At 70.3% G+C, this 57671-nt stretch carries 48 protein-coding genes and 1 tRNA gene; 25 read left to right on the top strand and 24 right to left on the bottom strand.

The window, feature by feature from the left end; genetic code table 11:
* Nucleotides 1-139 precede the first annotated feature (139 nt).
* From ABD371_RS12350 to ABD371_RS12340, 3 genes are all read left to right on the top strand, one after another.
* Nucleotides 140-352 carry a DUF5326 family protein gene (locus tag ABD371_RS12350; RefSeq protein ID WP_344476538.1) on the top strand — a complete coding sequence of 71 codons (213 nt, stop codon included), beginning with the start codon at nucleotides 140-142 and terminating at the stop codon, nucleotides 350-352.
* A 209-nt stretch (nucleotides 353-561) separates the two neighbouring features.
* On the top strand, nucleotides 562-1347 hold the full coding sequence (locus ABD371_RS12345) for an IclR family transcriptional regulator (RefSeq protein ID WP_344475917.1): 786 nt from the start codon (nucleotides 562-564) through the stop codon (nucleotides 1345-1347).
* A 120-nt stretch (nucleotides 1348-1467) separates the two neighbouring features.
* The gene (locus tag ABD371_RS12340; RefSeq protein WP_190121280.1) at nucleotides 1468-1908 is read left to right on the top strand and encodes an SsgA family sporulation/cell division regulator; all 441 of its coding nucleotides are present in this window, start codon (nucleotides 1468-1470) and stop codon (nucleotides 1906-1908) included.
* Between the two features lie 7 nt (nucleotides 1909-1915).
* Here ABD371_RS12340 and ABD371_RS12335 read toward each other — a convergent pair whose 3' ends face one another.
* Nucleotides 1916-3352: a YibE/F family protein gene (locus ABD371_RS12335; protein ID WP_344475912.1), complete on the bottom strand. Its 1437-nt coding sequence runs from the start codon at nucleotides 3350-3352 to the stop codon at nucleotides 1916-1918.
* A gap of 222 nt (nucleotides 3353-3574) precedes the next feature.
* Between ABD371_RS12335 and thiC the strand changes: the two genes are divergently transcribed.
* Nucleotides 3575-5353, top strand: a complete 1779-nt coding sequence (gene thiC / locus ABD371_RS12330) for a phosphomethylpyrimidine synthase ThiC (protein WP_190121282.1) — start codon at nucleotides 3575-3577, stop codon at nucleotides 5351-5353.
* 27 nt (nucleotides 5354-5380) lie between these two features.
* On the opposite strand, the gene ABD371_RS12325 is transcribed toward thiC, so the two are convergent.
* The 3 genes from ABD371_RS12325 to ABD371_RS12315 all read right to left on the bottom strand — a co-directional run bounded on the left by ABD371_RS12325 (nucleotide 5381) and on the right by ABD371_RS12315 (nucleotide 8959).
* The gene (locus tag ABD371_RS12325) at nucleotides 5381-6283 is read right to left on the bottom strand and encodes a hypothetical protein (protein ID WP_344475907.1); all 903 of its coding nucleotides are present in this window, start codon (nucleotides 6281-6283) and stop codon (nucleotides 5381-5383) included.
* A gap of 156 nt (nucleotides 6284-6439) precedes the next feature.
* On the bottom strand, nucleotides 6440-7687 hold the full coding sequence (locus ABD371_RS12320; RefSeq protein ID WP_381733785.1) for a metallophosphoesterase: 1248 nt from the start codon (nucleotides 7685-7687) through the stop codon (nucleotides 6440-6442).
* Nucleotides 7688-7846: 159 nt separating this feature from the next.
* Complete coding sequence (locus tag ABD371_RS12315; RefSeq protein ID WP_190121285.1) at nucleotides 7847-8959, bottom strand: LacI family DNA-binding transcriptional regulator; 1113 nt, start codon at nucleotides 8957-8959, stop codon at nucleotides 7847-7849.
* Between the two features lie 440 nt (nucleotides 8960-9399).
* Here ABD371_RS12315 and hisC point away from each other — a divergent pair, with 440 nt between their 5' ends.
* From hisC to ABD371_RS12290, 5 genes are all read left to right on the top strand, one after another.
* On the top strand, nucleotides 9400-10482 hold the full coding sequence (gene hisC, locus ABD371_RS12310) for a histidinol-phosphate transaminase (protein WP_344475896.1): 1083 nt from the start codon (nucleotides 9400-9402) through the stop codon (nucleotides 10480-10482).
* A gap of 303 nt (nucleotides 10483-10785) precedes the next feature.
* Complete coding sequence (locus ABD371_RS12305; RefSeq protein ID WP_190121287.1) at nucleotides 10786-12294, top strand: cytochrome ubiquinol oxidase subunit I; 1509 nt, start codon at nucleotides 10786-10788, stop codon at nucleotides 12292-12294.
* A gap of 22 nt (nucleotides 12295-12316) precedes the next feature.
* The gene (gene cydB / locus ABD371_RS12300) at nucleotides 12317-13318 is read left to right on the top strand and encodes a cytochrome d ubiquinol oxidase subunit II (RefSeq protein WP_344475891.1); all 1002 of its coding nucleotides are present in this window, start codon (nucleotides 12317-12319) and stop codon (nucleotides 13316-13318) included.
* A gap of 6 nt (nucleotides 13319-13324) precedes the next feature.
* Nucleotides 13325-16903 (top strand): thiol reductant ABC exporter subunit CydD, encoded by a 3579-nt coding sequence (cydD, locus tag ABD371_RS12295; RefSeq protein WP_344475888.1) that lies wholly within the window; start codon nucleotides 13325-13327, stop codon nucleotides 16901-16903.
* Nucleotides 16904-17026: 123 nt separating this feature from the next.
* A complete protein-coding gene (locus ABD371_RS12290) occupies nucleotides 17027-18790 on the top strand; it encodes a GAF domain-containing sensor histidine kinase (RefSeq protein WP_344475885.1) in 1764 nt (587 codons plus the stop codon).
* A 48-nt stretch (nucleotides 18791-18838) separates the two neighbouring features.
* Here the strand turns inward: ABD371_RS12290 and ABD371_RS12285 are convergent, their stop codons facing one another.
* The gene (locus ABD371_RS12285; RefSeq protein ID WP_344475882.1) at nucleotides 18839-19708 is read right to left on the bottom strand and encodes a Cof-type HAD-IIB family hydrolase; all 870 of its coding nucleotides are present in this window, start codon (nucleotides 19706-19708) and stop codon (nucleotides 18839-18841) included.
* A 103-nt stretch (nucleotides 19709-19811) separates the two neighbouring features.
* Between ABD371_RS12285 and ABD371_RS12280 the strand changes: the two genes are divergently transcribed.
* Entirely contained in the window at nucleotides 19812-20711 is a 900-nt protein-coding gene (locus ABD371_RS12280; RefSeq protein WP_344475879.1) for an LLM class flavin-dependent oxidoreductase, read from the top strand.
* A 151-nt stretch (nucleotides 20712-20862) separates the two neighbouring features.
* Here the strand turns inward: ABD371_RS12280 and ABD371_RS12275 are convergent, their stop codons facing one another.
* Both ABD371_RS12275 and ABD371_RS12270 read right to left on the bottom strand, forming a co-directional pair.
* The gene (locus ABD371_RS12275; RefSeq protein WP_344475876.1) at nucleotides 20863-21804 is read right to left on the bottom strand and encodes a MerR family transcriptional regulator; all 942 of its coding nucleotides are present in this window, start codon (nucleotides 21802-21804) and stop codon (nucleotides 20863-20865) included.
* A 17-nt stretch (nucleotides 21805-21821) separates the two neighbouring features.
* Complete coding sequence (locus ABD371_RS12270; protein ID WP_344475873.1) at nucleotides 21822-23624, bottom strand: SDR family oxidoreductase; 1803 nt, start codon at nucleotides 23622-23624, stop codon at nucleotides 21822-21824.
* A 261-nt stretch (nucleotides 23625-23885) separates the two neighbouring features.
* Here ABD371_RS12270 and ABD371_RS12265 point away from each other — a divergent pair, with 261 nt between their 5' ends.
* The 5 genes from ABD371_RS12265 (at nucleotide 23886) to ABD371_RS12245 (ending at nucleotide 28254) form a co-directional block, all read left to right on the top strand.
* Nucleotides 23886-24875 carry an ABC transporter ATP-binding protein gene (locus tag ABD371_RS12265; protein WP_344476536.1) on the top strand — a complete coding sequence of 330 codons (990 nt, stop codon included), beginning with the start codon at nucleotides 23886-23888 and terminating at the stop codon, nucleotides 24873-24875.
* Entirely contained in the window at nucleotides 24872-25774 is a 903-nt protein-coding gene (locus ABD371_RS12260) for an ABC transporter permease (RefSeq protein ID WP_344475870.1), read from the top strand. Before ABD371_RS12265 ends, ABD371_RS12260 begins: the two co-directional genes overlap by 4 nt.
* Nucleotides 25771-26682, top strand: a complete 912-nt coding sequence (locus ABD371_RS12255) for an ABC transporter ATP-binding protein (protein ID WP_190121296.1) — start codon at nucleotides 25771-25773, stop codon at nucleotides 26680-26682. Before ABD371_RS12260 ends, ABD371_RS12255 begins: the two co-directional genes overlap by 4 nt.
* 16 nt (nucleotides 26683-26698) lie before the next feature.
* Nucleotides 26699-27418, top strand: a complete 720-nt coding sequence (locus ABD371_RS12250) for an ABC transporter permease (protein ID WP_344475863.1) — start codon at nucleotides 26699-26701, stop codon at nucleotides 27416-27418.
* A gap of 203 nt (nucleotides 27419-27621) precedes the next feature.
* On the top strand, nucleotides 27622-28254 hold the full coding sequence (locus ABD371_RS12245; protein ID WP_344475860.1) for an NADPH-dependent F420 reductase: 633 nt from the start codon (nucleotides 27622-27624) through the stop codon (nucleotides 28252-28254).
* A 79-nt stretch (nucleotides 28255-28333) separates the two neighbouring features.
* On the opposite strand, the gene ABD371_RS12240 is transcribed toward ABD371_RS12245, so the two are convergent.
* The 9 genes from ABD371_RS12240 to ABD371_RS12200 form a co-directional block, all read right to left on the bottom strand.
* Nucleotides 28334-29149 carry an HAD family hydrolase gene (locus tag ABD371_RS12240; RefSeq protein WP_344475857.1) on the bottom strand — a complete coding sequence of 272 codons (816 nt, stop codon included), beginning with the start codon at nucleotides 29147-29149 and terminating at the stop codon, nucleotides 28334-28336.
* A complete protein-coding gene (gene serS, locus ABD371_RS12235; RefSeq protein WP_344475854.1) occupies nucleotides 29146-30435 on the bottom strand; it encodes a serine--tRNA ligase in 1290 nt (429 codons plus the stop codon). The genes ABD371_RS12240 and serS overlap by 4 nt, the downstream gene beginning before the upstream one ends.
* Nucleotides 30436-31004: 569 nt before the next feature.
* Entirely contained in the window at nucleotides 31005-31943 is a 939-nt protein-coding gene (gene pheA / locus ABD371_RS12230) for a prephenate dehydratase (protein ID WP_344475851.1), read from the bottom strand.
* Nucleotides 31944-32017: 74 nt separating this feature from the next.
* A complete protein-coding gene (gene efeB, locus ABD371_RS12225; protein WP_344475848.1) occupies nucleotides 32018-33334 on the bottom strand; it encodes an iron uptake transporter deferrochelatase/peroxidase subunit in 1317 nt (438 codons plus the stop codon).
* A 7-nt stretch (nucleotides 33335-33341) separates the two neighbouring features.
* Complete coding sequence (locus ABD371_RS12220) at nucleotides 33342-35372, bottom strand: copper resistance CopC/CopD family protein (RefSeq protein WP_344475845.1); 2031 nt, start codon at nucleotides 35370-35372, stop codon at nucleotides 33342-33344.
* A 22-nt stretch (nucleotides 35373-35394) separates the two neighbouring features.
* Nucleotides 35395-35859 carry a copper chaperone PCu(A)C gene (locus ABD371_RS12215; protein ID WP_344475842.1) on the bottom strand — a complete coding sequence of 155 codons (465 nt, stop codon included), beginning with the start codon at nucleotides 35857-35859 and terminating at the stop codon, nucleotides 35395-35397.
* The gene (locus tag ABD371_RS12210; RefSeq protein ID WP_344475839.1) at nucleotides 35856-36539 is read right to left on the bottom strand and encodes an SCO family protein; all 684 of its coding nucleotides are present in this window, start codon (nucleotides 36537-36539) and stop codon (nucleotides 35856-35858) included. The genes ABD371_RS12215 and ABD371_RS12210 overlap by 4 nt, the downstream gene beginning before the upstream one ends.
* 47 nt (nucleotides 36540-36586) lie before the next feature.
* Nucleotides 36587-37408 carry a YcnI family copper-binding membrane protein gene (locus ABD371_RS12205; protein ID WP_344475836.1) on the bottom strand — a complete coding sequence of 274 codons (822 nt, stop codon included), beginning with the start codon at nucleotides 37406-37408 and terminating at the stop codon, nucleotides 36587-36589.
* Between the two features lie 94 nt (nucleotides 37409-37502).
* Nucleotides 37503-38309, bottom strand: coding sequence for a hypothetical protein (locus ABD371_RS12200; protein ID WP_344475833.1), 807 nt, complete (start codon nucleotides 38307-38309; stop codon nucleotides 37503-37505).
* Nucleotides 38310-38483: 174 nt separating this feature from the next.
* Between ABD371_RS12200 and ABD371_RS12195 the strand changes: the two genes are divergently transcribed.
* Nucleotides 38484-38942 carry an ATP-binding protein gene (locus tag ABD371_RS12195; RefSeq protein ID WP_190121308.1) on the top strand — a complete coding sequence of 153 codons (459 nt, stop codon included), beginning with the start codon at nucleotides 38484-38486 and terminating at the stop codon, nucleotides 38940-38942.
* Nucleotides 38943-39013: 71 nt separating this feature from the next.
* On the opposite strand, the gene ABD371_RS12190 is transcribed toward ABD371_RS12195, so the two are convergent.
* Nucleotides 39014-40471, bottom strand: a complete 1458-nt coding sequence (locus ABD371_RS12190) for an aminopeptidase P family protein (RefSeq protein ID WP_344475829.1) — start codon at nucleotides 40469-40471, stop codon at nucleotides 39014-39016.
* A gap of 135 nt (nucleotides 40472-40606) precedes the next feature.
* A complete protein-coding gene (locus ABD371_RS12185) occupies nucleotides 40607-42235 on the bottom strand; it encodes a PP2C family protein-serine/threonine phosphatase (protein ID WP_344475827.1) in 1629 nt (542 codons plus the stop codon).
* Nucleotides 42236-42815: 580 nt separating this feature from the next.
* Between ABD371_RS12185 and ABD371_RS12180 the strand changes: the two genes are divergently transcribed.
* A complete protein-coding gene (locus tag ABD371_RS12180; protein WP_190121311.1) occupies nucleotides 42816-43508 on the top strand; it encodes a bifunctional DNA primase/polymerase in 693 nt (230 codons plus the stop codon).
* Between the two features lie 901 nt (nucleotides 43509-44409).
* On the opposite strand, the gene ABD371_RS12175 is transcribed toward ABD371_RS12180, so the two are convergent.
* From ABD371_RS12175 to ABD371_RS12165, 3 genes are all read right to left on the bottom strand, one after another.
* Entirely contained in the window at nucleotides 44410-45396 is a 987-nt protein-coding gene (locus tag ABD371_RS12175) for a DUF5926 family protein (protein ID WP_344475824.1), read from the bottom strand.
* Between the two features lie 273 nt (nucleotides 45397-45669).
* Nucleotides 45670-46269, bottom strand: a complete 600-nt coding sequence (locus tag ABD371_RS12170; RefSeq protein ID WP_344475821.1) for an ATP-binding protein — start codon at nucleotides 46267-46269, stop codon at nucleotides 45670-45672.
* 72 nt (nucleotides 46270-46341) lie between these two features.
* The gene (locus ABD371_RS12165) at nucleotides 46342-47151 is read right to left on the bottom strand and encodes a glycerophosphodiester phosphodiesterase (RefSeq protein ID WP_344475819.1); all 810 of its coding nucleotides are present in this window, start codon (nucleotides 47149-47151) and stop codon (nucleotides 46342-46344) included.
* A 275-nt stretch (nucleotides 47152-47426) separates the two neighbouring features.
* Between ABD371_RS12165 and ABD371_RS12160 the strand changes: the two genes are divergently transcribed.
* Complete coding sequence (locus ABD371_RS12160) at nucleotides 47427-48884, top strand: S1C family serine protease (protein ID WP_344475817.1); 1458 nt, start codon at nucleotides 47427-47429, stop codon at nucleotides 48882-48884.
* Between the two features lie 84 nt (nucleotides 48885-48968).
* A tRNA-Ser gene (locus ABD371_RS12155) sits at nucleotides 48969-49055 on the top strand.
* A gap of 189 nt (nucleotides 49056-49244) precedes the next feature.
* On the opposite strand, the gene ABD371_RS12150 is transcribed toward ABD371_RS12155, so the two are convergent.
* Nucleotides 49245-50027: a very short patch repair endonuclease gene (locus ABD371_RS12150; RefSeq protein ID WP_344475815.1), complete on the bottom strand. Its 783-nt coding sequence runs from the start codon at nucleotides 50025-50027 to the stop codon at nucleotides 49245-49247.
* The gene (locus ABD371_RS12145) at nucleotides 50024-51328 is read right to left on the bottom strand and encodes a DNA cytosine methyltransferase (protein ID WP_344475813.1); all 1305 of its coding nucleotides are present in this window, start codon (nucleotides 51326-51328) and stop codon (nucleotides 50024-50026) included. Before ABD371_RS12145 ends, ABD371_RS12150 begins: the two co-directional genes overlap by 4 nt.
* A 123-nt stretch (nucleotides 51329-51451) precedes the next feature.
* Between ABD371_RS12145 and ABD371_RS12140 the strand changes: the two genes are divergently transcribed.
* The 4 genes from ABD371_RS12140 to ABD371_RS12125 all read left to right on the top strand — a co-directional run bounded on the left by ABD371_RS12140 (nucleotide 51452) and on the right by ABD371_RS12125 (nucleotide 54362).
* Entirely contained in the window at nucleotides 51452-52234 is a 783-nt protein-coding gene (locus ABD371_RS12140; RefSeq protein ID WP_344475811.1) for an Eco29kI family restriction endonuclease, read from the top strand.
* A 45-nt stretch (nucleotides 52235-52279) separates the two neighbouring features.
* A complete protein-coding gene (locus ABD371_RS12135) occupies nucleotides 52280-53044 on the top strand; it encodes an Eco29kI family restriction endonuclease (RefSeq protein WP_344475809.1) in 765 nt (254 codons plus the stop codon).
* Nucleotides 53045-53642: 598 nt separating this feature from the next.
* Nucleotides 53643-54008, top strand: coding sequence for a hypothetical protein (locus ABD371_RS12130; protein ID WP_344475807.1), 366 nt, complete (start codon nucleotides 53643-53645; stop codon nucleotides 54006-54008).
* Nucleotides 54009-54182: 174 nt separating this feature from the next.
* Entirely contained in the window at nucleotides 54183-54362 is a 180-nt protein-coding gene (locus tag ABD371_RS12125) for a hypothetical protein (protein ID WP_344475805.1), read from the top strand.
* Between the two features lie 856 nt (nucleotides 54363-55218).
* Here the strand turns inward: ABD371_RS12125 and ABD371_RS12120 are convergent.
* Nucleotides 55219-55743, bottom strand: coding sequence for a GNAT family N-acetyltransferase (locus ABD371_RS12120; protein WP_344475803.1), 525 nt, complete (start codon nucleotides 55741-55743; stop codon nucleotides 55219-55221).
* Between the two features lie 223 nt (nucleotides 55744-55966).
* On the opposite strand from ABD371_RS12120, the gene ABD371_RS12115 reads away from it, so the two are divergent.
* Nucleotides 55967-56494: a hypothetical protein gene (locus ABD371_RS12115; protein WP_344475801.1), complete on the top strand. Its 528-nt coding sequence runs from the start codon at nucleotides 55967-55969 to the stop codon at nucleotides 56492-56494.
* Between the two features lie 94 nt (nucleotides 56495-56588).
* A complete protein-coding gene (locus tag ABD371_RS12110) occupies nucleotides 56589-57434 on the top strand; it encodes a DUF4097 family beta strand repeat-containing protein (protein ID WP_344475799.1) in 846 nt (281 codons plus the stop codon).
* Nucleotides 57435-57671: the final 237 nt, after the last annotated feature.

Raw genomic sequence — 57671 nt, 5'->3', positions numbered from 1 at the left:
GGTCAGGGGAGAGCAAGGGCTCGCGGGCCCCCGTTCTCCCCGCCGCCCGCCTAGCATCGGGAACACGAGGGAGATCTCGGGGACTCAGCCGATACCAGCGGACCCAAGCGGACACAGAGGAAGAGGTAGCGCGATGGACATGAAGAAGATCTTCGCCGGGATGCCGTGGTGGGTTAAGTGGGTCGCCGTGCCCCTCATAGTCCTCGTCGTCTTCGGCGGACTGATCACCAGCGTGGTCGGCTTTGTGATCGGCCTGCTCTTCAAGGTGCTCCTCCTGGTCGCGCTGGTCGCCGGACTCGTCTTCGTCGTACGGAAGTTCACCGCTTCCTCGAACTCGCGAGGGGACTGGTAACCACTGGCGGTACAAGTGTTAACCCGCCCGGGGGAACACCTGTTGACCCCCAGACCCATCCGGGGGGACGGCCGTTACAGTGGCAAGCCGCCTCACGCGTCCGCCGGGATCCCGCTCGGGAGAGCTCCCCGGAGACCCCGTGCGGCGGGCACGCGGGGGCGGCCTCCGCGGGCGGGCGGGTCGCCCGTCACCATGCCCGGGGGTGACCTTTGGCCACAGGTACGAGCGCCACCGTCCCTACCCTGATCGGCTCGGTGCAGCGTGCCCTGCGGCTGCTGGAGGCCGTGGCCTGCCACCCCGAGGGCGCACCCGCCAAACAGCTCGCCCGGGAGACGTCCATCCCGCTCCCCACCGCCTACCATCTGCTGCGCACCCTGACCCATGAGGACTATCTGCGCCGGGAGAAGGGCCTCTTCCTGCTCGGCGGCGCGGTCGGCCGGCTCGCTCTCGGCGAGTCGGCGCAGAGCCGTCGCGGCGGGCTCGACAGGACGCTGGAGCACTGGCGGGACGCCATCGGCGCACCCGTCTATCTCGCGTTCTACCGCGAGGGCGAGATCGAGCTGGTCGGCTGTGCCGACTCCCCCTACGCCCCGGCGGTCGAGGAGTGGGCGGACTTCCGCGAGACCGGCCACGCGCACGCCATCGGGCAGTGCCTGCTGAGCCGGCTCGACCCGGGGGCCAGGGGCGATCATCTCGACCGCCACCCGGTGCGGCCGGTGACCCCCCATTCCGTACGGGACCGGCGCACCCTGCTGGAGCGGCTCGACGCCGTCGGCCGGGGCCCGGTCGTGGAGCGCCAGGAATACGCGCTGGGCACGGTCTGCGCCGCCGTCCCGGTCACGGTCGGTTCCGGAGCCGGAGCCGGAGCCGTCGCCGCCGCGATGGCGATCTCGCTCCCCCTCTCTCAGGAGGCCCGACTGCTGCCCGCCGTCGAACAGTTACGCAAAGGAGTGGGCGCGCTGCCGGGCGCGCTCGCCCTCTCTATCAGTATCTGAAATATCACCGCTTGTAGTCCTCTAGCGCATACAGCACGATTACGGCAAGAGGGTCATGGGGATCATTCCTGGCCGTTTTCGACAGTCTTTCGGCAGTCTTCCTTCACTGCGGGGTACACGATGCGCGAGTCGGTCCAGGCTGAGGTCCTGATGAGTTTCCTTGTCTCCGAGGAGCTCTCGTTCCGGATCCCGGTGGAGCTGCGGTACGGGACGGAGGATCCGTACGCCGTGCGGATGACCTTCCATCTGCCCGGGGACGCGCCTGTGACCTGGGCCTTCAGTCGCGATCTGCTGCTGGACGGACTGCTGGGCCCCACGGGTGAGGGCGATGTCCACATCGCGCCGACCGGCTCCGACGGGCCGGCCGATCTCGGCATCCGGCTCCAGGTGCGCGGTGACCGGGCGCTGTTCCTGGTGAGCGCGGCCCCGGTGATGGCCTTCCTCGACCGCACCGACCGGCTGGTGCCGCTCGGCAAGGAGCGCTCGTACGGCGATTGCGAGGGCGATCTCGACCGGGCGCTCACCGGCATCCTGGTGGAGGCCGAGGAGAACGCGGGCTGAGCCGGCTCTACTTCTTCCGCCGGCGGCCCTTGCCCCCGAGCCCCGTACGGCCGCCCTGGCGCGCTCCGCCCTCCGCCCCCGCCGAGAATCCCGCGGAGAACCCTGTCGAGCCCCCCGCCCCGGCTCCCGCCACAGCTGCCGCCGGGGAGCCGGCGGGGCGCCCGGCGGGCCGGTCGGCGGAGACCACCAGCGCCGCGAGCGCGGTCGTCACCGGCACCGAGGCGACCAGACCGATCGATCCGACCAGGGTCCGTACGATCTCCGCCGCCACCACCTCGCTGTTGGCCACCGTCCCCACGCTGCTCTGCGCGATCGAGAACAGCAGAAGCAGCGGCAGCGCGGCTCCCGCGTAGGCCAGCACCAGCGTGTTGACCACCGAGGCGATATGGTCCCGGCCGATTCTGATGCCCGCGCGGTACAGCTCCTTCGGGCCCATGTCGGGGTCGGCCTGGCGCAGTTCCCACACGGCGGAGGTCTGGGTCACCGTCACATCGTCGAGCACGCCGAGCGAACCGATGATGATGCTGGCCAGCAGAAGGCCGCTCATGTCGATGTTCGGATAGAGGCCGTGAATCAGACCGGTGTTGTCATCGGTGTTCCCCGACAGCACCGCCCAGCCGATGAAGACCGATCCCAGCAGCCCGATCAGCATCAGGGAGACCAGGGTGCCCAGGACCGCCACCGAGGTCCGCGCGGTCAGTCCGTGGCAGGTGTAGAGCGCGATCAGCATGATCGCGCTCGATCCGACCACCGCGACGATCAGCGGATTGGAGCCCTCCAGGATCGCGGGCAGGATGAACAGGGTCAGTACGGCGAACGAAGCGATCAGCGCGATCAGCGCCATCACTCCGCGCATCCGCCCGACCAGCACCACCGAGAGCGCGAAGATGCCGGCCAGCAGCGCCATCGGGATCGTACGGTCGACATCGATCACCGCGTACTGGAGTTCACGGGGCGCGTCGGGCGCGAACGCCACCACCACCTCCTGCCCCTGCTTCAACTGCCGTGAGGCGTCGGGCTGGACGATCTCGGTGAAGACGCGGCCCGCGTTCTTCCCGGAAGTGACCTTGATCTCGGCCTTGCCGCATTCGCCCTGCCGGGCCTTGACCGCCTCCCGCCCCTGGGGCGTGCTGGTGTCCCCGGTCGGCGGCACCTGGGCGGCGTTCACCTCCTTGCAGTCGACCTTGTCGACCCGGGTGACCGTGGCCTCCTCGGTCTGCCGGTCGAAGCCGACGCCGGTGCGCTCGTGGCCGGGGGCCGAGCCGGGCCAGAGCACCAGAAGCCCCACGACGACGGCGGTCGCGAAAGGGATCAGCACCGCGGCGATCACCCTGCGCAGATGCCGGGAGACGGGAACGGCCGGACCGTGGCTGTGGCTGTGGCTGTGGCTGTGCGAGTGGCCGTGCGATTGGCTGTGCTGAGGGTCGGGCGGCGAAGAGGTCACCGGTCGATCATCGCAAGAACGGAGGGGGGCCTCTGTTCAGCACGCCAGAAATGACGCTAGCGTGGTGTCACCTTTGCACACGCGGGAGCTCGGAGCACCGGGCTGAGAGGGCGCTGAACTCCGTACGAGCCGACTGGCCAAAGCCAGCGCGCGGGCTGCGGAAATCGCTGCGTCGACCGCCGAACCTGTTACCGGGTAATGCCGGCGTAGGGAGTAGGTCTCATGACCGTTCAGGATGCACGCACGCCTGCCGTCGACCAGGCCACCGGCCACGGCGAGCGCAAGCCGGGCTGGCACAAGGGATACGTCGAGGGCTCCCGCCCCGACCTCCGGGTGCCGGTCCGACAGGTGCACCTCACCAATGGCGCGGATGTGACGCTGTATGACACATCCGGCCCGTACACCGACCCCGGCATCGAGACCGATGTACGCCGCGGCCTCGCGCCGCTGCGGGAGAACTGGATCATCGGCCGGGGCGACACCGAGGAGTACACGGGCCGCCCCGTCCGCCCCGAGGACGACGGCATCAAGCACACCTCGCCGCGCGGCGGGCTCAAGAACCTCGACGCGGTCTTCCCGGGCCGTCCGCGTCAGCCCCGCCGGGGGCGCGAGGGCCGCCCGGTGACCCAACTGGCGTACGCCCGGCGCGGTGAGATCACTCCCGAGATGGAGTACGTGGCCATCCGGGAGAACGTCTCCCCCGAGGTCGTCCGCGAGGAGATCGCGGCGGGCCGGGCGGTGCTGCCGGCCAATGTGAACCACCCGGAGATCGAGCCGATGATCATCGGCAAGCGGTTCCTGGTGAAGGTCAACGCCAACATCGGCAACTCGGCGGTCACCTCCTCCATCGAGGAGGAGGTCGAGAAGATGACCTGGGCGACCCGCTGGGGAGCGGACACGGTCATGGACCTCTCGACCGGCCGCAATATCCACACCACCCGTGAGTGGGTGCTGCGCAACTCCCCCGTTCCGATCGGCACCGTCCCGCTCTACCAGGCGCTGGAGAAGGTCGACGGCAAGGCCGAGGAGCTGAACTGGGAGGTCTACAAGGACACCGTGATCGAGCAGGCCGAGCAGGGCGTCGACTACATGACGGTCCACGCGGGGGTGCTGCTGCGGTACGTTCCGCTGACCGCGCGCCGTAAGACCGGCATCGTCTCGCGCGGCGGGTCGATCATGGCGGCGTGGTGCCTCGCGCACCACAAGGAGTCCTTCCTCTACGAGAACTTCGAGGAGCTGTGCGAGATCCTCGCCGCGTACGACGTGACCTACTCGCTCGGTGACGGTCTGCGCCCCGGCTCGATCGCGGACGCCAACGACGAGGCGCAGTTCGCCGAGTTGAACACGCTCGGGGAACTCAACCGGATCGCCAAGAGTTTTCAGGTGCAGACGATGATCGAGGGCCCCGGGCATGTCCCGATGCACAAGATCAAGGAGAACATCGACCTCCAGCAGGAGATCTGCGAGGAGGCTCCCTTCTACACGCTCGGCCCGCTCACCACGGATGTGGCCCCCGCGTACGACCACATCACCTCCGGCATCGGGGCGGCAATGATCGCCTGGTGGGGCACCGCGATGCTCTGCTACGTCACGCCCAAGGAGCACCTGGGCCTGCCGAACCGCGACGATGTGAAGACGGGCGTGATCACCTACAAGATCGCCGCTCATGCCGCCGATCTCGCCAAGGGGCACCCGGGCGCCCAGGAGTGGGACGACGCGCTGTCCGACGCGCGGTTCGAGTTCCGGTGGGAGGACCAGTTCAATCTGGCCCTCGACCCGGACACGGCACGGGAGTTCCACGACGAGACGCTGCCGGCCGAGCCGGCGAAGACCGCGCACTTCTGCTCGATGTGCGGCCCGAAGTTCTGCAGCATGAAGATCTCCCAGGACATCAGGCGGCAGCACGGCGGGTCGCAGCAGGAGATCGAGGACGGCATGAACGAGAAGTCCAAGGAGTTCGCCGCCGCCGGCAACCGGGTGTATCTGCCGCTCGCCGAGTGAGCCCGGCCGGGCCCTCCGGCCGGTGTCTCACTCCGGCCGGGGCTCGGGCCTCCGGGGCTCGGGACCTCGGAGGTCGGGTCGGTCAGGCTCCGGGCCGGTGAGGTCCGGGCTGGTGAGGTCCGGGCTGGTGAACGCCGTCCGGTGCCCGGCCGGTGGGCCCTCGCCCGGCCCGTCGGCCGCCGGGGGCCGGCTCGTGGGGTTCGGCAGCTCCAGAGACATCGGATCGATGCCGGGATCGGACAGCGCGGCCCGCAGGAACGGCAGGATGCCCCGCTCCAGCAGCGCGTGCCGCCAGGCGTCCTTGGCGCGGGTGACCTCCTCGGGGATCTCCTTCGAGATCTCCTCGGCCTCCACCTGGGTCGCGGAATTCCGCAGGGCGGTACGGAGCAGGGCCATCGTGGCGAACAGGATGGCCGCCGCCGTGAGCGCGGCGAAGACCCAGCCCGTGGTGATCAGCGGCGTCGCCAGTGCCGGGGGAGGGTCGAGCATCCTCAGAAGATGGCCGATCAGCAGGAACATCAGGGCCGCGAGCCCGGCCAGCACCGGGGCCAGCACGGTGATCACGGCCGTGAGGCCGACGCCGCTCTCCCGGTCCGGCTCGCCGCCGTCCTCGCTCGCGGAACTCGCGGAACTCGCGGTGCTCCCGGCGCTTGCGGCCCTCCCGGTGCTCGCCGCCTCGCCGTCGGCGCGGGCCGGGTGCGGGCGGGTCTCCTCGCGGATCCGGGTGTAGTGCTCGTACTCGGCGGCGGCGGCCCCGGCGATGACCGCCGTGGCGTTGAGCGCCATGGTGCGCAGCTGTGTGGCGTTCAGCCGCTGCCCCACGGCGCTGAGGTCCGGACGGTCATGGGCGGTACGCAGCACTTCGTCGAGCAGGCGCTCGAACTCGGCTCGGTCCTCGGTCAGCAGGTGCGGAGCACTTCTCATGCGCATCCCCCGGTTCCCCGGTTCCCCGCGGCACCGGACCCGCCCGGACACGACCGGGCGAACGGGCTTCGGCGGGGGAGAGACTGCTACGGATAAGCCGATGGTAAAGCCGCGATGGCGGACAGTGACAGGGGATTTCGGTAAAAGGGTGCCCGGCTTCGGTCAGTTGGGCAGCGGCAGCCGTACGACCAGGAGCTTGCCGGCCATGGTCACACCGCCGTCCATGGCGATCGCCAGACCGTCCGCGTACACATGCGGCCCTTCGACCACGGGACGGTCGCCGTCCTCGCCGTCCTCGGTGCCGACCTCTCCCAGCAGATAGGGGATGGGGCTGTGGCCGTGGACGACGCGGCTGCCGCCGTAGGTGGAGAGCAGCTCGCGCACCGCCTGCGGGCCGGCCTCGTCGCGGAAGGCGAAGCGTTTGGTCAGCTTGCGGAAGAGGTCCCAGCACTCGTCGGCGTCATTGCGGGTGAGGATCTCGTGGACGGTCTCATTGACGTCCTCGATGGTCGATCCGTACTCCAGATACGCCGTGGTGTCGGAGTGGAGCAGCAGATGTCCGTCCTCCTCGACCACCGCGTCGAGTCGGGCCATCCACTGGAGGTGGACGTCCTGGAGACGGTCCATGTCGTTCTTCTGGCCGCCGTTGAGCAGCCAGGCGGCCTGGAAGGTGGCGGTCCCGGCCCCGGAGTTGACCGGGGTGTCGGAGAACCGTTTGGCCCCCAGCAGCAGGAGTTCGTGGTTGCCCATCAGGGCCTTGCAGTAGCCGCCGGCGGCGGCGGCCTCGGCGGAGAGCCGCATCACCAGGTCGATGACGCCGATGCCGTCGGGGCCCCGGTCGGTGAAGTCGCCGAGGAACCAGAGGCGCGCGTTTCCGGCGGCCCAGCGGCCGTCGGCGTCGATGAGGCCCTGTGCGGCGAGGGCGGCGAACAGCTCGTCCAGATATCCGTGGACATCGCCGACGACATAGAGCGGACCGAGGCCGTCCGGGACCGGGGATCCCTCGGGGGCGGTGTGCGCCCGGGGGACGTCGCCGCGGCTGATCACCGGCAGGTCGCGCTCGGTGGGGGTGTAGCCGTCGGGGAACTCTCCCTCCGGCACGGCGTCGCCCGGGTGGGAGAAGTGGGAGGGTGCCGGGGGCTGGGCCGGCGGCGGGGGCGTCTGGGGAACCGGCGGGATCGATGGCACCGGCGGCACCTCCGGCGGCGGAGGCAGCTGGGGGCTGTGGGGCTGGGGCGGTGCCTGAGGAGGTTGAGGCGGTGCCTGGGGAGGCTGGGGCTGTTCCTGTCCCTCGGGCGTCTGCGACCGCACGGGTACTTGCGCGTACGGCGGAACGCGGAAATCGCGCAATGTCGCCGTCCGCACCACGGGTCCCTGACCGGCCCCCTGAGTCATCGACCCCTCCACCACCGTCGCGCCGCCGTTCACCTCTCGGCCCAGCCTGGTCGGGGTGGTCCGCGGTGTCGTGCGCCCATCATAGGAATGAGGTCCGCGCTCTGTGACGCACCAGGGGTGGTGAATCCGTCGGTACCCCTGATGCGTCGGCTGATTCGTCCTGAATAAGGGGGTCTAGTCGGGTGCGGGAGAACGAGGCGCGCTCACCGTGGTCCGGGGCGAGCGGCGCTGTGAGGAGGTCCTGATGATCAGCTCGGTCGGTATCACCTGCTCGACCGGACGCCCCTCGTCGATTCCCTCGATCGCGTCGATGAGGAGCTGGACGACGGCCGTGCCGATTCTGCGCGGTTTGAGCGAGAGCGTGGTGATGGGCGGTTCGGTCGCCGCGTACACCGTGGACTCGCTGCAGCAGACGAGCAGCAGGTCCTCCGGGACGCGCAGACCGTACCTCCGGGCGGCGGCGAGGAGATCGGTGCCGTTGGGGTCGAAGAGCCCGTAGACGGCGTCGGGCCGGTCCGGGCGGGCGAGCAGCCGGTCGGCGGCCACGGCCCCCGCGCAGGGGTCGTGGGCGGGGTAGGACTCATAGACCGGGTCCTGGCCCACCCGTTCGCACCAGCGGAGATACGCGGTGGTGGAGAGTCGCGTATAGGTGTCGGTGGTGGTGCCGGTGAGCAGCCCGATTCTGCGGGCCCCGGCGTCGGCGAGATGGTCGAGCAGATCGAGTACGGCGGCTTCGTGGTCGTTGTCGACCCAGGCGGTGACCGGGAGGGTGCCCGCCGGGCGGCCGTCGGAGACGACGGGCAGCCCCTGCCGGACGAGTTCGGTCACGACCGGGTCGTGGTCGGAGGGATCGATGACGACCGTGCCGTCGAGGGCGACATTCGACCAGACGTCGTGACGGGAGGTGGCGGGGAGGATCACCAGCGCGTAGCCGCGGGCGAGCGCGGCCGAGGTCGCGGCCCTCGCCATTTCGGCGAAGTAGGCGAACTCCGTGAAGGTGAAAGGTTCATCCCCGTACGTCGTCACGGTCAGGCCGATGAGCCCCGACTTTCCGGTACGGAGTGTGCGGGCCGCGGCGGACGGGCGATAGCCCAGCCGCTCGGCGACCTCGCGGACATGCCGGCGAGTGGCGTCCGGGAGCCGGCCCTTCCCGTTGAGCGCGTCGGAGACAGTCGTGATGGAGACACCGGCTGCGGCGGCGACGTCTCGGATGCCCGCCCGACCTTGCCGGCTGCCCCGGCGGGATGTGTCCGTCCGGCTCACCTGGTGCTTCCCTGCTGCTGTCATGGCGAGCCGATAGTAGGGCTCGCGCGGACGATTGGGCCGGTCGCATATGCACTCGTTGACAGGCACGTTTCTGCATGATCATAACCCATCAACTGCCTTGCAATTTAAAGGAGTTGATCGTTACATCTCTAATGAATAGGGTGTCTTGGCACCCCGGTCGACCGATTGATCGATGTTTCGAAGAGGTCTCAACTCACCTCTACGGGGGATGCGCGCCACGGAGTGAGCCACCGGCGCGCGCCATGGATTCGAGCGCTCCCCCATCCTTTCCGGATCCACCCGTACGCACTTCGCGGGAATCCTCATAAGGTGAGTAGTAATGGTCCCGGGGCGCTCCCGCGGTGCGCCGGTTCCATTGAACCGATGCGATGTGTGCTGATTCGATGTGCTGATCAGAAGTACTGGTTCCGTGGTGCACGGACGGTCGAGGAGGACCTGCGGTGAGCGAGACGAGCCCCAAGCTGCGAGCCGAGCTGGACGGCATCCCCACCTACAAGCCGGGCAGGCCCGCAGCCGCCGGCGGCACGGTCGCGTACAAGCTGTCGTCCAACGAGAACCCCTATCCGCCGCTGCCCGGGGTGATGGAGAGCGCGATCGCCGCGGCCGGCTCCTTCAACCGCTATCCGGACCTGGCCTGTACCGGTCTGGTGAATGAGCTGGCGAACCGTTTCGACGTGCCCCTGGAGCATCTGGCCACCGGCACGGGTTCGGTGGGCGTCGCCCAGTCGCTGGTGCAGGCCACCTCCGGCCCGGGCGACGAGGTCGTGTACGCCTGGCGCTCCTTCGAGGCGTACCCGATCATCACCCGGATCAGCGGCGCCCGGCCGGTGGAGGTGCCGCTGACCCCGGGCGATGTGCACGATCTCGACGCGATGGCCGGCGCGATCACCGACCGGACCCGGCTGATCTTCGTCTGCAACCCCAACAACCCCACCGGCACCGTGGTGCGCCGGGCCGAGCTGGAGCGGTTCCTCGACCGGGTGCCCTCCGACGTGCTCGTGGTGCTGGACGAGGCGTACCGGGAGTTCATCCGCGACCCCGAGGTGCCGGACGGTGTGGCGATCTACCGGGACCGCCCCAATGTGGCCGTGCTCCGCACCTTCTCCAAGGCGTACGGGCTGGCGGGGCTGAGGGTCGGCTTCGCGGTCGCGCACGAGCCGGTGGCCGCCGCGCTGCGCAAGACCGCGGTGCCCTTCGGGGTGTCCCAGCTCGCGCAGGACGCGGCGGTCGCCTCGCTGCGGGCCGAGGACGAGCTGCTGGGCCGGGTCGGCTCGCTGGTCGCCGAGCGGGGCCGGGTGTACGAGGGCCTGGTCAAGCAGGGCTGGACCGTGCCCGAGACCCAGGCGAACTTCGTCTGGCTCCGGCTGGGCGGGCGGACGGCCGACTTCGCGGCTGCCTGTGAGGCGGCCGGGGTGACGGTCCGGCCGTTCCCGGGGGAGGGCGTGCGGATCACCATCGGCGAGGAGGAGGCCAACGACCTCTTCCTGCGCACCGCCGAAGCCTTCCGCGCCAAGATCCAGTAGCGCCTCGGCGCCGCTCGCGCCCCGGCGTCACGGGGGCGGCCTCTTCTCTTCGCGCAGGGCCCGGACCGTACTCAGGTCCGGGCCCTGCGCGCTGTGCCGCCACGGGGGAGATCGCCGGCCTCCGGCCCCGATCCACCCGGATCCGCCCGAAGGGCACCCCCCGGTCATAGGTGTGGTTTTCGTATGAGCCATAATTGCTTGTGAATGTGAACGCGTTCACAAGCGTGTCCTGTTCATCCCGCGATCGCTGGGATTATTCAGGCAAACTGCCGATCGACCTCGTCGATGTAAGGAGATGACGACGTGGACTTGGCTTTGGCGCCGGAAACCTTGGCGCGCTGGCAGTTCGGCATCACCACCGTCTACCACTTCCTCTTCGTCCCCCTCACGATCTCCCTCGCCGCCCTCACGGCGGGGCTCCAGACCGCCTGGGTCCGCACGGAGAAGCAGAAGTACCTCAAGGCCACCAAGTTCTGGGGCAAGCTCTTCCTGATCAACATCGCCATGGGCGTTGTCACGGGAATTGTGCAGGAGTTCCAGTTCGGTATGAACTGGTCCGACTACTCCCGGTTCGTCGGCGACATCTTCGGGGCCCCGCTCGCCTTCGAAGCGCTGATCGCGTTCTTCTTCGAGTCGACCTTCATCGGGCTGTGGATCTTCGGCTGGGACAAGCTGCCGAAGCGGATCCATCTGGCCTGCATCTGGATGGTCTCCATCGGCACCATCCTGTCCGCCTACTTCATCCTGGCGGCCAACTCCTGGATGCAGCACCCCGTCGGATACCGCATCAACGAGGAACGCGGCCGGGCCGAGCTGACCGACTTCTGGAAGGTCCTCACCCAGGACACCGCGCTCTCCCAGTTCTTCCACACCATCACCGCGGCCTTCCTCGTCGGCGGCGCGTTCATGGTCGGCATCGCCGCCTACCACCTGGCGCGCAAGAAGCACATCCCGGTGATGCGCACCTCGCTGCGGCTCGGCCTGGTCACCCTGATCACGGCCGGACTCTTCACCGCCATCAGCGGCGATGTGCTCGGCAAGGTCATGTACCGGCAGCAGCCGATGAAGATGGCCGCCGCCGAGGCGCTGTGGGACGGCGAGGCCCCGGCCCCCTTCTCGATCTTCGCCTACGGCGATGTCGACGAGGGCCACAACAAGGTCGCCATAGAGATCCCGGGCCTGCTGTCCTTCCTGGCCAAGGGTGACTTCGAGTCGTACGTCCCGGGCATCAACGACGTCAACAAGGCCGAGCAGGAGAAGTACGGCCCCGGCGACTACCGGCCCAATATCCCAGTCGCCTACTGGGGCTTCCGCTGGATGATCGGCTTCGGCATGGCCTCCGTCGCCGTCGGAGTCCTCGGCCTTTGGCTCACCCGCAAGAGGTTCCTGCTGCCCCAGGCCCTGCGGACCGGCGAGGACGAGGTGCCGCATCTGGTGCTCTTCCGCAAGCAGCCGCTGGGACCCCGCTTCTCCAGGTGGTACTGGATCGTCGCGCTGTGGACCATGACCTTCCCGCTGATCGCCACCTCCTGGGGCTGGATCTTCACCGAGATGGGCCGTCAGCCCTGGGTCGTGTACGGAGTGCTCCGCACCAAGGACGCGGTCTCCCCCGGGGTCTCCCAGGGCGAGGTCCTCACCTCGATGATCATCTTCACCACGCTCTACGCGGTGCTCGCCGTGATCGAGTTCAAGCTGATGGTCAAGTACGCGAAGGCGGGGCCGCCCGAGCTGACCGAGGCAGACCTCAACCCGCCCACCAAGATCGGCGGCGACGACCGTGACGCCGACCGCCCGATGGCCTTCTCGTACTGAGGCCCTGAGGAGCTGCTGAGTCATGGAACTCCACGACGTCTGGTTCGTCCTGATCGCCGTCCTGTGGATCGGCTATTTCTTCCTCGAAGGCTTTGACTTCGGGGTGGGCGTCCTGACCAAACTGCTCGCCCGGAACCGGAAGGAACGGCGGGTACTGATCAACACCATCGGGCCCGTCTGGGACGGCAACGAGGTGTGGCTGCTCTCCGCGGGCGGTGCGACCTTCGCGGCCTTCCCCGACTGGTACGCCACCCTCTTCTCCGGCTTCTACCTCCCGCTGCTGCTCATCCTCTTCTGTCTGATCGTGCGCGGAGTCTCCTTCGAGTACCGCCACAAGCGCCCCGACGACAGATGGCAGACCAACTGGGAGCACGCGATCTTCTGGACCTCGCTGCTGCCGGCCTTCCTCTGGGGAGTGGCCTTCGGCAACATCGTCCGGGGCGTGAAGATCGACGCGCAGAAGGAGTACGTCGGCAATGTCCTCGACCTCCTCAACGCCTACTCGCTCCTCGGCGGACTGGTCACGCTGACGCTCTTCACCTTCCACGGCACGGTCTTCGTCGCGCTGAAGACGGTGGGGGACATCCGCGTCCGGGCCCGCGCGCTGGCCCTGAAGCTGGGACTCCTCACCGCCGTCCTGGCGCTCGGCTTCCTGCTCTGGACCCAGGCCACGCGCGGCGACGGCGCCAGCCTCATCGCGATGGCCGTCGCGGTGGCGGCACTCGTGGCGGCGATCATCGCGAACCAGGCGGGGCGCGAGGGCTGGTCCTTCGCCCTCTCCGGGGTGACCATCGTGGCCGCCGTCTCGATGCTCTTCCTGACGCTCTTCCCGAACGTCATGCCGTCCTCGCTCAACGACGCCTGGAACCTCACGGTCACCAACGCCTCGTCCACCCCGTACACACTCAAGATCATGACCTGGTGCGCCGGTATCGCCACCCCGGTCGTGCTGCTCTACCAGGGCTGGACGTACTGGGTCTTCCGCAAGCGGATCGGCACCCAGCACATCGCCGACGCCCACTAGCAGGGGATGTTTCACGTGAAACCGATCGACCCGCGTCTGCTCCGGTACGCCCGGGCCACCCGTGGCTTCCTGCTCGCGGTGGTGCTGCTCGGGCTCCTCGGGGCGGCGCTGGTCGTCGCCCAGGCGATGCTCATCGCCGAAACGGTGGTGGGGGCCTTCGAGAAGGACCTCACCGCCTCCGAGCTGACGACCCCGCTGATACTGCTGGCGGCGGTCGCGGTCGGCCGGGCGGCGGTCTCCTGGCTCACCGAACTCGCCGCCCACCGGGCCGGCGCGGCCGTCAAGTCCGAGCTGAGGGAACGGCTGCTGGCCCGTGCCGTGGAACTCGGCCCGGGGTACCTGAGCCGGCAGCGGACCGGATCGCTGGTCGCGCTCGCCACCCGTGGCATCGACGCCCTGGACGACTACTTCTCGCGCTATCTGCCGCAGCTGGGCCTCGCGGTGGTGGTGCCGGTGGCGGTGCTCGCCCGGATCGTCACCGAGGACTGGGTCTCGGCCGCCATCATCGTGGTCACCCTGCCGCTGATCCCCGTCTTCATGGTGCTCATCGGCTGGGCCACCCAGAACCGGATGGACCGCCAGTGGCGGCTGCTCTCCCGGCTCTCGGGACACTTCCTGGACGTCGTCTCCGGACTGCCCACCCTCAAGGTCTTCGGCCGGGCCAAGGCCCAGGCCGACTCGATCCGCTCCATCACCTCGGAGTACCGGCGGGCCACCATGCGCACGCTGCGGATCGCCTTCATCTCCTCCTTCGCCCTGGAACTCCTCTCCACCCTCTCCGTCGCCCTGGTGGCCGTCACCATCGGCATGCGGCTGGTCCACGGCGACATGGACCTCTACACCGGTCTGGTCATCCTGATCCTGGCCCCCGAGGCGTATCTGCCCATCCGGATGGTGGGCACGCAGTACCACGCGGCCGCCGAAGGGCTCTCGGCCGCCGAGGAGATCTTCACCGTCCTGGAGACGAAGCCGCGCGAGGGCGGCACCCGTGAGGCCCCCTTCCAGCCGCGCCTGGAACTCGACTCGGTCACCGTCCGCCACCCCGGACGCGGCGAACCCTCGCTGGACGCCGCCTCGCTGACCGTGGAGCCGGGCGAGACCGTCGCCCTGGTCGGCCCGAGCGGAGTCGGCAAGTCCACCCTGCTCGACGTGGTCCTCGGCTTCACCGAACCGGCCGGGGGCCGGGTGCGGATCGGCGGGACCGACCTCGCCGACCTCGATCTCCACCACTGGCGCGAGCAGATCGCCTGGGTGCCCCAGCGGCCGTATCTGTTCGCCGGGACGATCGCCGAGAACGTACGGCTGGCCCGCCCCGACGCCGACGACGAAGCCGTGCGGAACGCACTCCGGGAAGCCGGGGCGTACGACTTCGTCACCGCGCTCCCCCGGGGCGCGGACACCACGCTCGGCGAGGACGGCGCGGGGCTCTCCGCCGGCCAGCGCCAGCGGCTCGCGCTGGCCAGGGCCTTCCTCGCGGACCGCCCGCTGCTGCTGCTCGACGAGCCGACGGCCGCACTGGACGGGGAGACCGAGGCCGGTCTCGTCGAGGCGGTCGGACGGCTGACGGCCGGCCGGACCGTACTCCTGGTGGTCCACCGGCCGGCCCTGCTCGCCGCGGCCGACCGGGTCGTCACCCTCACCCGCCGTGCCCGCACCGAACCGGAACCGGGACCGGAGCCCGCCCGCACGGCCGCCGCGCCGCCCGGACCGGACGTCCGGCCCATGCCGCTGCCCCTGTTCGCCGAGCCCGAGCCCGAGCTTGAGGAAGAGAAGCGGTACGCGTTCACCGGAGCGGCCGGGACCACCGTCCCCGCGCTCACCCGGGTGCGGAACGCCGCCGAGAGGCAGCGGGGCCGATTCCTGCTCGGACTGCTGCTCGGCGGCCTCGCCCTGGGATCCGCCGTGGGACTCATGGCCGTCTCCGGCTATCTCATCTCCCGCGCCTCCGAACAGCCTCCCGTCCTCTATCTGATGATGGCCGTGACGGCGACCCGCGCCTTCGGCATCGGCCGGGCCGTCTTCCGCTACGCCGAACGGCTGGTCTCCCACGACGCCGTGCTGCGGATGCTCGCCGAACTCAGGGTCGCGGTCTACGGCCGGCTGGAGCGCATCGCCCCCGCCGGGCTCCGGCGCAGCAGGCGCGGAGACCTCCTCTCCCGGCTCGTCATGGATGTGGACGCCCTCCAGGACTACTGGCTCCGCTGGCTGCTGCCCGTCGGCGCGGCCGCCGCCGTGGGCGTCGCGTCCGTCGGCTTCACCGCCTGGCTGCTGCCCGAGGCCGGAGCGGTGCTCGCCCTCGGCCTGCTCGCGGCGGGCCTGCTCGTGCCGCTGCTCAGCGGGGCGGTGGCGCGCCGCGCCGAGCGCCGGCTGGCCCCGGCCCGGGGAGCGCTCGCCACCCGGCTGGTCGACCTGCTGCGCGGCACGGCCGAACTCACCGTCGCCGGAGCGCTGCCCGGCCGCCTCGACGGCGCTCGGGAGGCCGACCGCCGGCTGACCCGGATCGCCTCACGGACGGCGGCGGCCACCGCGCTCGGCAGCGGGCTCACCGCCCTCGCCTGCGGACTCACCGTCGTCTTCGCCGCCCTCGCGGGAGTGCGCGCGGTGGCCGACGGCCGGCTCGAAGGGCTGCTCCTCGCGGTCGTGGTCCTCACCCCCCTCGCCGCCTTCGAAGCGGTCAACGCGCTGCCGCTGGCCGTCCAGTACCGGCAGCGGGTCAAGCGGAGCGCCGAGCGGGTGTACGAGGTGCTCGACGCGCCCGTCCCCGTGCACGAGCCCGCGCACCCGGCAGCCCCGCCCGCGAGCGCGTTCCCGCTGCGGGTGCGCGGACTGCGGGCCCGGTACCCGGGAGCGGAACGCGAGGCGCTCGCCGGAGTGGACCTCACACTCGGGGCCGGCAGCCGGGTCGCCGTCGTCGGGACGTCCGGCTCCGGCAAGACCACCCTCGCCCAGGTGCTGCTCCGCTTCCTGGACGCCCGGGAGGGCTCCTACACCCTGGGCGGCACGGTCGCGGCGGCGCTCGACGGCGACGAGGTCCGCGGTCTCGTCGGCCTCTGCGCCCAGGACGCCCATCTCTTCGACAGCTCCGTACGGGAGAACCTCAGGCTCGCCCGCCCGGAGGCGACGGAGGACGAACTGCGGCGGGCGCTCGCCGACGCCCGGCTGCTGGAGTGGGTCGACGAGCTGCCCGAGGGGCTCGACACCCTGGTCGGCGAGCACGGCGCACAGCTCTCCGGCGGCCAGCGGCAGCGTCTCGCCCTGGCCCGCGCGCTGCTCGCGGACTTCCCGGTGCTGGTGCTCGACGAGCCCGCCGAGCATCTCGACCTCGCGACCGCCGACGCGCTGACGGCCGATCTGCTCGCGGCCACCGAGAGCCGCACCGCACGCGGCAGCGCCACCGTACTGATCACCCACCGGCTGCACGGACTCGACGCGGTGGACGAGATCCTCGTACTGGAGGAGGGCCGGATCGTGCAGCGCGGCTCCTACGCGGAGCTGACCGGGACGCCGGGGCCGCTGCGGCGGATGGCCGAGCGGGAGCGGGCCGCCGATCTCCTCGGGGAACGGCTCACGGCGCCCGTCGGCTGAGCCGGTCCGGCCGCCGGGGGCACGGGCGTTCTCCGGCGGCCGGACCGGTAGGTCAACGGTGCGCCATCCCCGTGGCCAGCAGTCGACTTTCCTCCCCAAAAGGGAATTACTACTCTCAAGAGCATGACCGTGCCCGAACCGAAGGACGCGCAGGGACCGAGGGTGCCGTCGCCGCCGGCGGCAGCCGCCGGCGGCAAGGACCCGCTCGATGCCGCGACGGCGGCGACGCGCAGCCTTCAGGGCCTGTCCACCGAACTCACCGCCCGGGTGCCGCAGCTGCTGGAGGCCATGCGCTCCGTCGGAACCGGTCTGGAACTCCACTCCACCCTCGACCGGATCTGCGAGACCGCCGCCGAACTCGCCGATGCCCGCTATGCCGCGATCGGCGTCGTGGACGAGGAGGGCGACGGGCTCTCCGACTTCGTGACCCACGGGGTCGGCGAGGAGACGGCCCGGCTGATCGGGCGCAGACCGGACGGCCACCGGGGGCTGCTCGGCGCGCTGATCCACGACCCGGCCCCGGTGCGGCTGGCCGATCTCACCTCGGATCCGCGCTTCGCCGGATTCCCCCCGGGGCATCCGGCGATGCGGACCTTCCTCGGGGTCCCCATCCGGGTCCAGGGCGAGATCTTCGGCAATCTCTATCTGGCGGAGAAGAACGGCGGGGGCGAGTTCAACGACTACGACCTCCACATGGTGCGCGTCCTCGCCACCGAGGCGGGCATCGCCATCGGCAACGCCCGCCTCTACGAGGCCGCCCGCCAGCGGGAGCGCTGGATCGACGGATCGGTCGCCGTCACCACCGCGCTGCTCTCCGGGCAGGACGCCGACGAAGCCCTGTCCGTCGTCGCCGAGCAGGCCCGCCGGCTCGCCGACGCCGACGCCGGGATCGTGATGCTGCCCGCGGGCGAAGGCGGTCTGGAGATCGCCGCCGTCGCCTCCGACCAGCCGGTGACCGCCCTGCTGGGGATGGTCCTCCCGGCACAGAGCCCGGTGGCCGCCTCGCTGCTGGCCGGGGAGCCGGTCTTCATCACGGACGCGTCCGCCGATCCGCGCGTGGCCACCGGCCTGTCCGAGCGGTACGGGCCGAGCATGATGCTGCCGCTGCACAGCGGCGGGCGGGTGCTCGGCGCGCTCGTCACCCCCCGGCGGCACGGCGCGCGCCAGTTCAGCGAGGCCGAGCGGACCCTCGCCACCCAGTTCGCCTCCCAGGCCGCGCTGGCGCTGATCATGGCGGAGGCGCAGCGCGACCGGGAGCGGCTCGCGGTGTACGAGGACCGTGACCGGATCGCCCGCGATCTGCACGACCTGGTGATCCAGCGGCTGTTCGCCACCGGGATGATGCTGGAGGGCGCTCAGCGCAAATCGGTGGTGCCCGCCGTCCAGGACGGTGTCGGCAAGGCGGTCGACGAGCTGGATGTGACCATCCAGGAGATCCGTACGGCGATCTTCGCGCTCCAGCAGGGCCCGGCGGAGGCCCCGTCCGGGCTGCGCACCCGCGTACTGCGGGAGATCAATATGGCGGCCGTGCCGCTCGGCTTCCGGCCCGGGCACCGCTTTGTGGGGCCGGTGGACTCCACCGTCGGCGAGCTGACCGGCAAGAATCTGATCGCGGCGCTGCGGGAGGCGCTGTCCAACGCCTTCCGGCACGCGGACGCGTCCCGGATCGAGGTGGTGGTGGACGCCACCGTCACGCTTCCCGACGGCTCCGGCGGAGTGCGGCTGACGGTCGCCGACGACGGGGTGGGCATCCCGGCCGGCGGGCGGCGCAGCGGGCTGCGGAATCTCGCCCGGCGGGCCGAGTCGCTCGGCGGTTCGAGCGTCTGCGGCCCGGGGATCGGCGAGGGCGGGCAGGGGACGACGGTCAGCTGGGAGGCGCCGAGGTAGCCGTTCCGGCGGTGGCCGCCGCCGGGACGGCGGCCCGCGCCGGTCGGCTCAGGCGTTCTTCGGCGGGAGGTCCCGCAGGATCTGCTCGATGACGACCGCGACGCCGTCCTCGTTGTTGGCGACGGTCCGGCCGGAGGCGGCGGCGAGCACATCGGGGTGGGCGTTGCCCATCGCGTAGGAGGTGCCCGCCCAGGTGAGCATCTCCACGTCGTTGGGCATGTCGCCGAAGGCGACGACCTCGGCGGCGGAGATGCCGCGCTCGGCGCAGCAGAGCGCCAGGGTGGCGGCCTTGCTCACACCCGGGCCGCTGATCTCCAGCAGTGCCCACGGGCTGGAGCGGGTGATCTCGGCGAGCGGGCCCGCGGCGGCCCTGGCCCGGGTGAGGAAGGCGTCGGGGTCCAGCTCCCCGTGGTGGGCGAGGAGCTTGAGCACCGGGGCTCCGGAGCCGGGGCGCTCCTCCTCCAGCAGCTTCTCGGCGACCGAGACGATGGTGCCGGGGGCGAAGCCGTGCAGCGGCGGGTAGGTCGGCTCGTGGTGGAAGCCCGCGGTCGTCTCGACGCCGAAGGAGACGCCGGGGGTGGCCTCCCGCAGGGCGTGGACGACGCCGAGGGCGGTCTCCCGCTCCAGGGCCTGGACCTTCAGCACCTTTCCGCCCGCGTGCAGATCGACCACGGCCGCGCCGTTGGCGCAGATCGCCAGGCCGTGCCCGTGGACATGGCCGCTGACGACGCTCATCCAGCGGGCCGGGCGTCCGGTGACGAAGAAGACCTCGATCCCGGCCTCCTCGGCCGCGGCGAGGGCGGCGACGGTGCGCGGCGACACGGACTTGTCGTCGCGCAGCAGGGTGCCGTCCAGATCGGTGGCGATCAGCCGGGGGACGACTGGGGCCACGGGCTGGGGATCGGTAGCTGAGGTCACCGCTCCATTCTCCCGCACTCCTCGCACGTGAGTGCGGTAGGGAGCACATATGAGTGGGCCGCGGGAGCACAGGGGCGCACACGGGCCGCGTACGCTCGAACGCATGCGTCTGAGCACCGTGATCCTTCCCGTCCGCCGCTGGCTCGACGGCGGCCGTGACCAGTGGCTGCGCGCCGAGCGGCTCGGCTTCCACACCGCCTACACCTATGACCATCTGTCGTGGCGCACTTTCCGCGACGGTCCCTGGTACGGCGCGGTCCCCACGCTCACCGCGGCGGCCGGGGCGACCGAGCGGATACGGCTGGGCACCCTGGTCACCTCGCCGAACTTTCGCCATCCGGTGACCCTCGCCAAGGAACTGATCTCGCTGGACGATGTCTCGGGCGGCCGGTTCACGCTCGGCATCGGCGCGGGGGGCACCGGCTTCGACGCGACGGCCCTGGGGCAGGAGGCGTGGACGCCGAGGGAGCGGGCGGACCGTTTCGGCGAGTTCCTGCCGCTGCTGGACCGGCTGCTGACCGAGCCCTCCGTGACCAGCGAGGGATCGTTCTACTCGGCGGTCGAGGCGCGGAATCTCCCCGGCTGTGTGCAGCGGCCCCGGCTGCCCTTCGCGGTGGCGGGGAACGGACCGCGCGGAATGCGGCTCGCGGCGCGGTACGGGCAGGCGTGGGTGACCACGGGGGATCCGGCGATCTTCGAGACGGGCACCCCGGAGGACTCCCGGGAGGCGCTGCGCGGGCAGCTCGCCCGGCTCGGCAAGGCGTGCGCCGAGGCGGACCGGGACACGGCAGAGCTGGAGAAGATCCTGCTCACCGGCTTCACCCCGGACCGGGACGCCCCGATGCGTTCCCTGGACGCCTTCGTGGACTTCGCGGGCCGGCACTTCGAGCTGGGCTTCACGGAGATCGCGATCCACGCACCGATCCCGGACACGGACTTCGCTGCGGACGAAACGGTCTTCGAGCGGATCGCGACCGAGGCGCTCGGACAGCTGAGCCGCTGAGCCGCCGAGCCGGGTGGTCCGAAGGTCGGGTGACCGGCCGATCCGGTGATCGTTTTTTGTCGGAGAATTTCCGTCCCGGAGGTTTGGTCCACAGAGAACTCGCTTTATCCACAGGGTAATTGGCGGTTCTGTGGACAACTCACGGGCGGCTTCAGCCGGGTTGACCAACACCCCCTGCCGGGCCCTCGCTTGCGGCCAGGGTGTCCAGGATCCTTGCCCGTACCTCCCGTTCGGCGGCGGCCGCGATGAAAGCGCTCAGGTGCTGATCCCCAACCAGCTCCCGTACCGCCCGGATCGTCTCCGGCGGCAGCGTCACCGAGCAGGGCCCGGGGGGCGGCGGCACGGCGGCGTCCGGGGTAAGGCGCCGTTGGAGATCACGGGTGGCGAAGGTCCGCATGGCGCGGGCCAGTTCGGCGTCGACCGTGCGCCGGGCGAGCGGGCGCAGCCGCCGGACCAGGTCCGCCGCTCTGGCCGCGTCCTCCCGGGTGGGCGGCCGATGTCCGGGGAGACGGTCGAAGACGTACTCGCCGGTGAACTCCAGGAAACGGGCGGCCATGTGCTCCACCTGCCCGCGAAGCTCCCGCAGCTGGGCGGAGACCGCGGACAGCGGGACGCCCACCGTGTGCAACTCCGCCGCGACCGCCAGCTCCTGCGGGCTCGGCACCGCGAAGGCGTCGTCCCGCCCGGGAATCGGCTCCAGCACCCCCAGCTCCACCGCCTCCGCGAGGGCCGCCTCGTCGACCGTCCCGCCGAAGGCGTCCGCCAGCTCCGCCCGGGTGACGCACTCCGTCTCCTCGTCCGTCCACGGGCCGTGGACCTCGGCGACCAGACCGAGGACCTCGCCCAGATCGCGCCCCGCGTCCCACGCCGTCAGCAGCTCCTTGATCGAGGCCAGGGTGTAGCCCCGGTCGAGCAGCTCGGCTATCCGCCCGAGCCGGGCCAGATGCGCCGGCCCGTACACATTGGACCGGCCGCGCCGCTCGGGCCTCGGCAGCAGCCCGCGATCCTGGTAGGCGCGGATCGTCCGGACCGTGGCACCGCTGTGGTGCGCCAGATCCTCTATCCGGTACTCGGCCACCGACTCCCCGGCCACATCAGCCCCCTCGGCTCTCACATCGGCGGGTTCACCCGCGCCACCGCCCGCAGCACGCGGGGCGCGAAACGGGACAGGAAGAGCGAGCCCCGGGCCTCCGGTGTCACCGGCACCACCGCCCGGTTTCGCGCCACGGCCCGCAGAATCGCCTCCGCGACCTTCTCCGGCGGGTAGTTCCGCCGCTGGTACAGCCGGGTGGACTTCACCCGCAGCCGCCGCTCCTCCGCCGCGTCGACCCCGACGAACCGTGTGGTGGCGGTGATGTTCGTAGTAATGATCCCCGGGCAGATCGCCGTGACCCCGATGCCCCGCCCCGCCAGCTCCGCCCGCAGACAGGCGCTGAGCATCAGCACCGCCGCCTTCGAGGCGCTGTAGGCGGGCAGTGACCTCGTCGGCTGATAGGCGGCTGCGGAGGAGACATTGACGATGTGACCGCCCCGGCCGCGCTCGGCCATCTGCCCGCCGAAGAGCCGGCAGCCGTGGATGACGCCCCAGAGATTGACGTCGAGGACCCTCTTCCAGTCCTCGGGGCGGGTCTCCAGGAAGGGGCCCGCCATCCCGATGCCCGCGTTGTTGACCAGGACGTCGACCACGCCGTGGGCCGAGGCGACCCTGTCGGCCAGCTTCTCCATCGCCTCCGCGTCGGCGACGTCCGCCGTCTCCGCCCGGGCCTCGGGCGCGCCTGCCCGCAGGCATTGCTCCGCCGTGTCCGCCGCGCCGTCCGCGTCGCGGTCCACCGCCACGATCCGGGCCCCGGCCGCCGCGAAGGCGAGCGCGGTGGCCCGCCCGATCCCGCCGGCCGCCCCGGTGACCAGCACGAGCCGGCCGCCGAACCGCTCGGCGTACCGCGACCGCGACCGCGACCGCGCCCCCGCCCGGGCGGCGGGCTCCACGGCGGCCGGGGAGGCGACCGCCGGGCCGCCCTCCTCCCGGGCCAGGGCGAAGTCGCCGATCCAGGCGGAGATCTGATCCGGCCGGGTGCGCGGCACCCAGTGCTTCGCCGCCACCGTGCGCCGGATCAGCCCGGGGGCCCAGCGGTCCAGCTCGTCGTAGAGCCGCTCGGAGAGGAAGACATCGCCGGTCGGGGTGATCAGCTGCACCGGGGCGTGGGCGTACGCGTCGGCGCGCGGGCGGCGCAGCCGGGACCGGACATTGTCGCGGTAGAGCCAGGCCCCGTGCGTGGCGTCCCGCCGCAGCGAAGCCGTCGGATAGTCGCCCCGGGGGACGCCCTCCAGCCGCTCCAGCGTCCCCGGCCACCGGCTGCCCAGCGGGCCGCGCCAGGCCAGCTCGGGCAGGCCCGGGGTCTGGAGCGCGAGAACGTACCAGGACTTCACGCCCTGGCCGATCAGCTGGCCGACCCGGCGGGGCGTCGGCCGGGCCGTCCGCTTCTTGACCCAGTGCCCGAAGTGATCGAGGGACGGCCCGGAGATCGTGGTGAACGAGGCGACGCGGCCCTTGGTGCGCCCGACCGTCACAAACTCCCAGGACTGCACCGATCCCCAGTCGTGGCCCACCAGATGCACCGGCCGGTCCGGGCTGACCGCGTCCGCGACCGCGAGGAAGTCGTCCGTCAGCTTCTCCAGGGTGAAGCCGCCGCGCAGCGGCTTCGGCGCGGACGAGCGGCCGTGGCCCCGGACGTCGTACAGGACCACGTGAAAGCGGTCGGCCAGCCGCACGGCGACCTCGGACCACACCTCTTTGCTGTCCGGATAGCCGTGGACGAGGACGACCGTGGGCCGCGCGGCATCGCCCAGCTCGGCGACGCACAGCTCGATTCCGCCCGTACGGACCCAGCGCTCCCGCGCGTCCCGAAGGCTCACGCCGTCTCCCAACTCCCTTGCCGCGCACGGTGCGCGACCACAACGTGACACTGATGAATGTGACAATGAGCGACGGCCGAGTCAAGGGCCGTGGGCCGTCTGTGGAAAACCCGGCCGAGTCTTTCGTAGCCGGATGCTGTTCTCTTTCGTATCCGGTTCGCGGCCGACTCCCTAGGGGGTGTACGCCTGGAGTCGCACACCGATCCAGCCGTCCAGGCTGACGTCTGATTTTCCGGGTGCCACTACGGTCGGAACGTGACTGTGATCCTGGCCGAAAACCTGAGCATGCGGTACCCACGGGTGACCGCTCTTGACCGGCTCTCCTTGGACATCGGACCGGGCGTGACCGGTCTGGTGGGCGCCAACGGAGCCGGCAAGTCGACATTGATCAAGATTCTTCTGGGGCTGTCGCCCGCCACGGAGGGCCGGGCCGCCGTGCTCGGCCTCGACGTCGCCACCAGCGGCGCCGCCATCCGTGAGCAGGTGGGCTACATGCCCGAGCACGACTGTCTGCCGCCCGACGTCTCGGCCACCGAGTTCGTCGTCCACATGGCGCGCATGTCAGGACTGCCCCCGGCCGCCGCCCGCGAGCGCACCGCGGACACCCTGCGGCACGTCGGCCTCTACGAAGAGCGCTACCGGCCCATCGGCGGCTACTCGACCGGCATGAAGCAGCGGGTCAAACTCGCCCAGGCGCTGGTCCACGACCCCCGGCTGGTCCTCCTGGACGAGCCCACCAACGGACTCGACCCGGTCGGCCGGGACGAGATGCTCGGACTGATCCGCCGCATCCACACCGACTTCGGCATATCGGTCCTGGTCACCTCCCATCTGCTCGGAGAGCTGGAACGCACCTGTGACCACGTCGTCGTCATCGACGGCGGCTCGCTGCTGCGCTCCAGCTCCACCAGCGACTTCACCCGGATCACCACCACCCTCGCCGTCGAGGTCACCGACAGCGACGAACACCCCGACGGCACCGCCGCACTCCGCGAGAGGCTCGCCGCGGCGGGGATCACCCTCCACGCGGGTACCGAGGAGGGACTGCCCGGAGCCGGTCATGTCCTCCTCCTCGAAGCGGTGGGCGAGGAGACCTACGACACGGTCCGCGACACCGTGGCCGGTCTCGGCCTCGGTCTCGTCCGCATGGAGCAGCGACGCCACCACATCGCGGAGGTCTTCCGCCCCGGCGGCGCGGACCGGGGCGCGGACCAGGTCGCGGACCAGTCGACGGAGGCGCAGGCCCGATGAGCACGCACACCCCGGGGCCCGCCCCCGAGACCACCCGTATCCACAACATCGGATACCGCAACTACGAGGGACGCCGGCTCGGCCGCGCCTATGTGCGCCGTTCGCTGTACTCGCAGTCCCTGCGCGGCGCGTACGGACTCGGCCGCTCGGCCAAGTCCAAGGTGCTGCCGATGATCCTCTTCGCGCTGATGTGCGTGCCGGCGGCGATCGTCGTCGCGGTCGCCGTGGCCACCAAGGCCAAGGGGCTGCCGCTCGAATACACCTCGTACGCGATCTTCACTCAGCCGATCATCGGTCTCTACCTCGCCTCCCAGGCACCGCAGTCCGTCTCCCGCGACCTGAGGTTCAAGACGGTGCCGCTGTACTTCTCACGCCCGATCGAGCGGTCCGACTACGTACTCGCCAAATTCGGCGCGATGGCGTCCGCGCTGTTCATCCTCACCGGCATCCCCCTGGTGATCCTCTTCCTGGGCTCGCTGCTCGCCAAGATGGACTTCTCCGACCAGGCCGCCGGATTCGGCCAGGGCCTGGTCTCCGTGGCGCTGATGTCCGTGCTCTTCGGCGGTGTCGCCCTGGTGCTCGCGGCGCTGACCCCCCGGCGGGGCTTCGGCGTCGCCGCCATCATCGCGACCCTGACGATCACCTCCGTCGCGGTCACCGTGATCCAGGAGATCGCCCGGGCCACCGACGCCCTCGACGTCATCGAGTGGTTCGGCCTCTTCTCGCCGACCACCCTGATCGACGGTGTGCAGACCGCGTTCCTCGGAGCCGAATCGGGCTTCCCCGGCGGTCAGGGCCCGGGGACCGGAGTCGGCGTGATCTATCTGCTGACCGTCCTCGCGCTCATCGCCGGTTCCTACGCCGTCCTGATGCGCCGCTACCGGAAGGCCGGGCTGTGACCACCATCAACATCGAGCACACCTCACGGTGGTTCGGAAACGTCGTGGCCGTCAACGACGTCACCATGACCGTGGGCCCCGGCGTCACCGGCCTCCTCGGTCCCAACGGCGCGGGAAAGTCCACGCTCATCAACATGATGGGAGGCTTCCTCGCCCCCTCCACCGGTGCCGTCACCCTCGACGGCGCGCCGATCTGGCGCAATGAGTCCGTCTACCGGCAGATCGGCGTCGTACCGGAGCGGGAGGCGATGTACGACTTCCTGACCGGCCGCGAATTCGTCGTCGCCAACGCGGAACTCCACGGGCTGGGGGCGCGCCAGGCGCAGGCCGCGCTCGCCACCGTCGAGATGGAGTACGCCCAGGACCGCGCGATATCGACCTACAGCAAGGGCATGCGCCAGCGTGTGAAGATGGCGTCCGCCCTGGTCCACGACCCGTCCGTGCTGCTGCTCGACGAGCCCTTCAACGGCATGGACCCGCGCCAGCGCATGCAGCTGATGGATCTGCTGCGGCGGATGGGCGCGACGGGCCGGACCGTGCTCTTCTCCTCGCACATCCTGGAGGAGGTCGAGCAGCTCGCCTCGCACATCGAGGTGATCGTGGCCGGACGCCACGCCGCGTCCGGCGACTTCCGCAAGATCCGCAGGCTGATGACGGACCGGCCGCACCGCTATCTCGTACGCTCCAGCGACGACCGGGCGCTCGCCGCCGCGCTGATCGCCGACCCGTCCACGGCCGGCATCGAGGTGGATCTCACCGAGGGCGGACTGCGCGTGCAGGCCGTCGACTTCGGACGCTTCACCCAGCTGCTGCCCCGGGTGGCCCGTGAGCGGTCGATCCGTCTGCTGACGGTCTCCCCCTCGGACGAATCGCTCGAATCGGTCTTCTCCTACCTCGTATCGGCCTGAAAGGAGCTGTGACGTCATGTACAACCCCACAGTCGCCCGGCTCACCTACCGGGCCGTGCTCGGCAGGCGACGCGCGGCGATCCTGTTCATCCTCCCCGCCCTGCTGCTGGTCATGGCGGTCGCCGTCCGCAGCTTCAACGGCGCGGACGATCAGATCGCCGCCAATCTGCTCGGCGGATTCGGCATCGCCGCGATGGTGCCGCTGATCGGCGTGATCGCCGGCACCGGCGCGATCGGGCCCGAGATCGACGACGGCTCGATCGTCTATCTGCTCGCCAAGCCGGTGAAACGCTCCACCATCATCTTCACCAAGCTGATCGTCGCGATCGCCGTGACGATGGCCTTCTCCGCGATCCCGATGCTGATCGCCGGTTTCATCCTCAACGGCAACGGCCAGCAGATCGCCATCGCCTACACCGTGGCGGCGCTCGTCGCCTCGATCGCCTACAGCGCCGTCTTCCTGCTGCTCGGCACGGTCAGCAGGAACGCGGTCGTCATCGGCCTCATCTACGCCATCGTCTGGGAGAGCGTCTTCGGCAGCCTGGTCGAGGGCGCGCGCACCCTGAGCGTGCAGCAGTGGGCGCTCGCCCTCGCCGAGGACATCGCGGGCGAGGGGCTGGTCGGCTCGGACGTCGGACTGCCGCTCGCGATCGTGCTGCTGGCCTCCGTCACCACCCTCGCGACCTGGTACGCGGGACGGAAACTGCGCGTGCTGAAGCTCGCCGGCGAGGAGTAGGACCTCCTCGCGCCCGGCGTCGGCCCCCGCTTCCTCGCACCCCGAGGACGGGGGCCGACGCGCGTACCCCCGGGGGGGACGCCCACGAGGCCCTCGTCCGGCGGGAGTTCGCGAGTACGGCTCCGGGATTAGGCCCAAGGCCCCTGGCGACTGGTCCTGTTGGCCGATGACCGGTCCCGGTGGGCGCGCCTAACGTCACCGGCATGACGAACATCGGATTCATCGGTACGGGAAACGTGGCCCGCGCGGTCGCCGCCAAGGCGGTCGCCGTCGGCCATGACGTGGTACTCGGTTCACGCGCTCCCGGCGACAGGGAGGGGCTGGGGCTGCCCGTCGTCTCCGTCGGGGACGCCATCGCCCACGGCGACATCGTCGTCAACGCCACGCCCGGCACCGAGTCGCTCGCCCTGCTGGCGCCGTTCGCGCCGGAGCTCCGGGGGAAGATCCTGCTCGACATCGCCGTCGGGCTCACCGCCGACCTGGGTCTCGCCCACCCCAACTCCAGCATCGCCGAGGAGCTTCAGGAGGCTCTTCCCGGCACCCCGGTGGTGAAGACCCTGTGCACCATGGACGCGGCGGTGATGGTCGAGCCGGACCGGCTCACCGGCCCCAGCACCGTCTTCCTCTCCGGGGACGACGCCGGGGCGAAGGCGCGGGTGGGGCGGCTGCTCGGTGACTTCGGCTGGCCCGAGGACTCCCGTACCGACCTCGGAGGCATCGCCACCGCACGCGGTCAGGAGCATCTGGCGCTGCTCTTCATCGGGGTGGCGGGCGCGCTCGGCTCCCATGTCTTCAACTTCCGGCTGGTGCCGGACGCGCCGGAGCGCACCGGCTGAGCCGGTGCGGGGCCGGTGCGGGGCCGGTGCGGGGGCGGTGCGGGGGCCGGGGAATCGTTTCCCCTCGTACGCGGAGGGGTCAGCCCCGCAACAGGGCTTCCAGGGTGAGCGCGATGCCGTCCTCGTCATTGGCGGCGGTCACATCCGTGGCCACGGCCTTCAGACCGGGGTGGGCGTTGGCCATCGCCACTCCCCGGGCCGCCCAGCCGAACATCGGGATGTCATTGGGCATGTCGCCGAAGGCGATCGTGTCCGCCGCCCGCACCCCGAGACGACGGGAGGCGAGGGAGAGCCCGGTGGCCTTGGTGAGCCCCAGCGGGAGTATCTCGACTATCCCCGGACCCGCCACCACCACATCCACCAGGCCGCCGACGGTCTCCTTGCCGGCCTTGGCGAGGGCGTCGTCGTCGAGGGTGGGGTGCTGGATGTAGATCTTGTTCAGCGGGGCCGCCCAGATCTCCGCCGGATCGCTGAGGGCGACATGGGGGAGCGGGCCGTCATGGACCGCGTACCCCGCGCTGACCAGCACCTCGCCGTCGAGCCCGTCCCGGCTGGCGGCGAGGTGCAGCGGGCCGACCTCCGCCTCCAGCTTGGCCAGGGCCAGCCCGGCGAGCTGCCGGTCCAGGGTCAGCGAGGTCAGCAGCCGTCGCTCTCCCGCGTGGTAGAGCTGAGCGCCCTGCGCGCAGACCGCGATCCCCTTGTACCCGAGATCGTCCAGTATGGGCCGGGTCCAGGGGGCCGAGCGCCCGGTCACCACGATGTGCGTGGCACCCGCCGCGGTGGCCGCGGCGAGTGCTTCGCGGGTGCGCCGCGAGACGGTGCCGTCGCTCCGCAGCAGGGTGCCGTCGAGGTCGGTGGCGACCAGCCGGTACGGGAAGGAGGGCGCGGGGCTCACTTGGCGATCGGCTCCAGGATCTCCCGGCCGCCGAGGTAGGGGCGGAGCACCGGCGGCACCCGCACCGAGCCGTCGGCCAGCTGGTGGTTCTCCAGGATGGCCACGATGGTGCGCGGTACGGCGCAGAGCGTGCCGTTCAGCGTCGCCAGCGGCTGGACCGTCTTCTTGCCGTCGGCGCTCTCGCGCATCCGGACCGACAGCCGGCGGGCCTGGAAGCTGTCGCAGTTCGACGCGGAGGTCAGCTCGCGGTACTTGCCCTGGGTCGGGATCCACGCCTCGCAGTCGAACTTGCGCGAGGCGGAGGAGCCGAGGTCGCCGGTGGCCACGTCGATGACCTGGAAAGGCAGCTCAAGGCTGGTCAGCCACTGCTTCTCCCACTCCAGCAGCCGCAGGTGCTCGGCCTCGGCGTCCTCCGGGGCGACGTACGAGAACATCTCGACCTTGTCGAACTGGTGCACACGGAAGATGCCCCGGGTGTCCTTGCCGTACGTCCCGGCCTCGCGGCGGAAGCACGGGGAGAAGCCGGCGTACCGCAGCGGCAGCTTCTCGGCCTCGATGATCTCGTCCATGTGGTACGCGGCGAGCGGGACCTCGGAGGTGCCGACCAGGTAGTAGTCGTCCTTCTCCAGGTGGTAGACGTTCTCCGCGGCCTGGCCGAGGAAGCCGGTGCCCTCCATGGCGCGCGGGCGGACCAGCGCCGGGGTGAGCATCGGGATGAAGCCGGCCTCGGTGGCCTGCGCGATCGCCGCGTTGACGAGCGCCAGCTCCAGCAGGGCTCCGACGCCGGTGAGGTAGTAGAAGCGCGAGCCCGACACCTTGGCGCCGCGCTCGACGTCGATGGCGCCCAGCGACTCGCCCAGCTCCAGATGGTCCTTGGGCTCGAAGCCCTCGGCCGCGAAGTCGCGGACGGTGCCGTGCGTCTCCAGGACGACGAAGTCCTCCTCGCCGCCGACCGGAACGTCCTCGTGGACGATGTTGCCCAGCAGGAGAAGAAGCCGGCGGGCCTCCTCGTCGGCCTCGTGCTGCTCGGCGTCGGCCGCCTTGACGTCGGCCTTCAGCTGCTCGGCCTTCTTCAGCAGCTCGGCGCGCTCCTCGGGAGCGGCCTTGGGGATGAGCTTGCCGAGCTGCTTCTGCTCGGAACGCAGCTCGTCGAAGCGGAGCCCTGACGACCTGCGCCGCTCATCGGCGGAGAGCAGGGCGTCGACGAGGTCGACGTCCTCTCCACGGGCGCGCTGGGAGGCGCGGACACGGTCGGGGTCCTCACGGAGCAGGCGAAGGTCAATCACCCCACCAGGCTACCGGTGCGGACTCTCCGTCCGGCCACTCGTTATTGCCTTGCGCGGCTTTTCGCCCCAATTGATGCACTTTGCGAAGAAAGGGAAGGTGATCCGGAATCAACGCGAGGGACGTCAAGTAAACACCATCCCATTCGCTGGAACGGGGCAGTCACGCAAGGCCGAAATTGACCGTTATCCCTTGTGGAGTGCGGGACTTGGGTCGCTCTTGTCCACAGGGGTGTGCACTTCCGAAGAGTTATCCACAGCCTGTGCGGAAAAGTTGTGGATGGTGAGAGTGATCTTTCACCGCCCGGGGCGCGAGGCCTGGGATTCCTCTCCCAAACCCGTCGCACCCACTCATTCGGGTGGGAATTGCTCGCTCCAAAGAGTTGATCAATGAAAAGAAGGTGACAAGACGGTGGCGGGACCCCTCGTGGACCTGTGGAGGGGGTGGGGTGAACGGGCCGATTTGTCGATGTCGCGGAGCCTGGGTTGTCGACTTGTCCCCAGGTCGAGGGGGAAGCCTGTGGATAACTCTGTGGATGCCGAAAATCAGCAGGTAGGACAGTTGGCCCAGGTCAGGCGCGGCCGTCCATCGAGCGCACCAGCCAGTCCGACGCCGCCGTGAACTCCTCGTCCGAGGTGCCCGGCCGCGGCGGCTCCACCTCCTCCGGGGACACCCCCGCGCGGGGGTAGGAACCGAGGAACCGCACCTGCGGGCAGATCCGCTTGAGCCCCATGAGCGCCTCCGCGACCCGGCGCTCGGAGATGTGTCCCTCGGCGTCCACGGCGAAGCAGTAGTTGCCGATGCCCGCTCCGGTGGGCCGGGACTGGATCAGCATCAGGTTGACGCCGCGCACGGCGAACTCCTGGAGCAGTTCGAGCAGCGCTCCCGGCCGGTCGTCCCCGCCCAGCCAGATGACCACGGACGTCTTGTCCGCGCCGGTCGGTGCGGCGGGTCTGGCGGGCCGGCCCACCAGGACGAACCGGGTCTCCGCGTTCTTCGCGTCGTGGATCTCGGTCACCAGCGGCTCCAGGCCGTAGGTGACCGCCGCGAACTCGCCCGCGAAGGCCGCGTCGTACTTCCCCTCCTGCACCAGCCGCGCGCCGTCGGCGTTCGACGCGGCGGACTCCCACAGGGCGTCCGGCAGATGCGTCCGCAGCCAGTTGCGGACCTGGGGCTGGGCCACCGGGTGCCCGGTCACCGTCTTGACCGAGGACAGCTCGGTGCCCGGACGCACCAGCAGCGCGAAGGCGATCGGCAGCAGCACCTCGCGGTAGATCATCAGCGGCTCACCGGCCGCCAGCTCGTCGAGGGTCGCGGTGACGCCGCCCTCCACGGAGTTCTCGATCGGCACGAGGGCGGCGGCGGCGTCCCCGTTGCGCACGGCGTCGAGTGCGGCGGGCACGGACACCATCGGGACGAGTTCCCGGGTGGCGGCCTCCGGCAGCGTACGGAGGGCGGCCTCGGTGAAGGTGCCCTCGGGGCCCAGATACGTGTAGCGCGTGGCTGACATACGGTCACCCTAATGCGGCCGGGGACACCCCAGGACCGGTACGCCGACAGGCGACCGCCGCCGGCCGGCTCCCCTCAGGACTCCAGCAGCCGCTGGCCCACGTACTCGCCCTGCCGCGCGCCGCCCGGCACCACGAACAGCCCGCTCGCCTCGTGGCGCAGGAACGGCGAGAGCGCGTCCCCCCGGTCGAGCTTCCGCTGCACCGGCACGAAGCCGCGCAGCGGGTCCGCCTGCCAGCAGATGAAGAGCAGACCGGCGTCCGGCGTCCCGTCGGGCCCGATGCCGTCGTGGTACGAGAACGGCCGCCGCAGCATCGCGGCCCCGCCGTTCTGCTCCGGGGCGGAGATCCGGGCGTGCGCGTTGGCCGCGACGACCGGCTTCCCGTCCGGCCCCAGCTCGTCGAGGGCGAGCGGGGTGCTCTCGCCGCCGCCGGTCAGCGGCGCGCCGTCCGACTTCCGCCGGCCGATGACGCCCTCCTGCTTCGCGGTCGAAAGCCGCTCCCAGTCGTCCAGCAGCATCCGGATCCGGCGTACGACCGCGTAGGAGCCGCCCGTCAGCCAGCCGTGCTCGGTGCCGGCGGGAACGAAGACCCGCCGGTCGAAGTCCGGCTCGGAGGGCTTGGGGTTGTTGGTGCCGTCGATCTGGCCCATCAGATTGCGGGTGGTCATCGGGCGGGCGGTGGCCCCGGGCGCGCGGTTGAAGCCGTTCATCTGCCAGCGCACCCGGGCCGTGTCCCCCGCCGCCTTCTGGATCGCGCGCAGCGCGTGGAAGGCGACCAGCCCGTCGTCCGCCCCGATCTGCACCCACAGATCGCCGTCCGAGCGCCTGGGGTCCAGCCGGTCGGCGGAGAAGGGGGGCAGCGGGTCGAGCCCGGCGGGCCGCCGGGCCGTCAGCCCCGTACGCCCGAAGAAGGTACGGCCGAAGCCGAAGGTGACGGTCAGCGAGGAGGGACCGGCGTCCAGCGCGACGCCGGTGTCCTCCCGGGAGGCCGGCCGGCCCGCCATCAGCTCCGCCGCCAGCGCCGACCAGCGGCGCATCAGCGCCGCCGCCGCCTTGCGGCCCGCGCCGGGGGACAGGTCGAAGGCGACCAGATGGCCGCTGGACTGCATCGCGGTGGTGATGCCGGCCTGGTGCTCGCCGTGGAAGGCGACCACACCGGAGCCGACCGTGCTGAGCGCGGTCGGGGCGGCCTCGGCCGCGGCGGCGTGCGCCGCGGCCCCGCCCGCCGCGCCCAGCGCCAGACCGGCCGCGCCCGCCGCGCCCGCAGTGCCGAGCAGCCGCCGCCTGGAGACGCCCGCCAGAGCGGTGGACCCGGTGGTTCCGGGGCCTCCGTCGCTCCGCCCGGGGTTCTCCGGCCGCGCGGCCTGCTGCTTCAATGCCTCAGCTTTCATGAGCGGCTCAGCCGATCCTCACGGTCTCGTCGATGGTCGTCTGGTCGATGTCGGAGGTCCGGACCGTCACCTGGACCGTCCACTCCCCGGGCATCGGGATCTGGATCGACTTCGCGCTCCAGTGTCCGGCCGACAGCCGCTCCGCGGTGACCGGGAGCGGGCCGATCCGCTGCTCCCGCAGGGTGAGGGAGATCTTCGCCTCGGGGACGTCCATCGGCTTCCCGGCCGGGCTCTCGACCCAGAGGTGCAGCTCGTTGCCGCCGGAGCGGGCCGGGTCCAGGGTCAGCCGCACGGTGCCCCGGCCGTCCGGGCCGCCGGTGTCGAACGGCAGCTTCAGCTCGGCGGGCCCCTGCGTCGCCGGGGCTCCACTGCCGCCGCCGGCCTTCGCCGCGGTCTCCGTGGTACGGCCCGGTTCGGTCGCCGTCAGCACGGTGGTCACCACGAGCACCACCACGGCGACGCTCGCCTCGGCGAGCACGGAACGGCGCAGTCCGGCCCGGTCGGGGTCGGCGTCCCGCGCCTTCCTGAGGCGGGCGGTGTCCAGCGCGGCCCGCTGACGGGCCAGCTGCGCGACCCGCTCGGGGGCCTCGTCCGGGCCCTGGGCGGTGGTGCCGCCCGTCTCCTTCTCCTCGGCCGCCGAACCACCCGTACCGGTGGTTTCGGCGGCGGCGGGCACAGAGACGAGATCCGCGACGGCGTCCGGTTCGGGCGCGCCGGCCGCAGGCCCGTCGCCCAGCCGGGCGGTCCACTTCCGGGAGAACCACGCGACGCCGACCATCAGCGCCACCAGCACCGCCTTGGTCAGCAGCAGCTGGCCGTACGGGGTCCCGGTCAGCGCCGACCACGAGCCGATCTGCCGCCAGGACTGGTAGATCCCGGTCGCCGCCAGGACGACCACGCTGATGAAGGCGACCCGTGAGAACCGGCGTACCGCCGAGGCCTCGATCGACGGCGCGCGGTGCAGCGCGGTCAGCAGCGCCGCGAGCCCGCCGAGCCAGCAGGCCACGGCCAGCAGATGCAGGATGTCCAGGGGCATCGCGAGCCCCGTCTGGATCCCGGTGGAGGCGTGCTCGGAGAGCGCCCAGGTCGCGGCGATCCCGGTGGCGACGACGGTGCCGCCGACGGCCAGCCCGAAGGTGAGGTCCCTCTGCCGCGCCGCCTCCCGGGGAAGGCCCGGCAGGCCGGCCCGCTCCTGCTTCGCGTACGAGCCGAAGAGCACCGCGATGAACAGCGAGGCCGCGCCGAGCAGCAGCAGCCGGGAGACCAGCGCCGCCCCCGTCCTGCTCTCCAGGACGGCGGGCAGCCCGCTCAGATCGAATACGTCCGACAGCTCGCCGGAGCGGGTGTACGGGCCGCGCAGCAGCAGCATCGCGAGGGTGGCGGCGGTGAGCGTCACCCATCCGTACGCGACGAGCCGCTGGAGCGGCCGGACCGAGGCACCGCGCCGCCAGCAGAGCAGGATGAAGGCGGCAGCGCCGACCATCAGGGTGAAGCCCGTGTACGCGGCATAGCGGGCGATGTCGTAGAACAGGCCGACGGCCCCGCCGCCCGCCTCGCCGGAGGACAGGGAGACCGAGGTCTCGGAGGGCGCGCCGACGGAGAAGGTGAACGCGCCGGAGACGGGGTGGCTGTCGGCCGACACCGCCTGCCAGGCGACGGTGTAGGTGCCGTCGGCCAGACCGGTCCGGAGATCGACGGCGTAGCGGACCGTGCCGTCCTGGGAGAGATCGCGGACGGTGGCGCGGTCGGCGCGCTCACCGCCGGGGTCGAGGACCCGGATCGAGTCCTTCCCCATGGCGATCTGCTCGGAGAAGGTGAGACTCACTTCCTTCGGGGCGGTGGCGACCACCGCCCCGTCCTTTGGATCGCTCCCGGTCAGGGCGGCGTGGGCCGCCGCGGGCCCGGCCGCGGTGAGCAGCGCGCCGAGGACCGTGCACAGGAGCACGGCCGCGGCGAGCAGCGCCCGCGGCGGGGAGGCCGTTCCCGGCGGCTGCCGGGCCGGGTTCGGGCCGAGGCGCGGGGCGGTGGTGGCTTTCATGGCGTGGTCGGTCCCCTCGTACTCAGTGTTTCGCGGGGTTGTGCGTCGCCGCCTTGACCGGAAGTTCGACCGTGATCGGGTCGGACTTCTCGAAGTGCAGCTTCACGGGGACCTTCTCGCCCTGCTTCGGCCGCTGCTTCAGTCCCATGAACATGATGTGATTGCCACCGCGCGCGAGGTCCAGCCTGCCGTCGGCGGGGACGTCGAACGCCTCCACCTTCCGCATCTTCTGGTCCTTGGACTCATGGATCGTCACATCGTCGGACAAGGTGCTGGTGACGGAGGTGAGCCGGTCGGCCCCGCCGTCGTTGCGCACGGTCAGAAACCCGGCGGCCATGTCGCTGACGGGCTGGGGCATGAACGCGCCGTCGACCTTCAGCTTCGGTGCGGGCGCGTCGCCCTCGGCGGAGCAGCCGGTCAGGGCCAGGGCCAGCGCCGTACCCAGCGCGACGGCGCCCGCCGCCGCGCCTCGGGTTCCCGGGGTCACGGATTCTCCCCGCGGATGAGCTTGGGCAGATCCTTGGCGAACTGGTCGGAGGAGGTGTCCTCGCCGTAGAGGACGTATCCCTTGTCCGTCTTCGGCGAGAAGGCGACGACCTGCGCGCCGTGCATGGAGACGACGGTGTCGTCCTTCTGCTTCTTCGGCGCGTCGATGCCGATGCCCATCTGACGGGCCCCCGCCTGGATGGTCGGGAAGTCGCCGCTCAGCCCGATGAAGGACGCGTCCCCGGCGCTGGGCAGCCACTTGCCCAGCTCGGCGGGGGTGTCCCGCTCGGGGTCCGTCGTCACGAAGACGACCTGGAGCTTGTCCTGGTCGGCCTTGGGCAGCGTCTTCTCCGCGATGGCGATATTGCTCATCGTCAGCGGGCAGACGTCCGGGCAGTTGGTGTAGCCGAAGAAGATCAGCGTGGGCTTGCCACCGGTCCGCTCGCGCAGATCGAACTTCTTGCCCTTGGTGTCCGTCAGCACCAGGTCCGGCTTGGTGTACGGCCGGTCCAGCACGGTGCCGGCGTCGTCCCCGTCCCGCCCGGAGAGGTCGGTCACGATGCTGCCGGAGTCGTTGGAGGGCTTGGCGGCGGCGTCGTCCTTCTCGCCGGAGGAGCAGGCGGACAACAGGAGTGCGGCGGCCACGGCGAGTGCGGCGGCCGGCACGGTCTTCTTAACCATCGAGAGATCCCAGATCTGTTACGGGGAAGGGTGGGCGAATCGGTCCGTCAGGAGGAACGCCGACGCCCGGCCAGGACGCCGAAGGCGACGCCGACGGCTCCGACGAGGATTCCGACGACCGCCAGGACACGGGCGGTGGAGTCCGAGTCGTCGGAGGACGAGGCCGCGCTCTCCTTGCTGTGAGCGCCGTCCTTGGCGTCCTCGCTGTGCTCGGAGTCCTTGGCGTCCTTGGTGTCGTCGGCGGCCGGAGTGCCGTGGTGGTCGTCGGCCGTGGCCGACAGCTCCAGGACCGGCGCGGGCGACTCGGGCTCCGTGCCCTCCTTCGGGGCCTCGATCCAGCGCACGACCTCCTTGTTGTCGTACGTCTGGAGAGCCTTGAAGACCAGCTGGTCGGCGTTCTCGGGCAGCTGCCCCAGCGAGAGGGGGAACTGCTGGAACTGACCCGGCCCGATCTTGGAGCCGTCGGCGGTCCAGGTCACCTTGGAGACCGCCTCGGTGATCTGCCGGCCGTGCGACTCGATCGGCTTGTCCAGCTTCGACTTGCTGACCGTCACCTTCCAGCCCGGCACGGGCTGCGGCAGCACCGAGGCCAGCGGGTGCTCGGTCGGCATGCTGATCTCCAGCTTCACGGTGGAGGCGCTGTCCCGCTCATTGGGGACCTTGAAGTTGACCGTGGCGTAGCCGCCCTTGGCGGCCTCGCCCTGCGGCTGGACGCTGACGTGCGCGGCGGCGGTGCCGGAGGACAGCAGCACGGCCGAGGCGGCGAGGGCGACGGCCGCCGTGGCCTTCACGGCGAAACGCGAGGAAAGGGGCGTGGCGGCGGAAGCGGGAGAGGCGGCGGAAACGTTCTGGACGCTGTTGACGCTCATGACGAGGACACTCCACGGTGAGGAGGGACGAGGACGTGCCGGACGGAGGAAGAACGCGCGGCACCACGGCCGCGCTCCCGTCGAGTCGGCCGTGTCAGGCTGCGAGGACGAGCCGCGCGGGCGGTCCACGCCTGATCACCGTGTGCTGAAGCGCCTCTTCCGCCCCGGGCGGAGGAGGGTCGTCCGTGGCGCGCCGGGCGCGGGCCGCGTCGGGGGACGTGCGTACGAGACCGGCGCACAGCGCCCGTACCAGCGCGAGCGCCGTCCGCAGCGGGCGCAGCCCGGCGGTGTCGGACGCCGCGGCGACCTCCCGCGCGGAGCGGGCGGACAGCCCGGCGAGCCGGGTCAGCGCCAGATCCCCGCGCCGCAGCAGCCAGCCGGTCGCGAGCGCGGCCAGCAGATGGGCCAGCAGCATCGGGAGGGAGGGCAGCAGTTCGGGCCGGGCCGCCGCCCGCGCGGTGTGCGCGGGCGGGTTCAGCCCGGCCAGGGTGACGATCTGGTGCGCCTCGGCCGGGGAGAGCGAGGCCGCGCCCGCCCCGCAGGTCAGCTTCGCGGCCATCCTGATCAGCATGTCGTCGGCGGTCGGCGGCAGCCGCAGCTCGTGCTGCTGGCCGAGTCCGAACAGCGAGTGCAGGGCCAGCTGTCCCAGCCCCAGCGCGACGGTGATCGACGGCAGCGAGCGCGTCCGGCCCGTGAAGGGCAGTACGAGGACGAACATCCCGGCGAATCCGGCGAGCAGCGTCCACCAGGGCACGGCCGCGCAGGCGGCCAGCGCGTGCCCCGTCGCGGACAGCGCGACGCAGACCGCGGTGAACACCGCGGCCCTCAGCAGCCGTGGACCGGCTTCGGCGCGGGGACCGAAGAGCCCCGGCGGAGTCGGTGGGGACGACAGGGACGACATGGCCGGGACATCATCCCACTGCGCCCCCGGCCGGTACACGGCAGGCCCGGCCGCACCGCCGTACCGGTCGCGGGCGTCGGCCGAATGAGCGCAATCACCGCCGCTCCGTGCTTACTGACCGTCTCCGGTGGCAATACGTATCGGTATGTCGAGCCGCAGCCAGGAGGCTGGAGCATGAGCATCTGGTGGTCTCTCCACTTGCGGCGCGAAGCTGCGAGCATTCCGCTTGCGCGCCGCCTGCTGCTCGGCACGATGGAGACCGCGGGAGTCGATTCCGACATCTGCTTCGATCTCTCCGTGGCCCTCAGCGAGGCCTGCGCCAACGCGGTGGAGCACGGCGGCGGGCACGGCCAGGGCGGGACCTCGGGGGCGTACCGGGTCACCGCGTATCTGGACGGCGAGAAGTGCCGTATCGAGGTGGCCGACTCCGGGCCCGGTTTTCCCGCCAGGCCCGCGGGGTGCGCGCACACCAGGGCGCAGGTTCCGGCGATGGCCGAGAGCGGTCGCGGGCTCTGTCTGATCGAGCAGCTCGCCGACCATGTGCACTTCGGCAACCGGCCGGGGCACGGCGCGGTGGTCAGCTTCGACAAGGTCCTCAAATGGCGGGAGGACGCGCTGCTCAAGGTCTCGTGAGACCCGGAGCGGGCGCGCCCTCCGTACAGCCGGTCGAGCTCTTCAGCTCTTCAGCTCATGACCCCTGGGGATCAGCTCTTCAGCGAGGCCATCCACGCCTCGACCTCGTCGGCCTGCCGGGGCAGGCTCTCCGAGAGATTCCGGTTGCCGTCCTCGGTGACCAGGATGTCGTCCTCGATCCGGACACCGATGCCGCGGTACTCCTCGGGCACGGTCAGATCGTCCGCCTGGAAGTAGAGACCGGGCTCCACCGTCAGACACATTCCCGGCTCCAGGGTGCCGTCGACATACGCCTCGGTGCGCGCGGCGGCGCAGTCGTGGACGTCCATGCCGAGCATGTGACCGGTGCCGTGCAGGGTCCAGCGGCGCTGGAGGCCCAGCTCCAGAACGCGCTCCACCGGACCTTCGAGCAGTCCCCACTCGACCAGGCGCTCGGCGAGCACATGCTGCGAGGCGTCGTGGAAGTCGCGGAACTTCGCGCCGGGGCGCACGGCGGCGATGCCCGCCTCCTGGGCGTCGTACACCGCGTCGTAGATCTTGCGCTGGAGCTCGCTGTACCGGCCGTTGATCGGCAGGGTGCGGGTGATGTCGGCGGTGTACAGCTCGTTGGTCTCCACACCGGCGTCGAGCAGCAGCAGATCGCCGGAGCGGACCTGGCCGTCGTTGCGGACCCAGTGCAGGGTGGTGGCGTGCGGGCCGGCGGCGCAGATCGAGCCGTAGCCGACATCGTTGCCCTCCACGCGGGCGCGCAGGAAGAACGTTCCTTCGATGTAGCGCTCGCTGGTCGCCTCGGCCTTGTCGAGGACCTTGACGACGTCCTCGAAACCGCGGGCGGTGGAGTCGCACGCCTTCTGCAGCTCCGCGATTTCAAACGCGTCCTTCACCGCGCGGGCCTCGGAGAGGTAGACGCGCAGCTCCTCGTCGCGCTCGGCGGTGACCTTGTCCGTCAGCGCGGTCTCGATGCCGGCGTCGTGACCGCGCACCGCGCGGACCGGACCGGTCGCCTCGCCCAGCGCGGCGGCCAGCTCGCGGACGTCCTTCGCGGGGATGCCCAGCAGGCTCTCGGCCTCGGTGAGGGAGTGCCGGCGGCCGACCCACAGCTCGCCCTGGCCGGAGAGCCAGAACTCGCCGTTCTCACGGTTGGAGCGCGGCAGCAGATAGATGGTGGCGCGGTGCCCGTCGGCGGTGGGCTCCAGCACCAGGACGCCGTCCTCGGACTGGTCGCCGGTGAGGTAGGCGTACTCCGTGGAGGCACGGAAGGAGTACTCCGTGTCGTTGGAGCGCGTCTTCAGATTGCCCGAGGGGATCACCAGCCGCTCGCCGGGGAAGCGGGCCGACAGGGCGGCGCGGCGGTCGGCGGTGTGGGCGGCCTGGCCGATGGGCTCCAGGTCGCGCAGTTCGGTGTCGGCCCAGCCACTCGCCATGTTGTCGGCGAGCTCGTCGGACACGCCCGGGTACAGGCCGTTCTTCCGCGGCTTGATCTGCTGCTCTTCCTCTTCCGGGGTACTCGGGTTGAGTTCCTCGGTCACGTCAGCCTCCTCGATACGACACTGGACCGGTCTCCATCGTATGTGTGAGCCGAAGGCACCCCGAAGGGATGTGAGGAATAAGACATAAGGGGTGTCCAGGTGGCTGGTGGCAGATCGTGACCGGATCGCCTCAAATCACTCGAAACGGGCCGCGAGCAGTACGACGTCCTCCTCGTCGCCCGTCCCTTCCGGGCCCTTCGCGCCCTCGGCGGGGCCGTCCCGGAACAGCGTGTTCAGTACGTGGTCGGCGACCGCCCCCGGATCCTCGCGAGCCGCGCGGGGCACGCCCGCGGCGGCCGAGCGCAGCCGGGCGAAGGCCCGGTCCATCGGGTCGCCGGTGCGCCGCAGCAGTCCGTCCGTATAGAGAAGCACCGTTTCTCCGGGCTCGGGAGTCAGCTCCACGCTCGGCGCTTCCCAGCAGGCGAGCATCCCCAGCGGGGCCGACAGCGAGGTCTCCACGAACTCGGTCCGCCGCTCGCCGACCACCAGCGGCGGGGTGTGCCCGGCCCCGGCGAGCACGACGCGCGCCGCCGAGGGCTCGGCGTAGGCGAAGAGCGCGGTGGCGGTCCGGGCGGGTTCGGTCAGCCGGAGCAGCAGTTCGAGATCGGAGAGTACGGCGACGGGGTCCTCGCCCTCCATCACGGCGTACGCCCGCAGCGAGGCCCGCAGCCGGGCCGTCGCGGCCAGTGCGCCCGGCCCCGAGCCGCTGACCGAACCGACGGCCAGCCCCAGCGCGCCGTCGGGCAGCGGCAGCGCGTCGTACCAGTCGCCGCCGCCGCTCCGGCCGCCCAGCCGGCGGGCCGCGAGCCGCACCCCGGGCACCCGGGGCAGCCTGCTGGGCAGCAGCTCCTCGGCGACGGCGGCCACCGTCCGGCGGGCGTGCTCCAGCTCCGTCAGCCGGGCCAGATGCTCGGTGGCGTACCGCGCGTAGCGGCCGAGCAGCGCCCGCCGCCGGTCGCCGGGCGACGCGGGTTCGTCGTACATCCATACGGCCACGCCCAGGAGGCCGGCCGTCTCGGTGGCGAGGGGCTGGGCGTAGTCGGCGGCGTAGCCGAGGCGGCCGGCGACCTCGCGGTGGCGGGGATCGACGGAGGGGTCGCCGAAGAGATCGGGGTGGGCGGCGGCCTCCGGGGGCCCGGCGGCGGCGCTCTCCAGGATCCGGCCGTACGCGGTCGCGCTCCGGGGGACGGTCTCGATGTGGCCCAGTTCGGCGTGGGTGAAGCCGAGACCCCTGGTGAGTGCGGGAGCACGGCCGCCGCCGAGCCGGCCGGGGCCCGCGGCCGAGGAGGCCGGCCGGGGTTCGAGGATCACCAGACCGCGGCGGGCGCCTGCCAGGGCGGCCCCGGCCGCCAGCAGCTCCTTCAGGGCCGCGTCGAGGGATCCGGTCCTGGTCAGGCGCTCGGTCAGCTCCTGAAGAGCGGCCAGGTCGGAGACCCAGCCCGCGAGCCGGTCCTGAAGCGCCCACCGGGGGTCCGCGGTGGCCGGCACGGAAGGGAGGTCGGCGGGAAGACCGGAAGGAAGGCCGGTGGGAAGGCCGGGCGGAAGATCGGAAAGGCCGGCAAGATCGGCCGCATTTTCCGTTGATTGAGGAACCGGTGAGTCGATTCCAGCCACTTTCGGCAGGTGAGGGGTACTCATTGCGGTCGGCTTTCCGACTGGTGCGTTTCGCTCAATAGCATCGCAAACCCCCATGTCATTCATGTCATTCTGCGCCGCTACCCATGGATCCACATCTACACGGAGAAGTAAGGGGATGTCCAGCATTGCACCAGTGGGATTGATGGTGTCTATGGGACCTTGAACTCCCCTTGGGGGAATCTTGAACTTGGCCGAAAAATACGCCTGATGGAGGTCAATGCGGTCGACTGAGGGCGTTCGGCAGTGGATCCCCTCGGTGGATCTCTCCGGGGCGAGACCCCGGAGCAGCCGCCGCGGAACGCGTCATACCAAGCGTGGTGGGTACGTAAACAGTGATGGCCAGGGTTAATTGGGACCGCTCCGGAACCTGGCGATCGGCTCAGGCGTCCTAACAGCCGCAGGCCGCGCCAGAACTCCACAGCAGACCCGCGAACAGCGGGACGATCCCGGAAGCTGTGGGCGCGGACAGCAAGCGCCAGGCGCGCGCCACCCGTGGCCGCGCGTTGAATGGAGCACGGCCCACGTTCGGCTCCCGGCGGCGATCCTGTCGCAGGCGAGGTGGGGACCCCCATGCCGCCGGCGCGGAGCGGTGATACGCCGATCAGCACGTATCCGTACGCACAGTACGCATTTTGTACGCACAGTGAAGAGTCGCACGCATGGTGTGATGTGGACCTCGGCGTTCAACGGAAAGGAACGAGCGCACATGCGCGAGATCCTCGGAAGGCGACGCAGGCTCCGGTTTTGGCGCAAGAAGGGGCCCGCCCAGTCAGCACAGCTGGAAGCGGCGCTCGTCTGCGCCACCGAGTGGCGTTGGCCCGTACTTCCCGGCGCGGTGCTGACATCGGCCGGCGGTCGTGGTGACCGCGGCCGCCGCTGCGCCTGCCCCGACCCCGAGTGCGTCGTACCTGGCGCACATCCTTTCGATCCCGCGATCCTCGCGGCGACGACCGACGAGCGCATGCTCCGCTGGTGGTGGGCGAACCGGCCCGCCGCGCCGGTCGTCCTGGCCACCGGGGGCGGCGCGCCCTGCGCGGTGAGCCTGCCCGCGGTGGCCGGGGCGCGGGCCCTGGCGGCGCTCGACCGGATGGACGTCCGGCTGGGGCCGGTGGTCGCGACGCCCACCCGGTGGTCGCTGCTGGTCGCCCCGTACAGCCTCGAACAACTCGGCGAACTGCTCTTCGCCAAGGACTGCGTGCCCAGCTCGCTGCGTTTCCACGGCGAGGGCGGGTATCTGGTGCTGCCGCCGTCGGAGACGGGGGCGGGACAGGTCCGCTGGGAGCGGGCGCCGCTGCCCGGGTCGGCCACTCCCTGGCTGCCACGGGTGGAAGCCGTGGTGGACGCGCTGGTGGAGGCGAGCACGAACGCGCCGGACGGCGGCAGCAAGCTCTCGTACTGAAACGGTCGACGGTCCGGGGCCGCCCGCGCGGTGGTCCCGGGTCCTGGGTCCGGCGCTTCTCGCCGGCCGGGTGTTCCGCCGGCCGCGCCCCGGCCTTCGGGCCCGGTCCCTTCCGTCCCCGTCCCTGTCCCCGTCCTCACGGCGCGTGTTCGGGTACGGGAAAACCGGCGGCGGGTCAAGGTCGCCAGAGTCGGCCGAAATCAAGCGTGATCAGCTCGTGCCGAGCGAACAGTTTCGGCAGCGAAGCCTCGAAGCAGGCTGGAATCTATCGCTCCGGAAGATCTCGCTGTGGCCGGTACGGGGATGGCGCGGCCGGGTCCGCCGTCCTCGCGCGCGGCGACCGCCGCAATCCGGCAAGGGGGCGGAATTGCGTTCCGTACACACTCCGGCGGTGCTCCGGCGAGCGCTTCGTACACATCGGACAGGTGCTTGACACGGGTGATGCTGCTGGCCTCGGCGAGATCCCGCAGGGGCTTTCCCGGGGATGGGCAGTGGCATGACCATGAGGTATTCGGCTCGCCGCGGAGTTTTCGGCGGGGGCCGGTCCGGGCGGGAATCCGCCGGCTCCGGGGCTCGGGGCAACTGCCCGGCGTCCACTGGGTGTTGACCGACCGTCAACGGATCGATCCGGTCTGTCGACCATCCGGGGAAATGGAGAGGCCCGATCGCTGGCGACGGGGGATGCACCAGCGACCGGGCTTCTAGAACCGTAACAAGAGATCGGCGGTACGCAAATTCGATCTCGGGTATTCGGACAGCGATTCAGCTTCGCTTAGCGTGAGTTGTGACTGGAGTCACTCGGCCTTTCCCGGGGTCCGCCGGATACTCCGGGACACGGATTCCGGCCGGTGGTGATCCGGTGATCCGGTGCTCCGCCGCGCGCGCCGCGCCGCCGTTCCGCTCAGCTCAGGGTCACCTGGCGGTTGGTGAGGCCGCCGCGCGCCCGGCGCTCGTCGGCGGTGAGCGGGGCGTCCGACGCGAGCGCCCCGGCCAGCCGCTCGGCGAACGCGGCGGCGGGCTTCTCGCACTCCTCCGCGCCCATCGCGCTCGGCAGGTCCCAGACGGGGACCATCAGGCCGTGCGCGCGGAACGAGCCGACGAGACGGGTCCCCTCGCCGAGCGAGGTGACACCGGCGGCGTGCAGCCGCGCGAGCGCGTCGAGGAGCTTCTCCTCGGCGTGGGGCATGACCCAGCGGAGATGGTTCTTGTCCGGGGTCTCGCACCAGTAGGCGGCGTCGACGCCGGAGAGCTTCACGGTGGGGATCGCGGCCGAGTTCGCCCGCTCCAGGGAAGCGGTGACCTCGGCGGTGGGGGCCTCGGTGGACTCCGGGATCCAGAACTCGAAACCGGAGTGGACCACGGGCTCGAAGGCGGCGTCCGGGTCGAGGAGGTCCTGGAGCCGGGGGCCGTCGCCCACGACCCGCTCCCCGCCGACCGGGTTGCCCGGCTCCGCGGCCAGCGCGCGGCTCAGGGTGTCGGCGAGATCGCGGCTGAGGTCGCCGGAGGAGGTGTCGTTCTGGAGGCCGAGCAGCACGGAGCCGTCGTCGCGGCGGAGCGCGGGCCAGGCCATCGGCAGCACGGTCGCGAGGGTCACCGAGGGCACGCCCTCGGGCAGCCCGTCCTTGAGCGTGAGCTTCACGGTGGCCGCGGGCACCAGCTCGCGCAGGGCGACCCAGTCGCACTCGCCGGCCAGACCTTCGAAGGGGCGCTGGACCAGCTCGGTCACGGCGTGCGCGGCCACCCGGCCGTGACAGGCCTTGTAGCGGCGGCCCGAGCCGCAGGGGCAGGGCTCACGGGCTCCGACCACGGGCACGGGTTCATTGGCACCGCGGGCCCGGTCCTGGGGCTGAGGCTTCGTTGCCTTGTTCTGGGGGCGCTTCTTGGCCATGGTGCGGCTTCTCCCGGGTGCGGCGGCGGTGCTGTGTCTGGCCGCGAGCCTAGCCGTCCGCCGTGTTCACGTTGCCATGGCACCCGGCTGCGGCACGGGTGTGGCACGGGTTGGCCGGTACGGAGGCCTCCGTCGGGCACGGGGTGCTCCGCCGGGGTCGCCGGGGCGGTGCTTCCCGGCGGTTCTCGGCCGGAACCGCCGTACGGGAAGCCCGAGCCGCCAGGCGTTCCCGTAATCCTCTTTCCATCCTCTTCCTATCTTTTCCGAGCATGCTCAGACGACATCGTCATAGGCCTCCACGAGGTCGAATCCGGGGGCAGTGACGCGCGTAGCGAAATCGTCGCGGCGCTGCCCTTCGCGAACGATCGCCCATACGGTCACCTCGCCCGCCGCGTTGTCGCGGACACCCCACTCACGCGCCAGCGCGGTGATGATGTTCAGCCCGCGACCGCCCCGGGCGGTCACCGAGGGCGTGGCCGGAATGGGCCGGGTCGGGCCGCCTCCGTCCGTGACCTCGACCGTGAGCCGGCCGGTCATGTCGACGCGCCATGCGGCGCGGACGTCTCCCTCTCCCACCTCCACGTGCCCCAGCGGCCTGCCGTGCCGATAGGCATTGCTGAGTAGTTCGGAAAGAATCAGAACTGCGTCGTCGACGACCGATTCCGGGACCCCGCCGCGGCGAAGATCACCACGCATACGGTGTCGTGCCTGGCCCACGCCCGCAGGGCCATGGGGTACGGCCATGCTCGACGACGTGGGCACCTCTTGTGCCACCACCAACGCCACCCCCGAGACCTCCTTTGCCCCACGCCACCGTGTGAATGCCCCAATGGACTGGACCGGAAACCGTTGGAGGAGGGACCTGTGGCGCACTTCTCAGGGCCGGACGGGGGTTGAACGCGCCGGTGTGCTCCCTGTCATGCGTGGGACGGGTGCTTCTGAGGTTTACGGACGGCCGAGTTGGGAGAGCACCTGCCGCGGCCGGTTGGTGATGATCGCCTCCACACCGAGCCCGGCGCAGAGCTCCACATCCGCCGGCTCGTTGACCGTCCAGACGTGCGCCCGGTGTCCGGCCCGGTGCAGCCGCTCGATGTAAGCGGGATGATTCCGTACGATCCGGATGCTCGGCCCGGCGATCCTGGCCCCGGCCGGCAGCCGCCCGTCGCGCAGCCGAGGGCTCACGAACTGCATCAGATACACCGTGGGAATGGTCGGCGCGGCGGCCGCGACCCGGTGCAGCGAGCGGGCGGAGAAGCTCATGACGCGTACGGACGAGTCCTCCGCCCTCGCGGGCGCGGCGAGTCCGAAGCGGCCGAGGAGCTGGAGCAGCCGCTCCTCGACCTGGCCCGCCCAGCGGGTGGGGTGCTTGGTCTCGATGGCCAGCTCGACGCGCCGCCCGGAGTCCGCGACCAGTTCGAGGAGCCTCTCCAGGGTCAGTACGGAGGTCAGCGAGGGATCACCCCAGTCGGGGCTCTCGGTGGCGTCCTCGCGCCCCTTCCAGGTGCCGAAGTCGAGCGCGGTCAGATCCGCGAGCTCCAGCGCCGAGACCGCGCCCCGGCCGTTGGAGGTGCGGTTGACGCGCCGGTCGTGGACACAGACCAGATGGCCGTCGGCGGTCAGGCGCACATCGCATTCGAGGGCGTCCGCGCCGTCCGCGATCGCCTTCATGTACGCGGCGAGCGTGTGCTCGGGAGCGTCCTCGGAGGCTCCGCGGTGGGCGACGACCTGGATGTGGTTCTGTCGTGCTTGGGTCACCACGTCATCGTGTCACCGCGCCGCGGTGGTACCGAGCCAGGGGGCGTGTCGGGGGCTCCGGGAGGGGGCTCGGCGGGGTCCTTGGCGGGACCCTCGACAGGGTGTCCGTTTCGCCCTATGTAAATGATTCCCCGAATACCCACAGCTCCTGCTTACAGTGGCCTGACGAGCCGTGGGAAATGCTGAAGCGAGACACCGTGCGACTTCCTTCCCGGGCAGCGACGCCAGCGGACGTCTGCCGGAGTGATCGACGTGGAAAATGAGGAGAGAAAGCTGTGAGCACTGAGAACGAGGGCAACGAAGGCACCGCGCAGCCGGCCGCCCCGTCCGTGCCTCCCGTGCCGGCTGCCCCTCCCCAGGGCGCGCCCCAGGCCGCCGCGCCGGCCGCCCCCGCCGACCACCCCCCGGCCCCGGCTCCGGCCCCGGCCGCCACGCCCCCTCCTGCCACTCCCCCCGCCCCGCACCAGCAGGGCGCCGGCTGGCCCCCGCCCCCGCCCGCCTTCCCCGCCTACGGAACCGCACCCCAGGGAGACGGCGCCCACCCCGGCGTCTGGGGCGTCCCGGTCCACACCCCCGAGCCGCCCCGGCGCAAGCGCTCCGGCGGCCTCCTCGCGGCGGTGCTGATCGCCGCGCTGGTCGCGGGCGGTGTGGGCGGCGGCGTCGGCTACTGGGCCGCCGAGCGCAACGACAACGGCGTCGACTCCACCACCGTGACGGCCGCGGACATCCCCAAGGACCTCCAGCGCGCGCCGGGCACCGTCTCCGCCGTCGCCGGCAAGGCCCTGCCGAGCGTGGTCACCATCGAGGCCAAGTCCAGCGCCGGCGGCGGCGACCTCAGCGGCGTCGGCGGCCAGGAGGGCGGCACCGGCACCGGCTTCGTCTACGACCAGGAGGGCCACATCCTCACCAACAACCATGTGGTCGACTCCGCCGCCCAGGGCGGCGCCCTCTCCGTGACCTTCTCCAACGGCAAGAAGTACGACGCCGAGGTCGTCGGCCGCGCCCAGGGCTACGACGTCGCCGTCCTCAAGCTGAAGAAAGCACCCCCCGGACTGGCCCCCCTGCCCCTCGGCGACTCCGGCAAGGTCGCCGTGGGCGACTCCACCATCGCGATCGGCGCGCCCTTCGGCCTCTCCAACACCGTCACCACCGGCATCATCAGCGCCAAGAACCGTCCTGTCGCCTCCGGCGACGGCTCCGGCTCCAGAAACTCGTACATGAGCGCCCTCCAGACCGACGCCTCCATCAACCCGGGCAACTCCGGCGGCCCCCTCCTCGACGCGCGCGGCGCTGTGATCGGCATCAACTCGGCCATCCAGTCCACCGGCGGCGGCCTCGGCCAGTCCCAGGCCGGCTCCATCGGCCTCGGCTTCGCCATCCCCATCAACCAGGCCAAGAGCGTCGCCGAACAGCTCATCAAGACCGGCAAGCCCGTCTACCCCGTGATCGGCGCCAGCGTCGACATGGCCACCAAGGGCGCCGGCGCCAAAATCATCGCCCAATCCTCCGGCGGCACCCCCGCCGTCACCCCCAACGGCCCCGCCGCCAAGGCCGGCCTCAAAGCCGGCGACCTCATCACCCGCTTCAACGACAAGCCCATCGACAGCGGCCCCACCCTCATCGGCGAGATCTGGAACCACGCCCCCGGCACCCAGGTCAAACTCACCTACGAGCGCGACGGCAAGCAGCACACCGCCACCGTCACCCTCGGCGAACGCGAAGGCGACAGCTGACCCCCACCCCCAACCCTGCTGCGCCCCCCACCCCCATGCCGGTACTCTGTAGGCCGCTCCGCGCCGGGTCCCGGCAGGGGCGAGGGTGGGTTGCCCGAGCGGCCTAAGGGAACGGTCTTGAAAACCGTCGTGGCAGCGATGTCACCGTGGGTTCAAATCCCACACCCACCGCAGTAAGTCAGCGGATGTGCTGACCAGAAGGGGTGTCCCGATCAGGGACACCCCTTCTGCATGGGCCCTGTCTCACCTTGATTCGCCTCTGCCACGCCGTTGACCAGCGTGTGTGGACCAGGCGTAGACCCGGTTCCGATCATGTGCCGAGACGGCACCAGCATGCCGGAGATAGGCACCAGAGGGCCGTCAGGTTCCGGATCTTCTGTCTTCGACTACAGTCCTGACTTTCTCGGCGGCCAGCTCCAAGTCCTCGTGCTCCCAGAACCGGAGCACCGCCCACCCCTGATCCTTGAGAGCGAGCGTGGTGGACGCGTCGCGGTCCCGGTTGTCCTTGATCTTCTGGCTCCACTTCTCACCGCTCTTCTTCGCCGGCCGGTAGTGGTCCGGGCAGCCGTGCCAGAAGCAACCGTCGACGAAGACTGCCACCTTGGCCTTGGGGAAGACGACGTCCGCAGTGCGCCGCAGCTCAGGGAGAGGGCGGATGCCGACCCGGTAGCGCAGCCCCCTGTGGTGCAGGGCAGCGCGCAGCATCAGCTCCGGCTTGGTGTCCTTGCCCTTGTTCGCGGTCATGACCGCGCGAACGGAGATCGACGACGCCTTCGAATTCGGGGGGAGCGGCTCGTCGACCACCTTTCCCGCTTCACGTGCCTCCGTCCACGCAAGAGCGAGGTTTGCCTTACGTGTCGCTTCGGAGACCTCGCAGACGTACTTTTCCTTCGTCTCCCCATTGTCCGACCAGCGGAGGTAGGCGCGGATGCGACGTGTGCTCCGGTACCGTCGGAGCTGGATCGACCCGCGCGCGTGGGAACCGTTGCCGAGCGGCACGGCGCGGCGGTATCGGCCTCCGGCCGCCTTGTCCTGTTCGGCGCTCCGCTTGTCACGGGACAGGCCCGGACGCGCTTTGTACGCCTTCGCGGGCGGCAGTTGATCGTTCCAGCCCTGCTGCGCTCCGACCGTCGCTCGCGTCACTGCTTCCTGCCGTGCTTCTCCAGAGCGCCGACCGAGTCCAAAGCGGCGGCGATCGCGTCGGCGAACACCTCGCCTAGTTTCACCGGAACGGCGTTCCCGAGCTGCCGCATCTTCTCGCCGCGCGGACCGGCGAGCGTCCATTTGTCGGGGAAGGTCATGACACGCGCGGTCTCACGGACCGTCATGTACCGGTAGCCGCTCCCATCGAACGTGGGGTTGTCCATCATCATCACGGACTCGCCGCCGGGAACGCCGTGTACACCGGCCTTGACCGTCTTGGCGGGACGGTCAAGGAGGTTCGGGGTGTGCCCCGTGTAGACCCGGGCGCCGGGCCATCCGAAATGGTCGGAAATCTCCCCCACCGGCGTCTTTCCATTGACAGCCGCCTCGTCGACGAACGGCAGAGGGTGCCCCTCGAACTCGTCAACGCCCTGAATCGCGTCCCGGAGCGTCCTCCAAGGCTGAAGGGTCAGCTTCTCCTTGGTTTTCGGGTTGTCGTAGTTGAGCCCCGGCAGGTTCGCGATTGCACGGTCCTTCGCCTCTTCCGACACCTCTCGATGGCGGCCCCAATACTCTCCGCCCTTACGCATGGAGTGGATCAGTGACTCATCTGAGTGGGTCGCCTTCGGTGCGAAAATATCCCAATCGTTCTCATTGATTCCGAGATCAGCACGAAAGGCCACGATCACGACCCGCTGCCGGATTTGCGGGACGCCGAAGTCGGCGGCGTTCACGGGGTGGTGTTTCACGATGTAACGCTCGGAGGCAGGTACCGAGTCGTTGGCGAGCAGCTTCTCCAGAACGTCGTTGTGGTCCTCCCAAGTCGCGTCTTTATCGCGCTTGACGAAGGGGAGTCGCATCTCGTTGAGGATGTACTTGAAGTATGGGTCGAAGGACTTCCGGAGTAGGCCCCGGACGTTCTCACAGATGACAGCCTTCGGCCGCATTTCCTGGATAGCACGGAACATCTGCGGGAACATGTTCCGCTCGTCCTCCGTGCCCTTGGCGACACCGCCCAGGCTGAACGGCTGGCAGGGCGGACCGCCAGCGAGGAGGTCGACCTGATCTTTCAGCTTCTTGAAGTCATCTTGCAGATCGCGGACATCGCCGGGCTTCAGTGGCCACTTCCCGCCACCCGGCATCGGGTTCGTCTGGAGGGTCTCGATGGCCCGCTTGGCGTACTCGTTCACCAGCAGCGGTCGGAAGCCAGCGTTGTGGACACCCAGGGCGAGGCCACCGCCACCGGCGAACAGCTCGACACAGGTTCCCGCCTTCGGGTGCTTCTTTCGCAGCTCAGACATGTGGAAACCATACCGCGGAATTGTTGATCAAGTGAACCCCTCGCGGAAATCCGGCACCGTGTTGCCCAACGTCACCAGATAGGGTGATGGCAATCACTCGTCGCCCGTCGGGAGGCCCTGGTCGTGTCGCTGGAGAACCACGCCGAGTTCAAGCTGAGCATCACCAAGGCACTCGGCGATCAACTCGCGGACGCGCTGAAGAAGCTGACGCCGGCACCTCTCGACATGGGGAAAATTCGCTCGCTCCAGCCTCTGCCCGGCGTTTATCAGCTCTACAAGGACGATGAACTCGTCTACGTGGGTAAGGCGGATCGCAGCCTTCCGCAGCGGATCGAGAAGCACTACCGGAAGATCTCCGGCCGCACTAATATCTCCATCGGTCAGATGGCGTTCACGTGTCTCTATGTGGATGAGGATTTTGGTGCGGTTGCTCCCGAGCGCCTGCTGATCAACCACCACAGGGACCAGGGTCAGGTTCCGTGGAATTACAACGGGTTCGGCAACAACGATCCCGGCAAGCGGCGTGATACGACCGAGGTGGACGAAGGTCACTTCGATCACGATCACCCGATCGACCTTGAGTACAAGCTGACGGAGGTGTTGGCCGAACGCACCTTGCTGGACGGGGTGGTTTCCCTCTCCGCCTTGCTTCAGGAGACCAAGGCGCACCTTCCATATGTTTTCCGCTACCAGGCTTCGAAGGAGTTCGACGACATAGATGTGGAACTACCCGACGCACATGTGACAGCAGACGAGACGCTCAGGGCGATCGCCGCGCGACTTCCGGACAAGTGGCAGATTACTGCTCTCCCGGGCTACCTGATCATGTACCCGAAGGCTGAGGACTACCCAAGCGCCCGGCGGTACTACCGCAACACTGGTGTTGTAGACGTCTGGCAGCGGTGAGAACAGTGATCCAGTAATCCGTACGAGTCAGAGGATCGAAACAAGTTGCCAGCTTCACCCAATCCGTCGAGCGAGAATTTCCCTTCACCGAAGAAGCCCTCGCAGAAGCCTCGCAAGTCGAAGGCGTGGCGTATAGCGGCAGAAGAACGCCATTCTGATCCGTATAACCCCCTGGATCTGGAAAACCTGGGCCGCAGTGTAGAAGCCGAACTCTTGAACCGGAAACCTGAGCCGCTGGACGAAGTTAGCCCTGTGTACGGCAGTGGCATCTATGCCCTGTACTACTGCGGCCCGAATCCCCTGTACGCGGAGATCAGCTCGCGTGACTGCCTCGTCCCCGTCTACGTGGGGCAGGCACGGCCCACCGGTGTGCGGAAGGGAACGGCTGAGGAAAAGCCCGATGCCACCACTCTGTGGGACCGGATCTACGAACACAAGCAGTCGCTCGGCCAGGTCCACGACCTAGAAATTTCGGACTTCAGCGTTCGGTACCTGGTCGCGATCGAGGCGTTCGTGAGCATCGCCGAGCGGGTGATCATCCGACACTATCGGCCAGTCTGGAACAGCATCGTCGACGGCTTTGGCAACCACGACCCCGGAGCCAATCGGCGGAAGGACAGCTACCGTCCTGCCTGGGACGAACTGCACCCGGGCCGCTGGTGGTCCCATCCGGACAACATGCCGACGCCGAGCAAGACGCCAGCGGACGTGTCTCGTTCGCGGATCCGGGATCTTTTCGCTGGCAGGCTGTCCGAGGAAGCTGTTCTTTCCATCGAGGCGGAGCAGACGGAAGAGGGAAAGAACGACTGAACTAACCTCCTGTCACCGGCTCGATAGATGGTGACAGGAGTTTCGTCGTGGTCGGAGTTTCGGCGGTTTCGTCAGTGGGCGTCGGCCACGGCGCGTTCTATCTGCTGATTCGCGCGGTCCTGGTTCCGGTGGATTGCCTTGGCATGGGAGCGAAATAGAACAGCGATGCTGTGGCCGCGCGGCGGGCAACCTCGGAGGGGGCGACGCCGGAGTCCAGCCAGAGGGAGACGCCAGCGGCCCGGAGGCCTTACGGCACCTCGGCAAGAGGGGTCTCGATCTTGTGTGGGGTGAGCACCGCGAGGCGGGCGGCCTTCGAGATGTCGCTGTACTCCTTGGACAGGAGGTGGCCACCCCGCGAGGCGCGGAAGAGGCGGCCGTCGTCGGCGGTGCCGAACTCCTTGATGTGGTAGCGGATCGTGCGGACCAGGACGGGTGGGATGGGGGATCGGCCAGGTGGCCTTCTGGGCCCGTTTCTTGAGGCCGCCCGTAGACTCCACGATCTGTGCGACGAGTTCGGGCCCTTGAGCCGCGACCACCGCGTGGCGGAGCTGGGGGCGGAGATCGCCGCGCTGAGGACGCCGTGACGAGAGGGGTTGGCATGTCGCAGACCGAAGGCGCACGACTGTTCCGGGAGGCGTGGATCGCGGGGGTGCGCCGGCGCTTTCCCGGCGAACCGAAGGCCGGATACGTCACCCCTTGGGAGGGCACCCCGGAGTGGGAGCGCCAGGCCGCCGGCTCCGTGTACGAGCAGGTCCGTCGCTTCATCGAGATCAGCGGCGGGCATGCGGCCCGGCTGTCCCGGGAGCAGAAGAGCCGCTTTGTCGCCATCTGCTGGACGGCCCAGATGTTCAAGCACTTCGAGGACCCGAAGCCGGGGTACGTGGCCGACTGGCCCGAGCTTCCGGAGTGGCAGCAGGAGACCGACGCGGACATCTTTGAAGTCATCCAGAAGTCGTTGGGCTGAGTACCCGGTGTGCACTGCCCGGTAAGCGGGGCTGCCGCCGTGGACGCCAGAAGCGATATGGGTTGGCCCTCAGAACCCAGATCTGGGGGCCACGTTTCCAGCCCGGACCAGTAGCGCCGGATCTTCCGCGATCTCATCCGCGCGCTCTCCGGCGAAGGCGATGTGGACGTCCTCATGTCCACCCATGACGTGGCCGACCTCGCCGAGGAGTCCGACCATGTCGCCGTGCTCACCGCCGGCGCGGTGCGGTTCACGGGTACCACTGCTGACTTCCTCGCCCACGCGCCCGCGGACGCTCCGCCGGCCCGGTTGGCCGAGGCGGCCTTCGGAAGCCTGGCACCCCACGTCGGTTGAGGCGGTGACTGCTTTACTACCGCCAAGTGGACTTTATGCTGCTAATGGGAAGAAACGCTGCGGTCGGCTGTGGTCGATTCGCGGTCGGCGGCCGACATTTGCCGCCGCCAAGATGTGTCAGAGGTGGCTGATAGTGATCAAAGCCTTTGGTTTTGGAACTCTACGCGGATAGAGGTATCGACGGAGTTACTAATTCCGCTTAGGTCACAGAAAGTCATTGAAAATTTTTCTCTTCCCCGTGCTGGAGGGCAAAGTCCCAGCTCAAGGGTTACATGTCTAGACCTTTCCCTGTCGATGGACCCTCTTCATGCACAGGAACTATGTGCTTATCCCCAGCGTGGAGGCGCTTCTCCACAGCCCTTGTGGATAAGCGGATTTGTAATGCTCCTTTCTGGTGCCACCATTGATGTCCACGGGTGGCGAGGCCGCAAAGGAAAGGCGGCCCCCGCTGGCACGGGAGCCGCCCTGACCCAATCCCTTGCGAGAGAAGAGGTCAGTTATGACAGTACCCACTGAGGCCGGGGCTTCCAATCCGGCGGAGTCGGACATCTGCGCGCGCGGTGATTCCGGAGTGGGGCGCTCCAGGCGTCGGCGGGGTTTGCTCTGGGGTGCGGCGGTCGGTGGTGTCGGGTGTGCGGTGATGGTTATGGCGCACTATGTGCCGAATCTTGCTACTCCTGTGGCGACGGGGGCGGCGGTTTCGGCGGTGCTTGTTCCGCTGGTGCAGACGCGGATGGGGAGTGGTGACAGGTGGCGGCGGGAGGTTGACGAGGGCTGAACGGGGGCTGTTCGCCCACATGCTGAGAAGCCCGCCCGGTGGACCGGGCGGGCTTTGTGCGTCGTCGTGCGCCGGGAGTCAGAGTGCCGAGGTGTAGCGGAGTTCGGTGAGGGTGGTGTCGGTGTAGACGTCGTCCTGGGTCGCGCCGTCGGGGCGGTAACCGGCGCGTTCGTAGAAGAGGCGGGCCGGGTGGTTGGCGGCGAGGACCCAGAGGGTGATGGAGGTGAAGTGCTGGGTGCGGGCGCGGGAGTGGGCGGTGGTGAGGAGGGCGCGGCCGATGCCGGTGCCGATGAGGTCGGGGCGGGCGTAGAGGGCGTAGAGCTCGGCGGTGTCGGGCCGGGCGGCCTCGTCGCGGCTGGGGCCGAGGCAGGCCCAGCCGACCGGGACGCCGTCGGTGTCGCCGTCGGCGACGGCCACCAGGTCGGTGGTCCGGGGGCGCGAGAGGGCGAGGCGTTCGCGGCGGCGGAGGGCGTCGGCCTCGGCGGTCATGGCGTCGAGGTAGGGCTGGGGGACGATGCCCGCGTACGCGGACTGCCAGCCGGCCACCCGCAGGGCGGAGACGGCGTCGATGTCGGCTGTGGTCATCTCTCGTACCTGCGGCATCGCGTCACTGTACGGCCGGGGCGCGGCCATCGGCACCGGGTTTGAGCCCGTGGCTCCGAGTGGCGCCATGGTGATGCCACTCCGAAGCGAACTGGTGTCATGGGGTGTCATAAGTCTCTGACCTGGGGTGATGGGTCTATCTAGGGTCATGCGGCGGCGCTGTGTGCCATGCGTGGCGGCATTCTGCTTGCAAGTGGCACCGCTGTGGTGCCATAGTGGGGCCATGGACCTCACGCCGTACGTCGAAAAACTCCGCAGGGAACTGGCGGTGGCCGCCGAAGCCGGGGGTGACGAAGCCCGCGAGCTGGCCGAGCGGCTGACCGCGCCGCTGGAGTCGGCCACCCGCCTGACCATGCTGAATGTGCTGTCCGCAGCCATGGACGAGATCACCCGTGAACTCGCCCCCGGCTCGGTCGACGTACGGCTCCGTGGCCTCGACCCCGACTTCGTGGTGGTGCTTCCGCAGTACGACGAGGCCCGGAACGAACCGTTCGACCCGCCGGTCTCCGCCCCGGCCCCTGCCCCGGTCCCGGCCGACACGGACGAGGGCGGCACCGCCCGCGTCAATCTGAGGCTGCCGGCGCAGCTCAAGGCGCGTGCCGAGGAGGCGGCGGGCCGCGAGGGCCTGTCGGTCAACGCGTGGCTGGTACGGGCGGTGTCGGCCGCGGTCGACACGGGTGGTGCCGCCGCGGCGCGTACCCCCCAGAAGGCCAGGACGGTCGGCCAGAACTTCACGGGCTGGGTGCGCTAGCCCCGGAAAGAGCCTCAGAAGAACCGGAACTGCTTCGCCCACACCACGTCCCACCAGCGGGGACGTCAAGAAGACCCAAGAGGACGGGACAGCCATGCCTTCTTTCGACACTCCCCAGCCGATTCTGGTCAACGTCCACGTGGACGCGGGATCCGTCCAGTTCGCCGCGGCCGACCGTACCGACACCGTCGTGGCGGTGGCTCCCCGCGACCCCGGCAAGCGCCATGACGTGCGGGCCGCCGAGCAGACCGAGGTCACCTACTCGGGCGGCGAGCTGCACATCAGGACGCCCAAGCAGCGCTACTACATCGGCCCCACCGGCACGGTCGATGTGACGGTCGAACTGCCCACGGGCTCGCGTGTCGAGGTGACCGGGGCCTGGACCCAGGTGCTCGGCGAGGGCCGGCTCGGCGAGGTGGGCGTGAAGACCTCCTCCGGTGATGTCCGCTTCGACGAGACCGGGCCGATCCGGCTGGCCGCCGCCCACGGCTCGATCACCGTCGAGCGGGTCGAGGGCCCCGCCGAGATCACCACCAGCTCCGGCAGCCTGCGCGTCGGCAGGGTCGAGGGGTCCGCCGTACTGAAGAACTCGCACGGTGCCACGGTCGTCGGCTCCGTGACCGGTGAGCTGCGGGTGCGCGGCTCGAACGGCGACATCAGCATCGAGCGCGCCGAGAGCTCGCTCACCGCCGCCACCGCCCACGGTGCGCTGCGCGTCGCGGAGGTCGTCAGCGGCACGGTCAAGCTGGAGACCTCCCACGGGGCCATCGAGGTCGGCATCCGCGAGGGCACCGCCGCCTGGCTCGACGTCAGCTCCGGTCGCGGGCAGGTGCGCAACACGCTCGACAGCTCCGAGGCCCCGGCGAAGTCCGTGGACACCGTCGAGATCCACGCCCGTACGCGCTACGGAAACATCGACATCCGCCGCGCCCGCGCCTGAGAGTCCGCCTCTCCCCGCCCCACTCTCCACTTCACCTCATCCTTCGATCGGGGGACCCCATGCCTTCAACTGTCATGCCCATGTCCAATAATCAGGGGCAGCTGCCGCCCGCCGCGGTCTCCGCTCTCGGTCTGCGCAAGTCGTACGGGGAGAGGACCGTGCTCGACGGCGTCGATCTGGCCGTCCCCGAGGGTTCGGTCTTCGCGCTGCTCGGCCCGAACGGGGCGGGCAAGACCA

Source organism: Streptomyces amakusaensis (assembly GCF_039532665.1).
Lineage (GTDB): Bacteria > Actinomycetota > Actinomycetes > Streptomycetales > Streptomycetaceae > Streptomyces > Streptomyces amakusaensis.
This window is presented reverse-complemented; position numbering and strand designations above follow the sequence as displayed.

Bases quoted from the DNA above. Each gene is read 5' to 3' on its own strand.
- ABD371_RS12350 (WP_344476538.1), top strand. From the start codon at position 140: ATGAAGAAGATCTTCGCCGGGATGCCGTGGTGGGTTAAGTGGGTCGCC.
- ABD371_RS12340 (WP_190121280.1), top strand. From the start codon at position 1,468: ATGCGCGAGTCGGTCCAGGCTGAGGTCCTGATGAGTTTCCTTGTCTCC.
- thiC (WP_190121282.1), top strand. From the start codon at position 3,575: ATGACCGTTCAGGATGCACGCACGCCTGCCGTCGACCAGGCCACCGGC.
- ABD371_RS12325 (WP_344475907.1), bottom strand. From the start codon at position 6,283: ATGCGCATGAGAAGTGCTCCGCACCTGCTGACCGAGGACCGAGCCGAG.
- ABD371_RS12315 (WP_190121285.1), bottom strand. From the start codon at position 8,959: ATGACAGCAGCAGGGAAGCACCAGGTGAGCCGGACGGACACATCCCGC.
- cydB (WP_344475891.1), top strand. From the start codon at position 12,317: ATGGAACTCCACGACGTCTGGTTCGTCCTGATCGCCGTCCTGTGGATC.
- cydD (WP_344475888.1), top strand. From the start codon at position 13,325: ATGTTTCACGTGAAACCGATCGACCCGCGTCTGCTCCGGTACGCCCGG.
- ABD371_RS12290 (WP_344475885.1), top strand. From the start codon at position 17,027: ATGACCGTGCCCGAACCGAAGGACGCGCAGGGACCGAGGGTGCCGTCG.
- ABD371_RS12280 (WP_344475879.1), top strand. From the start codon at position 19,812: ATGCGTCTGAGCACCGTGATCCTTCCCGTCCGCCGCTGGCTCGACGGC.
- ABD371_RS12260 (WP_344475870.1), top strand. From the start codon at position 24,872: ATGAGCACGCACACCCCGGGGCCCGCCCCCGAGACCACCCGTATCCAC.
- ABD371_RS12250 (WP_344475863.1), top strand. From the start codon at position 26,699: ATGTACAACCCCACAGTCGCCCGGCTCACCTACCGGGCCGTGCTCGGC.
- ABD371_RS12245 (WP_344475860.1), top strand. From the start codon at position 27,622: ATGACGAACATCGGATTCATCGGTACGGGAAACGTGGCCCGCGCGGTC.
- pheA (WP_344475851.1), bottom strand. From the start codon at position 31,943: ATGTCAGCCACGCGCTACACGTATCTGGGCCCCGAGGGCACCTTCACC.
- efeB (WP_344475848.1), bottom strand. From the start codon at position 33,334: ATGAAAGCTGAGGCATTGAAGCAGCAGGCCGCGCGGCCGGAGAACCCC.
- ABD371_RS12220 (WP_344475845.1), bottom strand. From the start codon at position 35,372: ATGAAAGCCACCACCGCCCCGCGCCTCGGCCCGAACCCGGCCCGGCAG.
- ABD371_RS12210 (WP_344475839.1), bottom strand. From the start codon at position 36,539: ATGGTTAAGAAGACCGTGCCGGCCGCCGCACTCGCCGTGGCCGCCGCA.
- ABD371_RS12205 (WP_344475836.1), bottom strand. From the start codon at position 37,408: ATGAGCGTCAACAGCGTCCAGAACGTTTCCGCCGCCTCTCCCGCTTCC.
- ABD371_RS12200 (WP_344475833.1), bottom strand. From the start codon at position 38,309: ATGTCGTCCCTGTCGTCCCCACCGACTCCGCCGGGGCTCTTCGGTCCC.
- ABD371_RS12195 (WP_190121308.1), top strand. From the start codon at position 38,484: ATGAGCATCTGGTGGTCTCTCCACTTGCGGCGCGAAGCTGCGAGCATT.
- ABD371_RS12185 (WP_344475827.1), bottom strand. From the start codon at position 42,235: ATGCTGGACATCCCCTTACTTCTCCGTGTAGATGTGGATCCATGGGTA.
- ABD371_RS12180 (WP_190121311.1), top strand. From the start codon at position 42,816: ATGCGCGAGATCCTCGGAAGGCGACGCAGGCTCCGGTTTTGGCGCAAG.
- ABD371_RS12175 (WP_344475824.1), bottom strand. From the start codon at position 45,396: ATGGCCAAGAAGCGCCCCCAGAACAAGGCAACGAAGCCTCAGCCCCAG.
- ABD371_RS12145 (WP_344475813.1), bottom strand. From the start codon at position 51,328: ATGTCTGAGCTGCGAAAGAAGCACCCGAAGGCGGGAACCTGTGTCGAG.
- ABD371_RS12130 (WP_344475807.1), top strand. From the start codon at position 53,643: ATGTCGCAGACCGAAGGCGCACGACTGTTCCGGGAGGCGTGGATCGCG.
- ABD371_RS12125 (WP_344475805.1), top strand. From the start codon at position 54,183: ATGTCCACCCATGACGTGGCCGACCTCGCCGAGGAGTCCGACCATGTC.
- ABD371_RS12120 (WP_344475803.1), bottom strand. From the start codon at position 55,743: ATGCCGCAGGTACGAGAGATGACCACAGCCGACATCGACGCCGTCTCC.
- ABD371_RS12115 (WP_344475801.1), top strand. From the start codon at position 55,967: ATGGACCTCACGCCGTACGTCGAAAAACTCCGCAGGGAACTGGCGGTG.
- ABD371_RS12110 (WP_344475799.1), top strand. From the start codon at position 56,589: ATGCCTTCTTTCGACACTCCCCAGCCGATTCTGGTCAACGTCCACGTG.